Origin of the sequence: Corynebacterium lipophiloflavum DSM 44291 (genome assembly GCF_000159635.1) — a bacterium.
Lineage (GTDB): Bacteria > Actinomycetota > Actinomycetes > Mycobacteriales > Mycobacteriaceae > Corynebacterium > Corynebacterium lipophiloflavum.
Window position 1 is genome coordinate 129,291 of record NZ_GG667195.1, and the last position, 45,167, is coordinate 174,457.

Genomic DNA, 45,167 nt, shown 5'->3' on the forward strand with positions numbered 1-45,167 from the left:
AGAGCCCGTGGCCCAAGAAGACGGGCCTGTCGTAACCTCCAACCGGGCGGATGACCACTGCACCCGAGATACTGAACTGTGGCACAAGCTATTCGAAATATGACTGAAAACTTGTACACTATTAACGGTTATGTTCACGGCTCCGACCGGGTCGTGCACAGGCCGTCCCGTTCACCCAACTACACAAAGAGGTAAAAACTCCGAATGGAGCCCCCCGGATGGACAACCCGTCATAGACTCACCTGCGGTGCGTTGGCGAGCGCAGGGGAGGTGAACGCGTGCTAGCCGCAATAGGCGCTCTACTTTTGGGCCTCCTCGTTATCGGTGTAATCATCGTGGCCAACGGATACTTCGTCGCCCAGGAATTCGCCTACATGTCCGTCGACCGCACACAATTGCGGGCGCGGGCCGAGGGCGGGGACGCACAAGCGGCGAAGGCAATGAAAATCACTGACCGGACCTCGTTTATGCTTTCCGGCGCCCAGCTCGGCATCACGGTCACCGGCCTGCTTGTCGGTTTCGTTGCGGAGCCGCTGGTTGGCGAGGCGCTGGGCACGCTGCTCGGGGGAGTGGGTATTTCTCCTGCGGTGGCCATAGGCATCGGCACGGTGCTCGCCTTGGCGCTGTCGACAATCGTGCAGATGATCTTCGGTGAGCTCTTTCCCAAGAACTACACGATCGCCGCGCCGATGAAGTCGTCGCTCGCCCTCGCGCCCTCGACCACGCTTTATCTCAAGCTAACCGGATGGCTGATCACGTTCTTCGACGTCTCCGCCAACGCATTCTTGAAGCTGCTGCGCATCGAACCGGTCGAGGACATTGACTCCTCAGCCACTGCGGAGGACCTCGACCACATCCTCAGCCAGTCGCGGGAGAGTGGAGACCTCGACGACCGCACCTTCATGATCCTTGACAGATTGCTCGATTTCCCCGATCGCAATGTCGGACACGCCATGATCCCGCGCTCGCGTGTCGACGTCCTTTCGCCCAAGGACACCATTGGACACGCGCGCGAGTTGATGGCGAGCGCCCACACGCGATACCCAATTATCGACGCGGAGCACGTTCCCGTTGGCGTGCTGCATCTGCTTGACGTCCTCGGTACCGATCTCCCCGACGCCACCCCCGTTAACGCGCTGATGCGGCCTGCAGTCGTCGTCCCAGAGCTGATGACTTTGCCCAACGCCGTGACCGAGCTGCGTAGTGCGGGCGAACGCCTCGCCAGCGTGATTGACGAGTACGGTGGCTTCATCGGCATCATCACCCAGGAAGACCTGGCGGAAGAAATCCTCGGCGATGTTGCCGATGAGCACGACCTGCCTGTATCTGCGGAGATTGCGGTGGCGGGAGACAAGCAATGGATCGTCGGGGGAGACACACCGCTCGACGAGGTCGAGCGCGCCATCGGCCACGACCTGCCCGCCGGCGACTTCGAAACCATCTCAGGTCTCGTTCTTGCTGAGGCCGGCGGTCTCGTACATTCTGGTGAAGCCCACGACATTGCGCTCGCGGCGGAGCCTGATGACTACCTCGACGGGGATGAAGCCCCTGTGCGCATTTTGCGGGCTGAGGTTGAAAGTGTGGAAAAGCACGTGCCAGGCGTCGTCAAGCTCACGCTCCTAGAGGGAGAAGGGGACGCATTATGACTCAGTGGTACGTAGCCCTCCCGGCCACGATCGCGCTGATCGCGCTATCGGCGTTCTTCGTCATCATCGAGTTCGCGCTGCTCGCCGCGAGGCGGCACCGCCTTGAGGAGACCGCGGAGACCTCTGCGGCCTCACGCGCGGCGCTGCGCAGCCTCAACGAGCTTACGGTTATGCTCGCCGGCGCACAGCTCGGCATCACGGCCTGCACCTTCGCGCTCGGCGCAATCACCAAACCCTGGGTGCACGACGCGATGATGCCGTTATTTACGGCAATCGGTTTGCCTTACGCAGCAGCTGACGTGGTGTCGTTTATCCTGGCGCTGTTTGTTGTCACGTTCATCCACCTCGTCATTGGGGAGATGGCACCGAAGTCCTGGGCGATCGCGCACCCGGACACAGCGCTGCGGGTCATCGCGATCCCGGCCCGCGGATTCATTGCGATGTTCCGGCCGCTGCTGACGTGGATTAACCGGGTAGCCAACCGCCTCGTGGTCAAAGCAGGTCAGCAGCCCGTGGATCGCGCAGCCGCGCGCGGTTACGACTCTGAAACCCTGAATTTGCTGGTCCAACACTCGCACGAGACGGGCGCGCTTGATAGCGCTTCCGCCGCGCAGATCACCGGTGTTATCCAGCTCGAGCGTGAGACAGTGGATTCCGCGCTAACGCACCCAAGCACTCTGCCGCACGACGCAACGGTGGCAGACGTGCAGCGAGCCGCACTGGAAAGCGGCGACTTGCGCGTGCTTCTCGAGGACGGCCCCAGCGTCGTCCACGTCCGCGACACGCTCCACGCTGTCCCCACTGCGCCGGCAGCGCAGTTCGCCCGTCCGGCGCTCTCCCTGTCGGCGCAAACTTCCATCGCCGACGCGCTGGAGCAGATGCGCATGAGTAACGAGCAGGTTGTCGTGGTCACCGATGACACCGACAGCACGGTGGTGCGAGGGGTGCTGACCTGGGACCACGTGCTCAACCAGCTGTGGCCGAGCATCGCGGCCGAGCTCGATCGCGTCCAAACGGAGAAGTAAGTAGTGGTCACCCCGGGGCTACCCCTGGAAACAGCGGGCAGCTAGACTGACGGCGGTGTGACAATGTGTGTCAACAATTGCGGCGACGGAACGGAGTTTCAAGGTGGCAAAAAGTCTAAACGGGCGGGTGGCCTCGCTGTGATGCGGCGCACAATTGCGGTTGCGCTCGCCGCGGCTATGGCGTGCGTGGCGACGCTCGCTCCGGCAAACGCACAGGCAGTGGGCTCGAGCACGTCCAGTCTGCTCACGGGCCTGAAGGCGTCGCCACTCGGTGTGGCTGCAGCCCACGCCGTCCTTTCCGACCCCCGTGTTCCCATCGTTGTGTTGGGCGCGCGGCTAAACCCCGACTGCTCGGCTCCGGCGGTCCTCAATGACCGCCTCGCCACCGCTCGTGGCGTCGCGCTGCTGCACCCGGCCAACCCGATCGTGGTCACCGGTGGCCACACTCAACCCGGGTGCCAGGCCGAGGCGGAGTACATGCGCGACTTCCTTGTCGGAACCTTCGTGGACCCTTCCCGGATTAGCATGGATACGAGCGCTTACTCGACGGTCGGCAACGCCCTGGCCACCGCCGACAGCGCGGGTAGCTCAGCCAACGTCATGCCGGTCGGTGTGCTAGTGACTTCGCCGAATCACATCCCGCGCGCGATCGATACGTACACAGACGTCTCGGACAATGCTCTGTGGCTCGCGGTGCCGTCGAGGGTTAACTAGACGCTGACTTTTTCCCACGCGGCGCGGTCGAGGATTTGCTCGCGCTTGGCCACGATGGTGGCAACGAGCGACTGTCCGGTGACGTTGACGGCGGTGCGCCCCATGTCCACGATCGGCTCGACGGCGAGTAGAAGGCCGACGCCGGCGAGCGGTAGGCCTAGCGTGGAGAGCGTCAGCGTGAGCATCACTGTCGCGCCTGTTGTGCCGGCTGTTGCCGCGGAGCCGAGTACCGCGACGAGCGCAATGAGGAAGTAGTCCGCGATGCCCAGCGGGAGGCCGTAGAACTGGCTGACGAAGATCGCCGCTACCGCCGGGTAGACCGAGGCGCAACCGTCCATCTTAGAAGTAGCGGCCAGCGGCATCACGAAGGATGCGTATTCGCTGGGCACGCCCATGGACTTCTCCACCGTGCGCTGGTTGACGGGCAACACGCCGAGGGACGAACGGGTGACAAAGCCGAGCGTCGTCACGGGCCACACGCGCTTGAGGAAGTCCGCGACGGGCAGGCCGTTGAGCGCAAGGAGAGCGGGGTAGAAACCAAAGATGACCAGGGCGAGACCGACGTAGATGGCGAGCACGAACATGCCGAGCGAGCCAAGGGCCTCCCATCCGTACGTGGCGACAGCGTTGCCGATCAGCGCCGCGCTGCCGATCGGTGCGAGGCGGATGACCCACCAGAGCGCGACCTGAACAATCTCGAGCAGGGATTCGGAGAACGCGATGAACGGCTGTGCCTTCGCACCGGCCTTAATGGCGGCGATGCCCACCACGAGCGAGATAACCAGGATTTGCAGAACGTTGAACCCGATTGCTACCTCGCCGTCGTTGGCAACCTCCGCGCTGATGCCGAGAAAGTTCTCCGGCACCACGGAGTTAATGAAGGCGAGCCAGGAGCCGGAGGTAGAGGGCTCGGCCGCGGCCGAAGGATCCACTGTGGAGTTCGCGCCCGGGCGGATGACTAGTGCGACCGCGATGCCGATGAGCACGGAGACGAACCCGGTGATCGCGAACCAGATAAGGGTTTGCCCGGCGAGCCGGGCGGCGTTGGTGACCTTGCGCAGGTTAGCAACGGACGTCACAACCGCGGTGAACACGAGTGGCGGGATCAAAAGCTTCAACAGCTGAACGTACGTGGAGCCCGTCCAGTTCAACACCCCGCCGAGCCACTCGACATCCCCGGCGCGGGCGACGAACCCGAGGATGAGGCCGACTACGAGGCCCGTGAGAACCTGCGCGCCGAAGTCGAACTTCTTCATTGACTATCCTTCCTTGATTCGCCCAATAAAAAATGAACTAATCTGTCTATCTGTGACCGTGATTATTGCTGTTCCGCCATGTAGTAACGGACAACGCGTTTACCCTATTCCCCGGCAATTGAATGTACCAAGGGGTCTATATCGCTACATGGTGGCACCTCATTGACGGAACCGGTTGGCGCAGTGATGTACTAGGCCGATGAGCAATCAATCAGCAGCGCAGTCACGTGAATGCGAGCGTCAGTTCCTGGGCCACCCGTGAGGCTTGGCCAATCTTGCCGGTGTGGAGATGTGGGAGCGATTCAGCTTCTACGGCCTGCAAGCGCTCCTCGCTTTCTATCTCTATTACTCCGTTTCGGACGGCGGGCCGGGCCTGAGCCAGGAATCGGCGCTGTCCATCGTTGGCGCTTACGGGGGCTTGGTGTACCTGACCAGCGTTGCCGGGGCCTGGGTCGCCGACCGGATTCTGTCTGCCGAGCGGACGCTGTTTTATTCGGCAATCCTCATCATGTTCGGCCATCTCTCGCTTGCGCTGATTCCCGGCGTGGGCGGGGTCGGCATTGGACTGATCAGCATCGCCGTGGGCTCGGGTGCGCTCAAGACCACCTCCCAGGTACTGCTCGGTGATCTCTACAGCCGCGAGGATAAGCGTCGCGATGGTGGCTTTTCCATCTACTACATGGGAGTAAACATCGGCGGCCTGCTCGGCCCGCTGATCACCAACGCGTTCTGGGGCTGGAAGGGTTTCCACTGGGGCTTCGGCACCGCAGCCGTGCTTATGGCCATCGGCCTTCTCCAGTACGTCCTCATGCGTCGCCACACTGTGGAAACCTCTGGCCAGAAGGTGGCGAACCCGCTGCCGCGTAAACTCTACGCGCCGGTCGCGCTTGGTGCGCTCGCCGTGATCGCCATCGTGGCCGTGCTCATCGCCACCGGGGCAGTCAAGCTATCCCAGCTCTCCACCATTGTCGTGGTGTTGACCCTGGTGACCGCGGTGACGCTGTGGGTACAAATGTACCGCTCGGATCTGGTGACCGGCGAAGAGCGTTCGCGACTGGTCGGCTTCATTCCGATGTTTGCCGCCTCTGTGGCCTTCTGGTCGGTGTTCCAGCAGCAGTTCACGGTGGTTGCCCTGTACTCGGATGAGCGGCTCGACCGGATGTTCTTCGGATACGAGCTGCCGCCAGGTGTGGTGCAGTCGCTCAACCCGCTCTTTGTCATCTTGTTCGCGGGAGTCTTCGGCGTCGTCTGGACGAAGCTGGGTTCGCGCCAGCCGTCGTACGCGACGAAGTTCTCGCTGGCTCTGATCGTGATCGGCCTGGCCACGCTCGTTTTCCTGCCGTTCGCTGGTGGCGGGGCGAACTCGACGCCGTTTTGGGTGATCGTGGCCATCCTCTTCCTGTTCACCATGGCCGAGCTTATGCTCAGCCCCGTCGGCAACTCGATGGCAACCCTGGTCGCACCTGCGGCGTTTCCCACCCGCGCGTTCGCGCTGTGGATGCTCTCGGTAGCCCTGGGCACCGCCATGTCGGGCTCGCTCGCGGGCTTCTACGATCCGACAAGTGCGGCGTCGGAACGGACGTACTTCCTCACCACCGCCGCGGTAATGTTCGCCATTGGCGCCGCGATCTTTGTCTCCCGCAGGTGGATCACCGCGAGGCTGGGGTAGGCGTGCCTGGCTAGACTGGGCTGCGTGACTCAACGCCTTTTGCTTATCGACGGCCACTCCATGGCATTCAGGGCCTTCTTCGCGCTTCCGGCGGAGAATTTCTCCACATCGGGCGGCCAACACACCAACGCCGTCTACGGCTTCCTCTCGATGTTCGCCAACATCATTGCGGAGGAGAAGCCGACGCACGCCGCGGTCGCCTTCGATGTGGGGCGCACAACGTTTCGCACGCAGCGCTTTCCCGACTACAAGGCGCAGCGCGAGGCCTCGCCACCGGAGTTCAAGGGCCAGGTGCCGATCATCGAGGATGTCCTGGGCGAGCTCGGCATCGTGACCTTGTCGAAGGAGAACTTTGAGGCAGACGACATCGTCGCCACGCTGGTTACCGAGGCGCGCGCTGCGGGCGACTTCGAGATCGTGCTCGTCTCCGGCGACCGCGACTACATTCAGCTTGTCGACGCCTCCACCACGCTTCTCTACCCCATGCGCGGCGTGTCCAACATGACGCGGTTTACCCCGGAGTCCGTGGAGGAGAAGTACGGCCTGACCCCGGCGCAGTACCCGGATTTTGCTGCGCTGCGCGGCGATCCGTCGGACAACCTACCGTCGGTGCCCAAGGTGGGGGAGAAGACCGCTACCAAGTGGATCGCCCAGTACGGCGACCTCGACTCCCTGATCGAGCACGCGGATGAGATCAAGGGCGTGGCGGGCGACAACTTCCGCGAACGCATCGACCAGGTGCGGCTCAACCGGGAGCTGACGCAGATGGTGACAGACGTCGAACTTCCAGTGGGCCCCGAAGATCTGGAGGTGAAGCCGGCGGACGTCAACGCGGTTGCCAGCTCGTTCGACAACCTGGAGTTCGGTGTCAACCTGCGCGAGCGCGTGCTCGCGGCCGTTCCCACGACGGGTGAGGCGCCCGCACCTGAGGTGGAAGAGCTCCAAGAGATCGACATCGAGGACACCCCGCTGGATCAGTGGCTCACAGAGCGCAAAGGCCAGGGCCTCGCGGTGGTTGTTACCGGCAACGGCGCCCCCGGGCGGGGAGATGCGTCGGCGCTCGCGATTGTCGATAAGCAACGCCGCGGCATACACAAGGAAATCCCCGAGCTCTCGCCGCAAGAAGACTCCGCGTTGAAAGTGTGGGTTGAGTCGGAGGATCCCAAATATCTGCACGACGCGAAAACCGTTTTCCACATGCTCAAAGGCCGCGACATCACGCTGCGCGGCATCGCACACGACACCGCGATCGCGGCCTACCTGCTGCGGCCCGGCCAGCGCACCTACGAGCTTCACGATGTGTATCAGCGCCACCTGCAGCGCCAGCTCAACCTCGGCGGCGACCAGCTCAGCCTGCTCGGAGACACCTCGCTGGTGGATTCGGCCGCCGCGGTGCTCGAGCTCGCCGAGGAGCTCAGCGCCCAGCTGCGCGGCATCGACTCCTACGACTTGTACGCGGATCTCGAACTGCCGCTCGTGTCAATCCTCGCTGAAATGGAAAATGCCGGCATCGCGGTTGACGTCGATGTGCTGGAGGCTCAGCTCAAGGACTTCACGGCGAAGGTCGCGCAGGTCGAGGAGGAAGCCCGGCAGCTTGTCGACGAACCGTCTCTCAATCTGTCGAGCCCCAAACAGCTTTCCGTGGTCCTGTTCGACAAATTGGAGCTGCCCAAGACGAAGAAGACCAAGACCGGCTACTCCACTGCGGCCGGCGAGATCGAGGCGTTGGCGGAGACGAACCCCCACCCGTTCTTGGACAAGCTCCTCGCGCACCGCGAGTACCAGAAAATGAAGTCCACCATCGAGGGGCTGATCAAGGCCGTCGCCGACAACGGGCGCATCCACACAACCTTCAAGCAGACCGTTGCATCCACGGGCCGGCTGTCCTCGACGGATCCGAACCTGCAGAACATCCCGGTGCGCACCGAGGCCGGGCGCAAGATCCGCTCCGCCTTTACGGTGGGCGCAGGCTACGAGTGCCTGCTCACCGCCGACTACTCGCAGATCGAGATGCGCGTGATGGCGCACCTGTCGCAGGATTCTGGCCTGATCGAGGCCTACCGCGAGGGCGAGGACCTGCACAACTTTGTCGGCTCGCGCGTCTTCGACGTACCGATTGATCAGGTCACCCCCGAGCTGCGCCGCCGCGTCAAGGCCATGTCCTACGGTCTGGTCTACGGGCTGAGCGCCTACGGCCTGTCCAACCAGCTCTCCATCTCCGCCGGCGAGGCGAAAAGCATCATGGAAAGCTACTTCGAGCGCTTTGGCGGGGTTAAAAGCTACCTCGACAATGTCGTAGAGCAGGCGCGCAGGGACGGCTACACCTCCACGGTTTTCGGCCGCCGCCGCTACCTGCCCGAGCTGACCAGCGACAACCGCGTCGCCCGCGAAAACGCCGAACGCGCCGCGCTGAACGCGCCGATCCAGGGCTCGGCGGCAGACATCATCAAGGTGGCGATGATTCGCGTCGACCGGGCGCTTGAGTCCTTCAACTCTCGCGTGCTGCTGCAGGTCCACGACGAGTTGGTCGTGGAAATCGCCCCGGGCGAGCTCGCGGAGGTGCGCGAGATCGTCGAGCGCGAAATGGACTCCGCGATCACATTGCTCGTGCCGCTGGAGGTCTCGGCGGGCACGGGGGTGAACTGGGATGAAGCAGCGCACTAGGGCCCGGGCCCGGCTTCTCTCGCAACGTCTCGTGGGGACGCGCTGGGCGAGCGCCGCGGAGGCGGTGCGCGCCTTCGGGCTGATGCAGGGCCAGGAGACAACGGTGTTTTCGTCGATCGCGCTGCGCAACACGGGCGGGATCGACTCTGTCGCGGCTGCGCTGGACAGCCACAAGATCGTTCGCGCCTACCCGATGCGCGGCACCGTGTTCGCGGGGCTGGCCGAGGACATGCGCTGGATGACGGAGCTTGTCGCGAAACCAGGCGTCGCGGCGGCGCTGCGCAACGCCGAGGCCGCGGGAGTGAGCCCCGCGCATGTCGACGCCATCCGCAGCGCCGTCCTCGAATCCGGGCCCGTCGACGGCGCCGAGTACAAGGCAATAGTCGCCCGCGTTCTCGGCAACCCGGCCCCGGACAATGCGATGGTGTATCGCTCCCGCTACGTCTTGCTTGTCGATAGCTCCTGCGCCTACCTTGGCCGCGACCAGCTCATAGGCCCGGCGCCCGCCGCGCCCGGGATCGAGCAACGCTTCAACGGGCAGCGCCAAGATGCCGTCGATGAGCTGGTGCGCCGCTATGTCACCGCACATGGGCCCGTGACCCGTGAAGATGTTGCCTGGTGGTCGAAGCTCGGCGTGCGCGAGGTGCGCGTCGCATTAGAGCATCTTGGCGACGACTTCGCGCGCGACGGCGAGGACTACTTCCACGCTTCGCTGCCCGAGGCACTGGCGGCGACACCTGCCTCGACGTTTCGTGAGCCGCACCTGCTCCCGGCGTTTGACGAGTACATCCTCGGCTACAAGGACAGACTTTTCGCGATGACCGACGACGTGCACACCCACCTCGCCCCGCGCAACATGGGAATCTTCCGCAAGTCCATCGTGGTCGACGGGGTCGTCCGCGGAACGTGGAAAGGCGCCGGCGGAAAGCTCGTCGTGGAGGACGTGGGCGGCCTGCCCAAATATGCTCTGCCCGGGGTGCGCCGCAAGTTTGCGGAGTTTCCCGCCATCCGCGCGACAGTGGCGTAGCGGGGTTATAGGATACTTGTCCATGAAGGCATGCTTCCGCGCGGTCGCCACGATTGTTCCTGTAGTCGTCGTGGCGGGCTGCTCAGCGCCGGAGGAGGCATCCTCCGAGCCGGAGACCGTGACGCTGACAACCACAGTTGGGGCGAAGCCGGCCCCCGAGAACACCGCCGTGCCGCAAACTAAGGAAGCCAGCCAGGTGGGCGGGTTCTGCGGCACAGCAGGGGATGACATCGAGATCAACGCCTCCAGTGCGACCTCGTGCGAGTTTGCGCTCGCCATGTACGACGCCGCGATCAGCGCCGAGTACCAGATGCGGTCGGTAGACCCGAACGATTCGACAGCGCCGAAGGCCGCAATGGCCCGCGGTCTCCAGGTGGCCAGCCCGGTGACGGGGCAGACGTACACCATCAACTGCATGAAGAGCTCCGCCGGTGGATCCCTCATTTACACTCAACCCGGCGACGACACCGTCGGCGCGACTCTTAATGGTCCGACACCCGGATATTGGCACTCTGACCGCGCGCCCGCGTGACGAATATCGCCGTGCCGGGGAAGATGCGTCCACGCTCGGGGGACCATTGGCCCCAGGTCGCGCTCACGCCCTCCGGCCACTCGGGCTCAAGGACGTCGAGAAGCTCAAAGGCGCTGCCGCGAAGAGCGCGAACCCAATCGCCGAACGTGCGGTGGTACTCGGCGTAGGTGAGAACACCGTTGGTGTCGTACTCTTCGTACTCGCGCGCGAAGTAGCTGATCTCCGCGGTCACCGATTCCGGGTCGTCCGGGAACACCCAGCGCATTGGGTGGGCCACGGAAAACACGAAGCGACCGCCCGGGACGATAACGCGCCTGATCTCGGCCAGCGCGGCGCCCACGTCGCGGACGAAGGGCAGCGCGCCGAAGGCGGAGAAAGCGACGTCGAAGGCGGCGTCGCGAAAGGGAAGGGCGAGCACGTCCGCCTGGGCGAGGCAGACGTCGCGGCGTGCCCGCGCCAGCATCCCGGCCGAGATGTCGAAGGCGGTGACGAACCCGGCCCCGTTGTCGGCGAGCCAGGAGGAGCAGGGTGCGGATCCGCAGCCGATCTCGAGGACGGCGCTGTGGGAAACGTCGCCAAGCAAACGCGCGTCACGCTCAGAAAGCATCTCGGGGCACCAGTGGAAGTCGGCGAGGTACGCCGCGTGCTCGGCGTGGTAGCGAGCCGCATCTGCGTCCCAAAAGGCGCGGTTAGCTTTCGACGGCGAATGCGCTGCGTACGGCATTTTTCATGGCCCTTCCATTATTTGCTTAACCTGGCAGATGTGACTACCCTGTCAGGGGCGTGTCTGCGTCGAGGGGTGGTTTAAGGCTACATAGGAGGGCTTGAACTGCGTCTGAGATGAGATCACCGAGGTGAGAGACGCGCTCATGTCCACTTTCGATCTCCTATTCTTTCGGAGCACTTTACAAATATGCCCACTTCCAACGCACCCCAGGTTGCCATCAACGACATCGGCAGCGCTGAGGACTTTCTCGCCGCAGTAGACGCGACCATCAAGTACTTCAATGATGGCGACATCGTCACCGGCACCGTCGTCAAGGTCGACCACGACGAGGTACTCCTCGACATCGGGTACAAGACCGAAGGCGTCATCCCGACCCGTGAGCTTTCCATCAAGCACGACATCGACCCCGATGAGGTAGTCGAGGTCGGCGACGAGGTGGACGCGCTTGTCCTGACCAAGGAGGACAAGGAAGGTCGCCTGATTCTGTCCAAGAAGCGCGCGCAGTACGAGCGCGCCTGGGGCACCATCGAGGAGCTGCAGAACAACGATCAGCCGGTTACCGGTACGGTCATCGAGGTTGTCAAGGGCGGCCTCATCCTCGACATCGGCCTGCGCGGCTTCCTCCCGGCATCGCTCGTGGAGATGCGCCGCGTCCGCGACCTGGACCCCTACATCGGCCAGGAGCTCGAGGCGAAGATCATCGAGCTGGACAAGCACCGCAACAACGTTGTCCTGTCCCGTCGCGCCTACCTGGAGGAGACGCAGTCCGCCGTGCGCTCCGACTTCCTGCACCAGCTGCAGAAGGGCCAGGTTCGCAAAGGTGTCGTGTCCTCCATCGTCAACTTCGGCGCCTTCGTCGATCTCGGCGGTGTCGACGGCCTCGTCCACGTCTCCGAGCTGTCGTGGAAGCACATCGACCACCCGTCTGAGGTTGTCACCGTCGGCGACGAGGTCACCGTTGAGGTTCTCGACGTCGACCTCGACCGCGAGCGCGTCTCCCTGTCGCTGAAGGCGACCCAGGAGGATCCGTGGCGCGTCTTCGCCCGCACCCACGCCGTGGGCCAGATCGTGCCGGGCAAGGTCACCAAGCTCGTCCCGTTCGGTGCGTTCGTTCGCGTCCAGGAGGGCATCGAGGGCCTCGTCCACATCTCCGAGCTGGCACAGCGCCACGTTGAGGTCCCGGACCAGGTTGTCGGTGTCGGCGAGGAGGTCATGGTCAAGGTCATCGACATCGACCTCGAGCGCCGCCGCATCTCCCTGTCGCTGAAGCAGGCCGACGAGGATTACGCCGAGGAGTTCGATCCGTCCCGCTACGGCATGGCCGACTCCTACGATGAGCAGGGCAACTACATCTTCCCGGAGGGCTTCGACCCGGAGACCAACGAGTGGATGGAGGGCTTCGACGAGGCCCGCCAGGAGTGGGAAGCACGCTACGCAGAGGCAGAGCGTCGCCACCAGGCCCACACCGCCCAGATCGAGCGCCACCGCGCGGCCGCCGCAGAGGCTGCCGCCCAGGGTGAAGACCAGTCGAACTACTCGTCCGAGTCCGCGGACGCTGCAGCTCCGGCAGCTTCCGACTCGGAGGAGTCGATCGGTGGCTCTCTCGCCTCCGACGAGCAGCTCGCCGCACTGCGCGACAAGCTGGCTGGCAACTAAGCCGGGTACATCCCCGCTGGTGCACGCCGGCGGATAGTGCGCACACCGTCAAAAGGCCCCTCCGGGGGCCTTTTCACATTGTTTGGCGGCGCTTGACACCCACTAGGATGTGACCATGCTGAAGATCGGGCTCACTGGAGGAATTGGAAGCGGTAAGTCGACCGTCGCAAAGCTGCTGCGCGAAGCGGGTTACCCGGTCGTCGACGCGGATCAGGTCGCGCGCGACAACATGGAGCCGGGATCGCCGGTTCTAGCCGAGGTTGCCGAGGCATTCGGCGCGGACATTGTGCGTGACGACGGCAGCCTGGACCGCGCAGAACTCGCGCGCAGGGCGTTTTCGGACGAGGAGCGCACGCGCACGCTCAACGCGATTACCCACCCCGCGATCCGCGCGGAATCGAACCGGCGCTTCGCTGAACTCGAAACGCAGGGCGCGGCCGCGGCAGTCTACGACATGCCCCTGCTCGTGGAGCTGGGTCTCGATGAAGAAATGGACTTAACCATCGTGGTAGACGTCCATCCGGACGAGCGCGTTCGCCGCCTCGTCAGCAGCAGGGGCCTCGACGAGCAGGACGCGCGCAACCGCATCAGCAGGCAGATCTCCGACGCTGAGCGCCGGGCGAAGGCGGACGTGGTGATCGACAACAACGGCTCGCTCGAGGAGCTTAAACAGCAGGTGAACGAAGTCGTTTCCCGCATTGGCAAGATGTTGTGATCCGTTAAACTATTGGCAAAGTCCCATTAAGAAGCGTGTTCTAATGTAATCCCCCATGGGTACGTGGAATTGGGGCCCCTTCGACAACGATGTCGCAACGGAGACCGTCCAGCAGCTGGCGGACGGTACTTTTCGCATGGACCAATTCCGTTTCGAGTGCGAGACCGAGCCGCTCGACAGCGAGCAGGGCCAGGCCCTGGTCGTTCTCGCCGCGGTGATGAACGGCTTCGTGCCGGACACGCGCTTCGAGTCGGCCCGCGACTACCAGTTCACCTTCAAGGACCGCCGCTGGGTTGAATCCAAGGTCAAGGATCTCCTTACCCCCCGCGGTTCGGAGCTTTACGAGATGTGGGCCGACGCCGGCGAGCTACAGCAATGGCTTGACGCTACAGCGCGTGTAGTGCGCTAGCGCCGCCTCGCTAGACTAGGGGGCATGGCATTTGCGGCAGAGCACCCGGTTATCGCGCATTCCGAGTTTCGCCCGGTGGGCGAGATTGAGCGGCGCGAAAAACCTTTCGAGGTCATCTCCGAATACCAGCCGTCCGGCGACCAGCCAGGGGCGATCAAGGAGCTCAATGAGCGGCTCAACCGTGGCGAGAAGGATGTCGTGCTGCTCGGTGCGACGGGTACCGGTAAGTCCGCGACCGCGGCGTGGCTGATTGAGAAGCAGCAGCGTCCCACCCTGGTGATGGCCCCGAACAAGACGCTGGCGGCGCAGCTCGCCAACGAGTTGCGCCAGTTGTTGCCCAATAACGCGGTGGAGTACTTCGTTTCCTATTACGACTACTACCAGCCGGAGGCATACATCGCGCAGACGGACACCTACATTGAGAAGGACTCGTCGATCAACGACGACGTTGAGCGGCTGCGGCACTCGGCGACCTCGGTGCTGCTGTCGCGTCGCGACGTGGTCGTGGTCGCCTCGGTTTCCTGCATCTACGGCCTCGGCACCCCGCAGTCGTACCTGGACCGCTCGATCGTGCTGCGCGTCGGCGAGGAGGTGGAGCGCGACCGCTTTCTGCGCCTGCTTGTCGACGTCCAGTACGAACGCAACGACATCGACTTCAAACGCGGCACGTTCCGCGTCAAGGGCGACACCGTCGACATCATCCCGGCCTACGAGGAGGTGGCGGTGCGTGTGGAGTTCTTCGGCGACGAGGTCGACGAGCTGTACTACATCCACCCGTTGACCGGCGAGGTGTTGAGCAGGGAAGAGGAGGTGCGCATCTTCCCGGCCACGCACTACGTCGCCACCGACGATCGGATGGAGAAGGCCATCGAGGCGATCAAGCTCGAGCTGGCGGACCGGCTCGAGGATCTGGAAAACCGCGGCAAGCTGCTCGAGGCGCAGCGCCTGCGCATGCGCACCGAGTACGACCTGGAGATGATTCAGCAGGTCGGGTTCTGCTCCGGCATCGAGAACTACTCGCGCCACATGGACGGCCGGCCCGCGGGTTCAGCCCCGGCCACCTTGATCGACTACTTCCCCGAGGACTTCCTCACCATCATTGACGAATCCCACGTCACCGTCCCGCAGATCGGCGGAATGTTCGAGGGTGACATGTCGCGCAAGCGCAACCTGGTGGAGTTCGGTTTCCGCCTGCCCAGCGCGGTGGATAACCGCCCGTTGAAATTCGACGAGTTCGAGGCGCGGATGGGCCAGGTTGTCTACATGTCGGCGACGCCGGGGGACTACGAGCTCGAGGCCACCGGCGGCGAGTTCGTTGAACAGGTGATCCGCCCTACCGGCTTGGTGGATCCGCAGGTGCACGTGCGCCCGACGAAGGGACAGATCGACGACCTGATCGAGGAGATCCGCCAGCGCGTTAGCCGCGACGAGCGCGTCCTCGTGACCACCTTGACCAAGCGCATGGCGGAAGACTTGACGGATTACTTGCTGGATAACGGCATCAAGGTGCGCTACCTGCACTCGGATATCGACACCCTGCAGCGAGTGGAGCTGCTGCGGCAGCTGCGCCTCGGCGAGTACGACGTGCTCGTGGGCATCAACCTTTTGCGCGAGGGCCTCGACTTGCCGGAGGTGTCGCTGGTGGCCATCCTGGATGCCGACAAGGAGGGCTTCCTGCGCTCGACGAAGTCGCTGATCCAGACCATCGGACGCGCGGCCCGCAACGTCTCCGGCGCGGTCATCATGTACGCGGACAAGGTCACCGACTCCATGCGTGACGCGATCGAGGAGACGGAGCGGCGCCGCGAGAAGCAGCTGGCCTACAACGTCGAGCACGGGATCGACCCGCAGCCGCTGCGCAAAAAGATCGCGGACATCCTCGACCAGGTCTACGACAACGCCGATGGCGAAGAGACGGCCGGCGGCGAAGCTGCGGTCGTCGAGAAGCCCGATGTCGCCTCGATGTCATCGAAGGACGTGCAGAAGCTTATCGACGACCTGACCGCGCAGATGGGAGCCGCCGCGCGCGAGCTGAAGTTCGAGCTCGCCGGTCGGCTGCGCGACGAGATCGCGGAATTGCGCAAAGAGCTGCGTGGTATGAAAGAGGTTGGAGTTTAGGAAAGGATCTATTGCCCTCATGCACACGTATTCATCTATTGCTGTCGGCACGGATGGTTCGGCGACGTCGCTCATGGCGGTGCGCGCGGCGGCGAGCATGGCGCGGGTGTACGGTGCCGACCTGACCGTCATCTGCGCGCACTACAACACCAACACCTCGCTGCTGAACTCCAGTAATGCGGAACAGTCGAAGGTGGATATCGTCACCGACGACGAAGCCGGAAGAATCCTCGCCGTGGCGGAGAGCATTGCCCGCGCGGAGCAGGCTCCGCGCGTCCACCTGGTGGCCAAGCCAGGAATGCCCGCGAACGCTCTGCTTGAGGCGGTGCAGGAGACGGGCGCGGACCTGCTCGTCGTAGGCAACAAGGGAATGCGCAGCCTGGCCGGCCGGATCTTCGGCAACATCCCCGGCGACGTGGCGAAGAAGGCCCCCGTCGACGTCGTGCTGGTCGACACCCGCGCGGAAGGCCACGACTAGACATGGAACAGGTCAGCGCACGCGACTACAAAACCGTTGTCGTCGGAAGCGACGGTTCGAGATCATCGCTTCTCGCGGTCGAGCGGGCGGCGCGCATCGCCGCGGCATTCGACGCGGAACTGATCATCGCAACGGCCTACTACGCCTCCGACGAGGAGGCCGCCCGCACGCCACGGTTGGATTCGGTGACCATCCTCGGCGATGAGCAAGCCCGCGCGAACCTCGAAGGGGCCGAATCCCACGCGCGCTCCGCGGGCGCGCAACGCGTCCAGATTGCCACGCGGGCCGGCACCCCCGTCGAGGCCCTCATGGGGGTCGTCAACGACTTTGACGCCGATCTTCTCATCGTGGGCAACAGGGGAATCAACACGCTTACCGGCAGGCTACTGGGCTCCGTTCCCGCCGACGTGGCCAGGCAGTCCGACTGCGATGTCATGATCGTCCACACCGTGAAGTAGCCCGCCTTCGACATCGCCGATCACGCTCAGCGTCTGGGTGGCGCGGGTCACGGCGACGTAGAGATCCTGCCAACCCTGCGGTGAGGCGTCGATAATCTCCTGCGGCTCGACGACGGTGACGTGGTCGAACTCGAGCCCCTTGACCTCGGCGACGTTGTCGGCGGTAATCACCGCGCTGGTGCGCCCGTCGCTGCTTGACGCGCCGGCCGAAGGCTCCGTTCCCGTCGGCAGCAAACGCACCGGCAGACCGGTGGAGCGAATTGCGGTGGCCGGCTGTGCGGCCGGGTCGATCCGGGCGAGGATGCGGTTGGCGAGCGCCATGATCTCCGACGGGGTGCGGTAGTTCACACTCAGCTCGTGGACTGTGAAACGCGAGCCCACGAACGGCTCCAGGGCCAGCGCCCAGTCGTCGGTGCCGGAGGGCGCCGAGGTTTGGGCGGTGTCTCCGACGAGGGTCATCCAGCGCGAGGGCGAACGCCGAAACACCATGCGCCACTCCATCGGGGAGAGCTCCTGGGCCTCATCGACGATCACGTGGCCGTACGCCCAGGTGTGGTCCTCGCGGGCGCGCTCTGCCGTGGAGCGCACATCAGTGACGCGCTGGCGCCGCGCGAGCGTCTCGGCATCGATGATGTCGTGGGCGGAGAGGATTTCGGCCTCGAACTGGTCGTCGTCGTTGTCCGTCGATGCCGACGAGGACAAGATGTCGAGCGCGTCCTCTGCCTCGGCGACCTGCCGGCGCCACTCCTCGTCCTCCGCGCGCCGCGCCTCCTCCGGGTCTGGCACGCCAATGAGCTCGGCCAACTCGTCAACCAAGGCTGTGTCGGCGGGAGTGGTCGGGGACCCCGGGGGGCGGTACAGCGCCTCGCGGGTGTAGTCGTCGTAGTCGCCGGCCACGTCTGCGATTGCTTCCCGGCTGTTCAGCAACTCCGTGAGGACGGCCGCGGGTTCCAGCGCGGGGAAGTGGGCGTCGATAAGCGCCTGCACCTGCTGCTCCTCGGCGAGGTCGTCGTGGAGCTGGTCGACGTCGGCGGCGCTGAGCAGGTTCTCACCGCCAAGCGGATCCTCGCCGATGCGATGCGCGAGCGCCTCCGCCAAAAGCTGGGTGAAGTGTTCCGCGAAGACCGGGCGCGCCGCGTTGTGGGGTTTGCGGGAGCGGCGCGCGCGGGTGCGGGCAGCCTTGATCATCGCGGGGGTTGCCTCGATGGTCACCGAGCCGATGCGGACGGCCACCGGCTCGTCCGGCACCGTTTCCAGTCGCTGCACAGCGCGTTTGAGCACCGTCACCATCTCCGCCGAGCCCTTGACCTCGCGCGCGGCGGTCGACTCCCGGTTCGACTCAGGCACGAAGCCAGGCACGAGCGTGTCGACGGTCGACAGCACAACGCCGGTCTCGCCGAGCTCGGGCAGCACCCGGGAAATGTAGTCCAAAAACGTCGGGTTCGGGCCGACGATGAGCACGCCGGCGCGTGAGAGCTGCTCGCGCCACGTGTACAGCAGGTACGCCACCCGATGCAGCGCCACGGCGGTCTTGCCGGTGCCGGGGCCTCCCTGGACCACCAGCACGCCGCGCGTCGCATCGCGGATGATCTCGTCCTGCTCGCGTTGGATTGTCTCGACGATCGAGCGCATCCTGCCTGTTCGTGCGGCGTTCATCGCGGCCCGCAGCGCGGCCTCGGAGCCGACGTCGGACAGCCTGCCCGCAGCCCCCTCGCCGGAGAGAACCTCATCATCCACGGCGGTTACTCTGCGCCCCCGCATGCGGATTGTGCGCCGTGTCTCCACCCCCTCCGGGTGCGCCGTAGTGGCCAGATAGTACGGCCTGGCCATCGGGGCGCGCCAGTCCAGCAGGAGGGTGCGGTAGTTGTCGGCACGGTCCTCCATGCCCAGGCGCCCGATGTAGCGGCGATCCACCCCGGGCCGGCCCTCGACGGGGTTGTCGGCGTCCTCGTCGGCGATGTCGAGTCGGCCGAAGACGAGACCCACCTCGGCCACGTTGAGCGTATCCAGCTTGGCGTTGAGCGCGTGGTACTGCGTTTCGCGCCGCACCAGCGCGTCCGAGTCGGGGTTGTCCGGGTCGACGTCGGCCTGCACCGCCTCCAGCTGGGCGCGGGCTGCGCTCACCTCGGCGTCGAGACGGGAAAAGAGCATGTCCGCGTACGCCTGCTCCCGGTCAATCTCCGGCGATCCACTCAACCGCGCGCCTCCTTGGTGGGTAGATAACGACACTTTAGAAAGCGCCATTCTACCAACGGCAAAACCCCGCCACCGGTGTGGTGACGGGGGGAGAGCCGGCGAGCTCGCGAGAAGCTAGCCGAGCTTCTTCTGGGCCTGCTTAACGGCCTTCTCAGCGCGCTTCTGCAGCTGCTTGACGTTCTTCTCGGCCTTGCGCTTCTGGCGGCGCGAAGGGGCCAAATCCAGATCGGAGAACGCACCCTGCAGGTTGGACACCGCGTCCTGGGCGCGGCTTTGCACCTTGGAAGCCTTGCGCTTTGCCTTGACCTTGTCCAGCGTGGACGGGGAGAGGTCGTCCAGGGTGGACTGCAGGGTGTCCGCGATGTTGTTCACGGTGGAGTTGACCTTGCGCTTCGCCACGAACTGCTCCAGCTTGTTCGGCTTGGCGTCCTTGTAGGCCTCCTGCGCCTGAGAGGTGGCGTCATCGATGAAGCTCGACGCAGTGGACAGGAAGCTCGAGGTCTGCTTCTTGGCGTCGTCCGCGAGGGAGGACGCGGTCTTCGCCCAATCGTCCTTGTTGTCGTCGACGTAGGAGGTGACCTGGTCGGTGGTCTCCGAGATCCAGTTGCCTGCCTTGCTCAGCGCCTTCTCCGACTCGGACTGCGTCGGCAGCGCCTGCTGAACGTTCTTCTTGGCCACGCGGGCGGCGTTCTTGGCGCGCCACTGCAGGCCGGGGTTGCCGGCGGTGTCGACGGTGGCGAGCAGGATGCCGCCGAGCAGGGCGACATCGGTGATGGCACCGCTGCGGCGGCGTGCCTTCTCATCCTCGTTGGTAGCCTCCCAGAATGCGTGGCGGCCCAGGATGGAGGGGACGGCGGTGACAGCGAGCAGAGTCGCGGCGGTACGCGGTGCCTTGCCCAGCGCAAACAGGGAGCCGGCGCCGGCCTTGACGCCACCGACGATCTGCGCGGCGGTCTCCGGGGAGGAGGGCAGGTAAGCGCGGTATGGGGCGGGGATCACAGAGCGGAGCTTCTGCAGCACGGAGTCCGCGCTCTCGCGGTGGGCGGAGGGGTTAACGACGGTTTCGACGCCGTCAACCACGTACACGGACGCGAGCATGGGGCGTGCAAGCTTGCGAATCATAGAGACAAACCTTCTTCGTTATCGAATCTGTTCTTTGCTTGTCCCACAATCCTAACGAAAAACAGCTACCACCGTCTCCGCCACCACTCGTCTAGCGAGCCGCGCTCGTCCCCGAGCGTCGTGGGCGCACCGTGACCGGGCCGGACGATGGTGGCGTCGGGGTAGACGTCGAAAAGCTTCGTGGTGACCTCCTTGAACAGGCGCACAAACTCGCCCTCACCCACGGTCTTGCCCAGACCGCCAGGAAACAGCGAGTCACCGACAAAGGCGTTCGGGGTGCCGTCGACATCGACGACCACCGCGGCACCTCCCGGGGTGTGGCCACGCAGAATCATCGTGTTCAGGCGCTGGCCGAGAAACTCAACGGCATCGTCGTCGCGCAGCTCCACGTCCACCGGCGCGGGTAGTGCAGGAGCGTCGAGGAATGACGCCCAGTGGCGCGCCCCGGTTCGCTCGAGAACCTCCGTTAGCGCGCGGGTGTGGTCCTTGTGGCGGTGAGTGGTTAAGACGTCCGTGATCTCCACGCCCGCGTCCGCGGCCATGCGCAGGATGGCGGGGGCGTCGGCGGCGGCGTCGATAAGCAGGCCCTTGCCTTCGCTCGCGAGAAGGTAGACGTTGTTGTCCATGTCGGAAACGGAAATCTGGTGCAAAGTAAACGTAATGCTCATGCGGGCCAGCCTAGCTACTGTCTTAGCGGCCGAGGTGCGCTCGCTGGTATGTTCGGAGGCTGTTGCTTACCTACTTGAACAGCGGAGGAATAAACAAGGTGGCTGACCGTCTCACCGTGCGCGGAGCGCGCGAGCACAACCTCAAAGGCGTCGACCTTGACCTGCCGCGCGACAAGATGGTCGTGTTCACCGGGTTGTCGGGCTCAGGAAAGTCCTCGCTCGCCTTCGACACCATTTTCGCGGAGGGGCAGCGCCGCTACGTCGAGTCGCTGTCCTCGTACGCGCGCATGTTCCTCGGCCAAATGGACAAGCCTGACGTCGACTACATCGATGGGCTCTCGCCGGCGGTGTCCATCGACCAGAAGTCCACCAACCGCAACCCGCGCTCCACCGTGGGCACCATCACCGAGATCTACGATTACCTGCGTCTGCTTTACGCCCGCGCCGGCACGCCGCACTGCCCCGTGTGCGACGCCGAGATCAGCCGCCAGACCCCGCAGCAGATCGTCGACCAGATCCTCGAGCGCGAGGAACGCACCAAGTTTCAGGTGCTGGCACCCATCGTGCGCAAGCGCAAGGGCGAGTTTGTGGACCTGTTCGCTGACCTCGCCGCGCAGGGTTACGCGCGTGTCACCGTCGACGGGGAAACACACCAGCTTTCGGACCCGCCAAAGCTGGAAAAGCAGATCAAGCACACCATCGACGTCGTCGTCGACCGCCTGCAGGTCAAGGAGAGCCAGAAGCAGCGCCTCACGGATTCCGTGGAAACGGCGCTCAAGCTTGCCGACGGACTCGTCGCCGTAGAGTTCGTCGACGCCGATGAATCCGACCCCGGGCGCTACCGCATCTTCTCGGAGAAGATGGCCTGCCCCAACGGCCACGCTCTCGACGTGGAGGAGTACGAACCGCGCGCGTTCTCGTTTAACTCTCCGTTTGGCGCCTGCCCGGCCTGCGACGGCCTGGGTACCCGCAAGGAAATCGATATCGACCTTGTCGTTCCCGATCCGGACGCCCCGGCTGTCGACGCGTTCCAGCCGTGGAACTCATCGCCGAATAAGGGCTACTTTGTCAAGCTCATCGAGGCACTCGCGGCCGAGGAGGGCTTCGACGCGCACGCCCCGCTGTCCTCGCTGACGGCCACGCAGCGCAAGCACCTGATCCACGGCTCGTCCACCAAGGTGAGTGTGAAGTACAAAAACCGCTACGGCCGCCAGCGCGGTTTCACCGCGGCCTATGAAGGCGTGATCGGCTACCTCGAACGCAAACTTGAGCAGGCCGAATCCGAGCACCAGAAGGACCGCCTGCTCGCCTACACCCGCGAGATTCCCTGCCCAACCTGTAAGGGCGCGCGCCTGAAACCGGAGATCCTCGCGGTCCGCCTCGCCTCAACGACCCACGGGGAGCTTTCCATCGCGGGACTTGCAGAATTGTCCATCGAGGCGGCCTCCGAGTACCTGGATAATCTGGTGCTGGGCTACCGCGAGGAGATGATCGCCGGTGCCGTGTTGCGTGAGATTCAAGCCCGTCTGCGCTTCCTGCTCGACGTGGGTTTGAGCTATCTCACCCTGTCGCGCTCGGCGGGAACCTTGTCCGGCGGTGAAGCGCAGCGCATCCGCCTGGCTACCCAGATTGGCTCGGGGCTCGCGGGCGTGCTCTACGTCCTGGACGAGCCGTCGATCGGCCTGCACCAGCGCGACAACCTTCGCCTGATCCGCACGCTGAAGAAGCTGCGCGACCTGGGAAACACCCTCATCGTCGTCGAGCACGACGAGGACACCATCAACGAGGCCGATTGGCTTGTCGACGTCGGCCCGCGGGCCGGCGAGTACGGCGGCGAGATCGTCTACCAAGGCGAGCCCGCCGGCATTGTGAAGGCAAAGAACTCCATCACCGGCGACTACCTGTCAAAGCGCAAGGAGATCGCGGTGCCGGCCGAGCGCCGCGCCATTGACAAGTCACGCACGCTCAAGGTGGTCGGCGCGCGCGAGAACAACCTCGACAACGTCAGCGTGGACATTCCGCTGGGCGTCCTCGTTGCGGTGACCGGGGTGTCCGGATCGGGCAAATCCACCCTGGTCAACCACATTTTGGCGAAGACGCTGCAGAACCAGCTCAATGGTGCGCGCCAGGTCCCGGGGCGGGTGAAGAAGATCGAGGGCATCGACCACCTGGACAAGCTGGTGCAGGTCGACCAGAGCCCGATTGGCCGCACCCCGCGCTCGAACCCGGCGACGTACACCGGTGTCTTCGACAAGATCCGCAATCTTTTCGCCGAGACCCAGGAGGCCAAGGTCCGTGGCTACAAGGCGGGGCGCTTCTCCTTCAACGTCAAGGGTGGGCGCTGCGAGGCATGCCATGGCGACGGAACGATCAAGATCGAGATGAACTTCCTACCGGACGTCTACGTCCCTTGTGAGGTGTGCGAGGGCGCGCGCTACAACCGCGAAACGCTCGAGGTGCGCTACAAGGGCAAGAACATCGCAGAGGTGCTCGACATGCCCATCTCTGAGGGCGCCGAGTTCTTCGAGCCGATCACGTCCATCCACCGCTACTTGAGCACGCTTGTCGACGTCGGCCTGGGCTACGTCCGCCTCGGCCAAGCCGCCACCACGCTCTCCGGGGGCGAGGCCCAGCGCGTCAAGCTGGCCGCGGAGCTTCAGAAGCGCTCCAATGGCCGCACGATCTATATCCTCGACGAGCCCACCACTGGCCTGCATTTTGAGGACATCCGCAAACTCATGATGGTGCTGGGTGGCCTGGTGGACAAGGGCAACACGGTGCTTGTTATTGAGCACAACTTGGATGTGATCAAGTCCGCCGACTGGATTATCGATATGGGCCCGGAGGGCGGCTCGGGCGGCGGCAACGTCGTAGCCGAGGGCACCCCTGAGGATGTCGCGGGTGTGGAAGAATCCTTCACCGGACAGTTCCTGGCCGGCATTCTGGACTCGTAGGCGACACCCTCGAAGGGTGGAGACGAAAGTGGAGACCGCCGGATAAGAAATAGCAAAACAACACCTCACGCCAATTCTCGGCGTGTGAAGCACGATCTACTTTCGTCCCGAGGTCCCGCCCGGCACTTTCACAGCCAGTTGAATATTCGTACTCTTTGACAAGTCTTATCCCGGCAACCAAAGGGCACTATGAATATCAAGGCAGCCATCATCGCGGTGCTGACCGCGGCCTCGGCCACAGCCACGCTCTGGCCCGCCCCAGCATCCGCCGCGGACATCCCCCCGATGCCGCAGGGTTACCCAATCCACGACCTTTACCAGACCTGCACCGAAGCCGAAGCGCACGCGCAAGGCTATCCTCAGTGGCACTACGGCGAGACGGCCCGACGCTACCTCGGCAACGGTGTGCTCGAGTTCAAAAACACGACGAGTCAGTCAGTCGATTACACCGCCGAGGTGGAAAGTTGCACCAACCACGTCATCTCTGCCAACTCCCGGGCGGAGCTGCCTTCGGGGTGGAGCACAACCGCGCGCTCGGATATCAGCTTGACCACCGACAACGGCTGGGTACAGGGCGAGACATTCGGCCCGATTAAACTGGCACCGGGGGAGACCTTCCGCGTTGAGTTCGGTGCGCTGGAAAAGGACTTCATCTCCATGATGGTCACCTGCCAGGGCGGGTTCTACCAGAACATGGCCGGAGCCGATGTCGTGCGCGGCACCGGCCCCGCGGAGCGCTACGCGTTCGCGCACATCATTCACGCTGACGGAACCGTCGACCAGCAGGCGCTGCAGATTCCCGCACGCGCTCAAGGTGCCAACAGCAAGCCCATCGACAAGCCCTACAACACCATTACCGGGCCGAGCCTGGAAAAGATCGCCGATCCGGCCATCGATCGGGTGGTCAATCCCGTGACCACGCCGCAACGCGACGCGAGCTAGCCAGCCTTCGGCTCCCGCTGCGACGCGGTGATTCCGCTGTGGTACCCGCACGACATCTCTGGCATCGCGCCCACGTTCCGCAAGCCGGGTTACTCCCAGGACTTCCTGAACTGGTCCGACGGGGAGCAGACCTACACGCCGACCGTGGATCACGTCGTCGGTGCCCAGTTCAACGGCGAGATGAACTACCGCGGCAACGGCGGCCGCCTACCCGCCGGATGGCTTGAATCCGTCGGGGCTGTCCAACGGGCGTACATGCCGGTCGGAACCGCGTTGAACCCAGTGGTCCTCCAACCCGGCGAGCGGGTGCGCGTCGAGTACGGCACAACGATGATGCGCGTGCAGTATTCCGAGTATTCCTGCACCACGTCGGGCGCGAGCCGCACCTACGACCGTGTTGCCCAGAAGCCAGTAGCAACCGCGCCCGCTGGATTCTGGGCAGAGGCGCGACTATCACCTCGCCCGACGGCAGCGTCCGCACGCTCGATGTCACCCCGAGCGAATGGGCGAGCCTGCCTGTTCCTACCCAAACCCTCTACTGAACAACTACCCCTTCAAGGAGCCCCCACCATGTCTCTCTTCGTACGCGCCGCAGCGTCGGCAGTAGTCCTCGCAACTGCAGCTGGCATCGCCGCAGCACCCGCCCACGCCCTTCCCGTCCGCGACATGGGCACCGCCAACCCGACGACGATCGGAGCCGTCTGCTCGAACCCGGGAGACCGCGGTCAAACCATCCGTATCGATCGCACCTACTTTGACGCCTCAGCCGGCACCTGGACCGTATCCAACTACAACTCCACGCCGATCCCGCTAACCCGCACCATCACCGAGAAGAAGTCCAACGAATGGAAAGTCTCCGCAGGAGTCGACTTCCCGATCTTCGACCTGATCAAGATCTCCTTCTCCACCAGCTACTCCAAGTCCTCTTCGAATGAGGTCGGTGAGGTCGTCGGACCGTACGACGTCGCCCCGGGCACGACCGCCGTCATGCGTGCTGGGTGGGTTGTTTCCGACTTCTCGGGCGAGAAGACCGTCTGCGGTCAAGACCGCACCTGGCACGGCACGGGTGAGACCTTCACGGCGACGCTGCCCGCTGAGCGCCACGTCGAGATCAGCACCCGCGACAACATCCGGTTCAGCTAATGCGTCGCCGACTCGCCACCGCCATCGCCGCGCTGACGGTTGCACTAGCCGCCGCGCCTGTCGCCCAGGCGGACACATCGGCGCCCGCGGATTACATCCTGCCGCAGCGATGGAACGACGACTACAAGCCGGGAACCAGGTGCGCCACCCCGGGCCAAGGCGGAATCTACGTCACCGCGCAGCGGCGCTGGTTTGACCAGACCGACGCCGCGAGTGTGGCAAACCGCAACACCTTCCCCGTGCCGGTCACGCACAAGGTCACTGAGGCGCGCACGTCCACGCTGCAAATTTCAGCGACGATCACCCCGAAAGGTGAGATCGAGCGCTATTTGGCCACGGTCTACGGGCTGATCTACGTGCGCGTACAGCACTGGTCGGTCGGTCAGACCGTGGGCCCCTACGAGCTTGGCCCGGGCCGCCAAGGCAACCTCGTGTGGGGCTTCATGATGCTCGACACGGACGCGCAAAACGTGCGCTGCTCCGAAGACCAGCAGTGGGAAGCTGAGGGCAAACCCTACTCAGCGACCATTCCTGAATCGCGATACTCCGAGTTGCGCGAGGATGAAGCACCACTTTTCGGCTAAACCAAAAGGGGCGCCCAGGCTACACACCGGAGCGCCCCTTTATTGCAGCGGCGAAATTAATACTCTGCGTTGAGCACCTTGACGACGAGGTTGAGCCTCGAGGTGGCGCCGAACTGATCCATGATGTTTGAGACGTACTTCTTAATCGTGGACTCCGAATAAGCGAGGTCCTTGGCGATTTCTGAGTTCGACATTCCCCGGCAGAGCCGAACGAGTACCTTGCGCTCCGACTTGCTCAATGACTGCAGCTTCATCGCCTCGTTGATCGGGTCAACGTAGGTGTCGGTGCTGCGTTCGTCCTTCAGGTGCGTCGCCAGCCTGGTCATTGCCTGCGGCGAGACCACCATGCCCCCGTCGGTGGCGGCGCGGACGGCGTCGATAAGCGCCTGCGGCTTTTCGCTTTTGAGCACGTAGCCAGCGCCGCCGAGACGGATAATGCGCATCATCGTGCGGTCGGAGTCGAAAGCCGTCACGGCGATGAAAATGGGTCGGCTCTCGTGCTTATTGATGTTTTCAAGCAGGGTTGGGCCGTCCATCGTTGGCATGTGAATATCTGCCAGAATCACGTCGACGTCGTGCTCGCGAAGGCGGGCGAGGGCTTCCTCGCCGTTGGATGCCTCCGCGACCACGACGATGTCGTCGGTGCTTTTGAAGTAGTGGCGAAACGAGCTCAGAACGAGCGGGTTGTCGTCTACCAGCAGGACGTTGATCTGGTCAGTCATGCTGTGGGAGAGCACCTAGCACCAAATACGGGTCGGGTAGTACTTGCAGGAGAAAATGTCCGTGATAGCGGTGTAATTGGTGATCGACGGGGTGTAGCTGTCGTCCGACACGGTGTCTGCGTGCGCAGCTGGAGTTGCTGCGACTGCGCTGAGTACCGCGAAAGAGAGGGTGGTAGCAGCGAGAGTTTATGCGAAGCGGTGATTCATCGCGGGCTCCTTTCTATGGTCATTGAGATAATTGTATCTTTCCGTATCGACCCATGGGATGCAGCATTGAACCATAAAATCGGTACCAAAGTATCCATCAGTTCGGGTCTAGCAGCGTAACGCTTGTTCCGGAACGGTAAACTCTACGACCCACTCCTGACCGATGCGATGGGCATTGAAAGTACCATTATAACGCGACACAACACTTCGCGACTCTTGCAGGCCTAGCTGGGATGACAAATGCGAAGCACCTCGTGCCGCGCGGACGGTATTGCGCATGGTGCAGCGCAGACCAGCCTCCTCCTTGTTGATCCGCATCTCGATTACAGACCCAGGGACGGCGTATTTGATCGCGTTCGTGGAGAGCTCCGTAAATACTTGCTCAAAGCCAGGAGGGAAGGACCAATCGCATGAGCGAGCTGAATCGGCACCCTCGATAATGAATCCGTGGCTTACCAGCGGGCGAGTGGTGACTGCTATCTGCTCCCCAATAGTCCGATTTAGAATGGGTGCGGATACGTTCTCATTCTCCTGCATGAAGTGTAGGAGGTGTCTAACCTCTTGCATAGCCTGGCGCGTTTCATCCGCGATGTGCTCCGCGGTTTCGCGCGCTTGCTCGTTATCGATTGAGGTCAAAGCGAGGGTTTCAGCACGCATTACCACCGATGTCAGAGTTGTTGCAACGGAATCGTGTAGGACTTGGGCGAGACGCTCTCGGCGCTCTTCCAATTCATTGCGGAGTTGTTGTTGGTGAGCAGCGTGCTGCAAGCGTTGCCGTCGGAGGTAAATGCCGCCCCACCAACCGGCCGTCAAAGCGACGACGTAAACGGCGACGCTGGTGAAATCGTTGGGTATCCACCGTCCAGTAAAGGGGCTGGTAGAACTGATGTAACCGATTGCCACGGCGATTCCAGCTGCGAACCGCGGGCGTCCCACCATTGCGATTAGCGACACTAGGAATGGTGCTGAAAGGATGATTGCGAGTCCGCGAGCATCCTCTACGCCGGATATGAAAACGAATAGAGCGACCATTGCCAGGCCCGAAAGAATTGGCCAGCGTTGCGCAGATGCTAGAAGCGCGACCGCAGTAAGATTTGCCAGAAGCTGGAGCCAGCTCATTGGAGTGATCGCGAGCGTGATCATGATAGCCAGGACACCGAGTGCAGCAATTCTCCAATCGATGTTCTTGTAGCTCGTCAATGGCGTTGGTTGCACGCGCACAGAGTAGCCGGTGCGCGTCGCGATGTCAGATTTTGTCCTTTTAGAAAAGGCATGATATCTTCAAATCACTACCGCTTGGGGTCACTTTTATGTGGTTCCCGAGCCGCAAGTGGAGTCTCTCCCACCCGAGGCCGCCGAATTGCCGGTTGGTGAAGGGTAAAGCGTAGCGCAGTGCTTTGCATGCTGTGCTGTGCGGAGGAACTCCCGCGTCTATCTTCGATGGCGCGGGTTTTTCGTGTGGGGAGACGATGTGACACTGGTGGTTCGGTAGCGATCAACTTTGTTTCTAGGTTTAGGAGTTCTCATCAGCGCTGATACTCGTATCAACGAACGCATCCGCGTTCCCGAAGTTCGTCTTGTCGGTCCGTCCGGCGAGCAGGTTGGCATTGTTCGTACGGACGACGCCCGGAAGTTGGCTTACGAAGCCGACCTCGATCTTGTGGAAGTGGCTCCCAATGCGAAGCCGCCGGTGTGCAAGATCATGGACTACGGCAAGTTTAAGTACGAGCAGGATCAAAAGGCCCGCGAGGCCCGTAAGAACCAGCAGCAGACTGTGGTTAAGGAGCAGAAGTTCCGGCCGAAGATTGATGAGCACGACTACCTGACCAAGAAGGCTAACGTTGAGCGCTTCCTGGAGAAGGGCAACAAGGTCAAGGTCACGATCATGTTCCGCGGTCGTGAGCAGTCGCGTCCTGAGCTCGGTTATCGCCTCCTCGAGCGTCTTGCCGATGATATCGGCGAGCTCGGTGTCGTGGAGTCCCGTCCGAAGCAGGATGGCCGCAACATGACGATGGTCTTCGGTCCCTCCCGCAAGGCTAAGAAGTAGTTTTTTCGTTTTCGACTCGAAGGGCTTTCACAATGAAGCAGAAGACCCACAAGGGCACCGCCAAGCGCATCAAGATTTCCGGTTCCGGCAAGCTGCGCCGTGAGCAGGCCGGTAAGCGCCACCTCAACGAGGGCCTGTCCTCGAAGCGTCGCCGCAAGCTGTCCGGCACCACCGATGTTGCTCCGGCTGATGTCAAGCGCATGAAGCGCCTCCTCGGCAAGGCGTAAGTCACCTGCCGCGCACGTAGAACCCGAAATTTTTTAGAATAAGACAAGGAAGAAGTGACTCATGGCACGTGTCAAGCGTTCAGTAAACGCTAAGAAGAAGCGCCGCGCGATTCTTAAGTCCGCCAAGGGCTACCGTGGTCAGCGTTCCCGCCTGTACCGCAAGGCGAAAGAGCAGTGGCTGCACTCCCAGACCTACGCCTACCGCGACCGCCGCAAGCGCAAGAGCGAGTTTCGCAAGCTGTGGATCCAGCGCATCAACGCCGCTGCCCGCATGAACGGCATCACCTACAACCGTCTCATCCACGGCCTGAAGCTCGCCGAGGTTGAGGTCGACCGCAAGATCCTCGCTGATCTCGCCGTCAATGATTTCGCCACCTTCTCCGCTATCTGCGAGGTTGCGAAGAAAGCACTTCCGGAGGATGTCAACGCCCCAGTCAATGCCGCGTAAGAGCTTTTCGCTTCACGACGCCCGCCCGGCGCACGGTTTCCACACGACGGAATGTGCGCCGCGGCGGGTTTCGTGCGGTTATGGGTTGAGTACTGTTGGGCTTTATGGGACTCAATTTTTCGCAGGCGTTTACCGAACGCACCCCGCGCATCGTCAACGCGGCCAAGCTGCACAGGGCGGCGGCCCGGAAAAAGGCGGGGCGCTTTATTGTTGAGGGAGCCAATTCGGTGGAGGCTGCGGTGGCTACCGGCTCGGCGACCGATGTCTTTGCGACCGAGAGCGCGGCAGGTGAGTTTGCCGAGATCCTCACCACGGCTGGGTACATGGATGTTTTCACGCACGCGATCACCGACACCGCTGCCCGGCATCTATCGGATACGGTAAGTACCACGGGCATCTTTGCGCTGTGCACTCCGGTTTTGTGGTCAGTCGGTAAGGTCCTGCGTGGCGGCCCGCGGCTGGTTGCCGTGTGCGTGGAAACCAATGACCCGGGAAATGCTGGAACGTTGATCCGGATTGCGGATGTGTGCGGCGCGGATGCAGTTGTGTTCGCCGGAGATACCGTGGACCCGGAATCTAGCAAAGCGGTTCGCGCCTCGGCCGGGTCGCTATTTCACGTGCCTGTTGCACGGGAGCGCAACATCTCGGATGTAATGGGGCAACTAAAAGCAGCCGGCTTGAGTATCGCGGCGACCACCATGGGTGGGGATGTCAGTCTTGACGATGCGGCAGAGGTCGTGGCGCAACCAACAGCCTGGCTTTTCGGCAATGAAGCCCATGGATTACCGCAGGAGCTTATCGACGCCGCCGACCACCGCGTCTCCATTCCCATCCGTGGGCACGCAGAGTCGTTGAACCTCGCCACCGCGGCGGCTATGTGCATGTGGGAGTCCTCGAAGGTGTTGTCGCGACCGCAGGTAAGCTAATCAACGGTTTTAGCCGTCGACCTAAGAAGGGACGAGTGTGTCCGCCAATCCTGAGTCTGTAGACCTGTCCGAGAACTCGTTGAACGCCGCCGCCGATGCCGCTATTGCCGCCTTTGAACAGGCGAGCGATCTTGCGGCGCTGGAGGAGGCTCATCGTGCGCACTTGGGCGAGCAGGCGTTTATTCCGCAGGCGCGCCGCGCGCTCGGTCAGCTCCCGAAAGACCAGCGCAAAGACGCGGGCCGCTTGGTCAATATGGCTCGTGGGCGCGTCGAGAAGGCTTTTGCGCAACTGCGCGAGGAACGCGAGGCCGAGTACCGTGAGCAGCGCTTGAGAGACGAAAAGGTCGATGTGACGGTGCCCACGACCCGCCACCAGACCGGGGCAATGCACCCGATCACGGCCCTGTCCGAGCACATCGCGGACATTTTCCTCGGGATGGGCTGGGAGGTCGCCGAGGGCCCAGAGGTCGAAGCTGAGTACTTCAACTTCGATGCGCTCAACTTCATCCCGGATCACCCGGCGCGCACGTTGCAGGACACGTTCTACGTCGGCGCTGAGGGCTCTCGCCAGGTGCTTCGCACCCACACGTCTCCGGTGCAGGTTCGCACCCTGTTAGAACGCGAGGTTCCCGTCTACATCGCGTGTCCGGGCCGGGTGTTTCGCACCGACGAGCTCGACGCGACGCACACCCCGGTCTTCCACCAGGTTGAAGGTCTCGCGGTGGACAAGGGCCTGACCATGGCTCACTTGCGCGGCACGCTCGACCACCTGGCCAAGGTGCTCTTCGGCCCCGAGGCGAAGACGCGCATGCGCACAAACTACTTCCCGTTCACCGAACCCTCGGCCGAGGTGGACGTCTGGTTCGCCAACAAGAAAGGCGGCGCCGGCTGGATTGAGTGGGGAGGGTGCGGCATGGTCAACCCGAACGTCTTGCGTGCGGTGGGTATCGACCCGCAGGAGTACTCCGGTTTCGCGTTCGGCATGGGGCTGGAGCGCACGCTACAGTTCCGCAACGGGCTCTCCGACATGCGCGACATGGTTGAAGGCGATGTCCGTTTCACCCTGCCGTTCGGCGTGCAGGCGTAGCAGGTTAGCGAAAACTAGGACGAACGAGGAGCAGACAATGCTGATTTCCCAACAGTGGATTACCACCCTTCTGCGCGCCGCCGGAAACGACAACTGGTCGGTGTCACCCGAGGAGCTCGATTCCGGTTTCGTGCGGGTCGGTTTTGAAACGGAAGGCTTCGCGCCTCTGCCGGAGACCACCGGGCCACTCGTCGTCGGGCGTGTGCTGGAGATTGAGGAGCTCGAGGGCTTCAAGAAGCCGATTCGCTACTGTCAGGTCGACGTCGGGCAGGCCAACGGCACAGGCGAGCCGCAGGGCATCATTTGCGGCGCGCGCAACTTCAGCGAGGGCGACCTCGTCGTGGTGTCGCTGCCAGGCGCCGTCCTCCCGGGCGGTTTCGAAATCTCCGCGCGAGAGACGTACGGCAAGATCTCCAACGGCATGATGGCCTCCGAGGCGGAACTCGGGTTCACCGCCAAGAGCGACGGCATCATCGTGCTCGAAGGCGGCGCCGCAAGCCCGGGCGAGGACGCTCGCGAGGTTCTCGGCGGGCCGGACACCGTCTTTGAGGTCAACATCACCCCAGATCGCGGTTACGCCCTCTCTGCACGCGGCCTTACCCGTGAGGTCGCGGCGGCGTTCGACTTGTCATACCGGGATGTCGCCGCCGACCCCGCGGTCGCGGGCATCGACCTTACGCGCGTGCCCGCGCCGACGGGGGAGCTGATCGAGGTCACCGTTGAGGAATCGGCCAAGGCCCAGCGCTTCGGCCTGCGCAAGGTCGTCGGCATTGACCCGAAGGCCCAGGCACCGTTCTGGCTCAAGCGCATCCTCATGCTCTCGGGTGTGCGTTCCGTCAACGCCGCGACGGATGTGACCAACTACGTCATGCTGCTTCTCGGCCAGCCGATGCACGCGTTCGATGCCGACAAGGTCTCGGGGAATCTGCGCGTGCACAACGCCCGCGACGGCGAGACGTTCGAGACACTCGACCACGCGAAGCGCACCCTGACCGCTGACGATGTCGTTATTTCCGATGACAACGGAATTCAGTCCCTGGCCGCGATCATGGGTGGGACGACCTCGGAGATCTCGGACGAGACCACCAGCGTCTACTTCGAGGCCGCGTCGTGGGATGCGCTGACGGTGGCGCGCTCGGCACGCCACCACAAACTGAGCTCGGAAGCTTCTCGACGCTTCGAGCGTGGCGTGGATCCCGCGCTCGTCGAGGTCGCCCTCGATGTGGCGTGTGCCCTGTTGGTGGACTTCGCCGGTGGTGAGATCGTCGACAAGCGAACGCTCGTGGGTGAGGTTGCCGAGCGCCCGGCGATCGAGATGGACTCCGCGCGACCGGGAGATCTCATCGGAGTCGACTACCCGCGCGAAACTGTCGTGCGCCGCCTCGAGGAGGTCGGCTGCCGTGTCGAGGGTGATGGCGAGGCGCTGACCGTCTACCCACCGACGTGGCGCACGGATTTGAGCGTGCCGGTTGATCTGGTTGAGGAGATCGTCAGGCTCGAGGGGCTCGACGAGATCCCGCTCATCCTTCCCGCTCCGCGCGGCGGGCGCGGGTTGTCGCCGCAGCAACGCCGCCGGCGCGCCGTCACGCACGCCTTGGCGTACTCGGGCTACGTGGAGGTCATCCCGACGCCGTTTATCGCCAACGACACGTTTGACGTGTGGGGGCTCGCGGCGGACGATGAGCGCCGCCACGCGGTGCGCGTGCAGAACCCGTTGGACAAGGATTACGGCATCATCGGTACGACAGTGTTGCCGTCGATGCTTGAGGCGGTCGGGCGCAACGTGGCCAGGGGCAAGCGCGACCTGGCGCTGTACTCGGTGGCGCAGGTCGCGGTCGCGCGGGCTGAGTTGTCACCGATGCCGAGCGTGGCAGCGCGCCCGAGCGATGAGACCATCCGCGAGCTCGTCGACTCCCTACCGAAGCAGAACCTGCACGCCGCGACAGTGGCGACGGGGCAGTGGGAGCACGCAGGCCCCTTGGGCGGCGGCCGCGACTACACGTGGGCCGACGCTGTGGAGTCGGCGCGAGTGGTGGCCCGGGCCGCCGGTGTGGAGCTGCGTGTGGAGGCCGCGGCCGAGCTGCCGTGGCACCCGGGGCGCTGCGCCGCGCTGAAGGTTGGGGACGTGGTGGTCGGTTTCGCGGGAGAACTGCACCCGGAGATTCTCGAGGCGCTTGAGCTGCCGGCCCGGACGTGCGCGATGGAGATCGACCTCACGGCGCTGCCGCTTGACGCCGTGCTCCCCGCGCCGGTGCTCTCGTCATTCCCGGCGCTGAACCAGGACATTGCGCTCGTCGTCGATGAGGGCATTGCCGCGGAGGACGTGCGCCGCGCCGTCGAAGAGGGGGCGGGCGAGCTTGTCGAGAGCGTGAAGCTTTTCGACGTCTACCGCTCGGCGCAGCTGGGTGAGGGCAAGAAGTCCCTGGCGTTCGGATTGGTGTTCCGCGCACCGGACCGCACACTGACCGAGGACGAGGCGTCGCAGGCGCGGCTTGCGGCGGCGGAGGTCGCGCGGGAGAGGTTCGGCGCGCAGATGCGTGTATAATTTGCCGTTGATTGCATAGTTTGCTACTCTGCGTCTATGACACTCAAAGTAGCAGTGGCGGGTGCCACGGGGTACGCCGGAGGCGAAATCCTGCGGCTTCTTCAGAACCATCCTGCGTACCACAGCGGCGAGCTTGAGATCGGCGCCCTGACTGCCAATAGTAACTCGGGCCAGAAGGTTTCTGCGCTCATGCCCAACCTGCCTTCTCTGGCGGGTCGCACGATCATGAAAACCACCCCGGAGAACCTTGCCGGCCACGACGTCGTGTTCCTCGCGCTGCCGCACGGCTACTCCGCCGAGATCGCGACGCAGCTGCCGGAAGAGACGCTCGTGCTCGACTGCGCCGCGGACTTCAGGCTGACCAACGAAGCCGACTGGGTGAAATACTACGGCAACGACCACGCCGGCAGCTGGCCCTACGGCATCCCCGAAATCCCGGGGCGCCGCGACGTCCTCGCAGGCAGCCGCCGCGTCGCCGTGCCCGGGTGTTTTCCCACGGGTGCCACGCTGGCCGCCCTTCCCGCAGTCGCCCGGGGTTTGATCGAGCCGGATTTGAGCATCGTCTCCATCACCGGAGTGTCCGGCGCGGGCAAGAAGGCCGCCGTGTCCCTCCTGGGTTCTGAAACGATGGGTTCGCTCAAGGCGTACAACACTGCGGGTCGCCACCGTCACACCCCCGAGATCGCCCAGAACATCCGGGAAGTCACGGGCGAGGATGTCCGTGTGAGCTTCACCCCAGTGCTCGCGCCGCTGCCGCGCGGTATCCTCACCACCATTACGGCACCGCTGCGCGAGGGCGTGACCACCGCCTCCGCTCACGAGGCCTTCGAGGAGTTCTACGCCGACGAGCAGTTCGTCTGGATTCTTCCTGCCGGGATTCAGCCGCAGACCCAAAACGTCGTGGGCACCAATATGTGCCACATCCAAGTCGAGGTGGACGAGGCCGCGGGCAAGCTGTTGATCACCTCAGCCATCGACAACCTCACCAAAGGTACCGCTGGCGCCGCCGTGCAGTGCATGAACATTGCGCTCGGGTGGGACGAGGCAGCAGGGCTTCCGACCGCCGCTGTCGCGCCCTAGAAATAAGCCCTAGAGATAAGCTCTGGAACAACTATTAAAGAAACGACCCACATCATGACACATACGGGAATAACCACCCCGCGCGGGTTTCGCGCCACGGCCACAACGGCCGGCATCAAGGCCTCGGGCAAACCCGACATGGCGCTGGTGATCAATGAGGGCCCGGAGTTCGCAGCCGCGGCCGTGTTCACCCGCAACCGCGTCGTGGCTTCCCCGGTGAAGGTCTCGCGCAGGGCCGTGGCCGACGGCACCCTCAAGGCGATCGTGTTCAACTCCGGCAACGCCAATGCGTGCAACGGCCCGCAGGGCGACCGCGACGCGACGGAAGAGACCGAGCTCGTTGGTCGCGCGCTGGGCATCGACGCGACCGATGTCGCGGTGTGCTCCACCGGCCTGATCGGCGACCTGCTCCCGATGGACAAAATTCGCGCCGGCATCGACCAGCTGGCCGAGAGCGCCGCAACTGGAGGCACGGACGGGGGCGCTGCTGCAGCCGAGGCGATCATGACCACGGATACGGTGTCGAAGCAGGCCGTCGCCGAGCGCGACGGGTGGTCCGTCGGCGCAATGGGCAAGGGTGTGGGCATGATGGCCCCCTCGCTGGCGACGATGCTGGTCTGCCTGACCACGGACGCGTCGGCAAGCCCGCAAGCTCTGGCCGAGGCCCTGAAGAAAGCCTCCAAGGTCACCTTCGACACCCTCGACATCGATGGGTCGACCTCCACCAACGACACCGTGATCGCGTTGGCGTCCGGCGCTAGCGGGATCACCCCGAGTCAGGAGGAGCTCGACTCTGCGGTGCGTGACGTGTGCGAGTCAATTGCGGCCCAGATGCAGGCCGACGCCGAGGGCGTGACCAAGCGTGTCACCATCACGGTGGAGGGCACCACCAACGACGGGCAGGCGCTCAACGCCGCGCGCACCTTGGGGCGAGACAACCTGTTCAAGTGCGCCATGTTCGGCTCCGACCCGAACTGGGGGCGTGTGCTCGCCGCGGTGGGCATGGCGGACGCCGACATGGATCCGGAGCGCATCTCCGTGTTCTTCAACTCGCAGGCGGTGTGCGTCGACTCTACGGGCGCACAAGGCGCGCGTGAGGTGGATCTCTCTGGCCCCGACGTTGACGTGCGCGTTGACTTGGGCACCGGCGGTCCCGGAACCGCGACCGTACGCACGACGGACCTGTCGCACGCCTACGTAGAAATCAACTCCGCATACAGCACCTAAAGGGGCAGCAACGTGTCACCCACCCGCAGCTTAAGCAACGCTGACCGCGCCTACGTCCTCGCCGAGGCGCTGCCGTGGCTTCAGCACTACCGCGACAAGATCGTCGTGGTCAAGTACGGCGGAAACGCCATGATCGACGAGTCGCTGAAAGCCGCATTCGCCGCGGACATGGTCTTTCTGCGTACCGTCGGTGCGAAACCGGTGGTGGTCCACGGCGGGGGCCCGCAAATCTCCGCCATGCTGACCCGCCTCGGGCTCGAGGGCGGCGAGTTCGTCGGCGGCTTCCGCGTTACCACTCCGGAGATCCTCGAGGTGGTCCGCATGGTTTTGTTCGGCCAAGTGGGGCGCGACCTGCTGGGCAAGATCAATTCCTACGGCCCCTACGCCGTCGGAACCTCCGGCGAGGACGCCGGCCTGTTCCGCGCGAAGAAGCGCTTCATCGAGCGCGACGGTCAACAACTCGACATTGGGCTGGTGGGCACGATTGTCGACGTCGACCCCTCCGCAGTGATGGACATCATCGAAGCGGGCCGCATCCCGGTGGTCAGCGGACTCGCCCCAGGTGACGACGGAAACGTCTACAACATCAACGCCGACGAGGCCGCCGGCGAGCTCGCCGCCGCGATCGGTGCGGAGCGTTTGATCGTGCTCACGAACGTCGAGGGCCTGTACACCGACTGGCCGAACAAGGACTCGTTGGTGTCTAAACTCGAGCTCGCGGACTTGGAGGCGCTCATGCCCGGGCTCGATTCCGGGATGATCCCGAAGATGCAGGCGTGCATCACGGCGGTCAGTGGGGGAGTCAAAGCCGCCCACGTCATCGACGGGCGCATCGCGCACTCGGTGCTGCTCGAGCTTTTGACCATGGGAGGTATCGGCACGATGGTCCTGCCGGATGACTATGACGAAGCCACCTACCCGGCGGGCACGGTTTTCAGGAAGGACGAGCAATGAGCGCGCTAGACAACTGGGGTGAAGCCCTGATGAACAACTACGGCACTCCGCCGATCGAGCTCGTCTCTGGACACGGCGCGGTTGTCACGGACACCGCTGGTCGCGAGCACATTGACATGCTCGCCGGAATCGCCGTCAACGCGCTCGGTCACGCCCACCCCGCAGTGATCGACGCCGTCACCCGGCAAATCTCGCACCTCGGCCACGTTTCCAATCTCTTCGCCTCCCAGCCAGTGGTTGAGCTTGGGCAGCGGCTCAAGGCCAAGCTTGGCGACGACAGCGCCCGGGTGTTCTTCTGCAACTCGGGTGGCGAAGCGAACGAGGCGGCGTTCAAGCTTGCGCGGTTGACTTCCCGTCGCCGGGTGTTGGCCGCGCACGACGGTTTTCACGGCCGGACCATGGGGTCACTGGCGCTGACGGGACAGCCCGCGAAACGCGCACCGTTTGAACCGCTGCCCGCCGGCGTGGAGTTTTACCCTTACGGCGACATCGACTACCTGCGCGCGCTCGTCGAGATGGACCCGGCGAACACCGCCGCGATCTTCCTTGAGCCGGTGCAGGGCGAAACGGGGGTGATTCCCGCGCCCGGAGGGTTCCTGCAGGGCGTGCGCGACATCTGCGACGCCCACGGCATCCTCATGGTTACCGACGAGGTGCAGACCGGGGTCGGCCGCACCGGGTCGTTCTTCGCGTTCGAGCACTCGGGCGTGGTCCCCGACGTGATCACCATGGCCAAGGGCCTCGGCGGGGGGCTGCCGATCGGCGCCACCATCGCGAGAGGACGGGCCGCCGCGCTGTTTCAGCCCGGCTCGCACGGCACGACGTTTGGAGGCAACCCCGTGGCCTGCGCCGCCGCGCTGGCGGTGCTGGACGTCGTGGACGACGCCTTCATCGCCGAGGTGGCGCGCAAGGGTGAACTCCTGCGCGAGCTCGTGGCCCAGATCGACGGTGTCAAAGCCGTGCGCGGGCTGGGGCTGATGCTCGGTGTCGTACTGGAGCACGAGATCGCGAAGGAAACCGTCGCCGCGGGCTTTAAGCACGGGGTGATCCTCAACGCCCCGTCGTCACGCGTGTTGCGCCTGACCCCGCCACTGGTGATTACCGACGACGAGATCCGCGGCGCCGCGGGCCGCATCGCCGCCTCGATCGCCGCAGCTACCGAAGGAGAAGAGAACCGATGACCCGACATTTCCTCGCCGACGACGACCTCACGCCCGCCGAGCAGGCGGAGGTACTTGCGCTCGCGGCAGAACTCAAAAGGCAGCCCCTTTCGCGGCGCCCGCTCGAGGGCCCGTTATCGGTGGCTGTTTTGTTCGACAAGACGTCGACACGCACGCGATTTTCCTTCGACGCCGGGATCGCGCAGCTCGGCGGGCACGCAATTGTCAGCGAGACTGGCAGCTCCCAGATGGGCAAGGGGGAAACCTACCAGGACACCGGTGCGGTGCTCTCGCGCTATGTCGAGGCGATCGTGTGGCGCACCTACGCCCACTCCAACCTGCTCGCGATGGCCGAGACGGCGACGGTTCCCATCGTCAATGCGCTGTCCGACGATCTGCACCCGTGCCAAATCCTCGCTGATCTGCAAACCTGCATTGAGAACTTGTGCCCGAACGAGGGCGCGGCCGGCCTGCGCGGCAAAAAGGCCGTCTACCTCGGCGACGGCGACAACAACATGGCCAATTCCTACATGATCGGCTTCGCTACCGCGGGAATGGACATCGCAATCATCGCCCCTGAGGGGTTCTTGCCGCGCCAGGAGTTCGTCGATCGTGCCGCGGCGCGCGCCGCGCAGACCGGTGCGCAGGTTAGCGTCACCTCGGATCTGGCCGCCGTCGCCGGGGCGGATGTCGTAATTACGGACACGTGGGTGTCCATGGGGATGGAAAACGACGGCAAGGACCGCCGCACGCCGTTCCTGCCGTACCAGGTAACCCAGGACGTGATGAACCGGGCGGGCGAAGGCGCGATGTTCCTGCACTGCTTGCCCGCCTACCGCGGCAACGAGGTCACGGCAGAAGTCATCGACGGCCCCGCCTCCCGCGTGTTCGACGAGGCGGAAAACCGGCTGCACGCACAGAAAGCCCTGCTGGTCTGGTTGTTGGAGAACCAGTGATGGCGATACCGTTGTCACGCACCGCGCGCCAGGCGAGGATAATGGAAATCCTCGGCACGGCCCGCGTGTTCTCGCAGATGCAGCTCTCCGAGCTGCTCAACGACGAAGGAATCGATATCACCCAGGCCACCCTGTCCCGCGATCTCGACGAGCTCGGCGCCCGAAAAATCCGGCCCTCCGGTGGCGGCAGAGCGTTTTACGCGGTTAGCTCGCTGCACGACGCGATGGGTGACGCAGTCACCGGCCCGCGCGAGAAACTGCGCCGGATGATCGAGGAACTCGTCGTCTCCGTCGACCACTCCGGCCCGATGGCGGTACTGCGCACCCCGCCGGGCGCGGCCCAGTATTTGGCCAGCTACATCGACCGCGTCGGCCTTGATCAGGTTGCCGGCTGCATCGCCGGCGACGACACGATCTTCGTCCTCGCCCGGGATCCTTCCACGGGCAAGGACCTCGCGGAGAAACTATTTATCCCGGGCGGAGCCATCTAGGCTCCCGCCGCGCCGCCCGCGTCGGGGCGGCGGGTAACCTAAAACACACGTCTTAAACAATCACAAGGAGATTTCAGCTCATGACTAACCGCGTTGTGCTCGCGTACTCGGGCGGCCTCGATACCTCGGTCGCCATCCCGTACCTCGGGGAGATGATCGGCGGCGAGGTCATTGCCGTGGCCCTCGATCTCGGACAGGGCGGGGAAGACATGGAATCCGTGCGCCAGCGCGCGCTGGACTGCGGCGCGGCTGAATCCATCGTCATCGACGCGAAGGACGAGTTCGCCGAGGAGTACTGCCTGCCGACGATCAAGGCCAACGGCCTGTACATGAACGAGTACCCGCTGGTCTCGGCAATTTCACGCCCCCTGATTGTGAAGCACCTCGTCGAAGCCGCCCAGCAGCACGGTGGCACCCACGTCGCCCACGGCTGCACCGGTAAGGGCAACGACCAGGTTCGCTTTGAGGTCGGCTTCCTCAACCAGGACCCGAACCTGGAGATCATCGCCCCCGCGCGCGACTACGCCTGGACGCGCGACAAGGCGATCGAGTACGCCGAGGGCAAGGATCTGCCGATTGAGCAGTCCGCAGCCTCCCCGTTCTCCATCGACCAGAACGTGTGGGGCCGCGCGGTGGAGACGGGCTTCCTCGAGGACCTGTGGAACCCGCCGACCAAGGACCTGTACGCCTACACAGAGGACCCGGCGATCGGCAACGCACCGGACGAGGTCATCATCTCATTCGAGTCCGGCAAGCCCGTGGCCATCGACGGCCGCCAGGTCACCGTGCTCGAAGCCATCGAGGAGCTCAACCGCCGCGCCGGCGCGCAGGGCATCGGCCGCCTCGACATGGTCGAGGACCGGTTGGTGGGCATCAAGTCCCGCGAGGTCTACGAGGCACCTGGCGCGCTGACCTTGATCACCGCGCACAAGGCGCTCGAGGACGTCACCGTCGAGCGTGAGCTCGCCCGCTACAAGCGGCTTATCGACGCCCGCTGGTCCGAAGAGGTCTACGACGGCCTCTGGTTCGGCCCGCTCAAGCGCTCCCTCGACGCCTTCATCGAGTCCACCCAGGAGCACGTCACCGGCGTTATCCGCATGGTGCTGCACGCCGGAACCGCAACCGTCAACGGGCGCCGCTCCAACCATTCGCTCTACGACTTCAACCTGGCCACCTACGACACGGGCGACACGTTCGACCAGACCCTGGCCAAGGGGTTCGTGCGCCTGCACGGGTTGTCGTCCCAGATCGCCAACAAGCGTGACCGCGAAGCCGGAAAGTAGGGGAATCGCGCGTTGATTGAGCAGCACAAGACAAACGAGGGCGCCCTGTGGGGCGGCCGGTTCTCCGGCGGGCCCGCAGACGCGATGTTTGCCCTGAGCGTGTCCACCCACTTCGACTGGGTGCTCGCGCCCTACGATGTTCTCGCATCCAAAGCCCACGCCAAGGTGCTGCACCGCGCGGGCCTGCTATCCGACGAAGATCTCTACACCATGCTGGCGGGGCTCGATGAGCTAGGCCGCGACGTGGAATCGGGAACGTTCGGGCCGCTGCCGACTGATGAAGACGTCCACGGTGCGATGGAGCGCGGCTTGATTGACCGGGTCGGCCCCGAGGTCGGCGGCCGTTTGCGCGCGGGCCGCTCGCGCAACGACCAGGTCGCGGCGATGTTTCGGATGTGGTGCCGCGACGCAGTCCGCGACATCGCGAGCGAGGTGGTTGACCTCATTGACGCGCTGAGCAATCAGGCGGCAGCCCACCCGGAGGCAATCATGCCGGGAAAGACTCACTTCCAGGCGGCGCAGCCGATCCTGTTGGCCCATTCGCTGCTCGCTCACGCGCAGCCTCTCCTGCGCGACCTCGAGCGAATCCGGGACCTCGACAAGCGCCTGGCTATCTCGCCTTACGGCTCGGGTGCGCTCGCGGGTTCCTCGCTCGCACTCGACCCAGAGGCGGTTGCCGCTGAGCTTGGTTTCGCCGACGCGTGTGACAACTCGTTGGACGGGACGTCGTCACGCGATTTCGCTGCAGAGACCGCGTTCGTCCTGGCACAAATCGCCGTCGACCTCTCACGCTTGTCGGAAGAAATCATCGCATGGTCGACTCCGGAGTTTGGCTACGTCACGCTTGACGACGCCTGGTCCACGGGATCCTCCATCATGCCGCAGAAGAAGAACCCCGATGTCGCGGAGCTCGCGCGTGGCAAGTCCGGGCGACTCATCGGCAATCTCGCGGGCCTGATGGCAACGCTGAAAGCCATGCCGCTGGCGTACAACCGCGACCTGCAGGAAGACAAGGAGCCGGTGATCGACTCCGTAGCCCAGCTGAAGTTGCTGTTGCCGGCACTCACCGGGCTGGTGTCGACCTTGTCGTTCCACGAGGAGCGGATGCGGGAGCTGGCTCCGGCCGGCTACACGCTGGCCACGGATCTGGCGGAGTGGATGGTGCGTCAAGGCGTGCCCTTCCGTGAGGCGCATGAGGCATCCGGGGCGTGCGTGCGCATCGCCGAGGCCAGGGGAGTGGGCCTCGCTGAACTCACGGACGAGGAGCTCAAGGGCGTCGATAAGCGGCTTGAACCTGAGGTTCGGGAAGTCCTGACCATCGACGGGGCCGTCGCCTCCCGCAGCACGCGCGGAGGTACGGCGCGACCGCGGGTGGAGGAGCAGCGGCAGCGGGTCGTCGAGGCCGCGCGCGGCCACCGACTGTGGGCTGAGACCCCTGTGCGCGGCATTAAGTAGGATGACACTCATGAGTCTCGACCCCAAGCTTCTCGACGTCCTCGCGTGCCCGCAGGACAAAGGGCCACTCGTCTTCAACGAGGCCGAACAGCTGCTCATCAACGAGCGGCTGGGAATTGCTTATCGAATCGACGACGGCATCCCCGTCCTGCTTATCGACGAAGCCCAAACGTACCCGGCCCGCTAAGCACGGCGACCGCACACCGAGCGCAGAAAGATCCCCTCACACTCCATGTCAACCCACACGGATATCATCGCCGAACTTCAATGGCGCGGGCTGATTAACCAGTCCACCGACTTGGAAAAGCTCCGCGAGGAAACGCGGCAGCCGATCACGCTGTACTGCGGGTTCGACCCGACCGGGCCGTCGCTGCACGCCGGGCACCTGGTACCGCTGTTGATGCTGCGCCGCTTCCAGATGGCCGGCCACCGGCCCATCGTTCTCGCCGGGGGAGCGACGGGCAAGATCGGCGACCCGCGCGACGTAGGTGAGCGATCCATGAACTCCGATGACACCGTCGCGGATTGGGCGCAGCGTATCTCTGGGCAGCTCGCACGGTTCATGGACTTCGACGGGGACAACGCCGCGTTGCTGGTCAACAACAATGACTGGACCGCAGATATGAGCGTGATTACGTTCCTGCGCGACGTGGGCAAGCACTTCTCCCTGTCGACGATGCTCAGCAGAGACACGGTGAAACGGCGCCTGGAAAACGACGGCATTTCCTACACCGAGTTCTCCTACATGCTTTTGCAGGCCAACGACTTCGTGCAACTGCGGCGCAACCACGACTGTGTCCTGCAGATCGGAGGCGGCGACCAGTGGGGAAACCTAGTCGGCGGCGTCGACCTCAACCGCCGAATGGACGGCGCGCAGGTGCATGCCCTCACGGTTCCGCTCGTGACGGACTCTGAGGGAAAGAAGTTCGGCAAATCCACGGGAGGCGGTTCACTCTGGCTCGATCCCGAGATGACTTCGCCCTACACCTGGTACCAGTACTTCGTGAACACGGCGGACGCCGACGTGATCCGCTACTTGCGTTGGTTCACCTTCCTTGACAGCGAGGAGCTCTCACGCCTCGAAACCGAAGTGGCGGAGAGCCCGTTCAAGCGCGAAGCGCAAATTCGCCTCGCCCAGGAAATGACTGACCTTGTTCACGGGCCGGAAGCGACCCGCGGGGCAGAACTCGCCGCACAGGCCCTGTTCGGCCGCGCTGACCTGCGTGAACTCGACGAGCGAACCCTCGCGTCGGCTGTCTCGGAGACGCGGGTGCACGAGACGGCCGCTGATGCGGGTGAAACAATCGTTGACTTGCTCGTTGGCGCGGGACTGGCCGACTCCAAGGGAGCGGCACGCCGTTCGATCAAGGAAGGCGGCGTCTACGCGAACAACGAACGTGTCGAGTCCGAGGATTTCGTTCCCGCGGCCGACGACTTCCTCCATGGGCGCTGGCTTGTCCTCAGGCGAGGAAAGAAGAACTTCGCGGGCGTCAAGCGCGTCTAAGTAGATCACCATTCCCCGGCTTTGAGCTGGGGATTTGTGTTGTGTGTGGTGGGTTGGTTAGTGTGTTGTTCCGCTGCTTGTTGAGGTTGCTTCTGGGTTAACTTCTGGTGGTGGGTGAATTTCATGGCTGTTTGACTTTGTGTTC

General features: G+C 64.0%; 39 protein-coding genes and 1 pseudogene. 33 read left to right on the forward strand and 7 right to left on the reverse strand.

Annotated elements, in window-relative coordinates; genetic code table 11:
* Positions 1-278: 278 nt before the first annotated feature.
* From HMPREF0298_RS09235 to HMPREF0298_RS09245, 3 genes are all read left to right on the forward strand, one after another.
* Entirely contained in the window at positions 279-1,646 is a 1,368-nt protein-coding gene (locus tag HMPREF0298_RS09235) for a hemolysin family protein (protein ID WP_040423026.1), read from the forward strand.
* On the forward strand, positions 1,643-2,671 hold the full coding sequence (locus HMPREF0298_RS09240) for a CNNM domain-containing protein (protein WP_006840907.1): 1,029 nt from the start codon (positions 1,643-1,645) through the stop codon (positions 2,669-2,671). The genes HMPREF0298_RS09235 and HMPREF0298_RS09240 overlap by 4 nt, the downstream gene beginning before the upstream one ends.
* A 141-nt stretch (positions 2,672-2,812) precedes the next feature.
* Positions 2,813-3,385, forward strand: a complete 573-nt coding sequence (locus HMPREF0298_RS09245) for a YdcF family protein (protein WP_006840908.1) — start codon at positions 2,813-2,815, stop codon at positions 3,383-3,385.
* Here the strand turns inward: HMPREF0298_RS09245 and HMPREF0298_RS09250 are convergent.
* Complete coding sequence (locus HMPREF0298_RS09250) at positions 3,382-4,641, reverse strand: dicarboxylate/amino acid:cation symporter (RefSeq protein ID WP_006840909.1); 1,260 nt, start codon at positions 4,639-4,641, stop codon at positions 3,382-3,384. The genes HMPREF0298_RS09245 and HMPREF0298_RS09250 overlap by 4 nt on opposite strands.
* Before the next feature lie 199 nt (positions 4,642-4,840).
* Between HMPREF0298_RS09250 and HMPREF0298_RS09255 the strand changes: the two are divergent.
* From HMPREF0298_RS09255 to HMPREF0298_RS09270, 4 genes and pseudogenes are all read left to right on the forward strand, one after another.
* Positions 4,841-6,310, forward strand: a pseudogene (locus HMPREF0298_RS09255) (peptide MFS transporter).
* A gap of 24 nt (positions 6,311-6,334) precedes the next feature.
* Positions 6,335-8,974: a DNA polymerase I gene (gene polA, locus HMPREF0298_RS09260; RefSeq protein WP_280985049.1), complete on the forward strand. Its 2,640-nt coding sequence runs from the start codon at positions 6,335-6,337 to the stop codon at positions 8,972-8,974.
* Positions 8,958-10,001, forward strand: coding sequence for a DNA glycosylase AlkZ-like family protein (locus HMPREF0298_RS09265; RefSeq protein ID WP_006840912.1), 1,044 nt, complete (start codon positions 8,958-8,960; stop codon positions 9,999-10,001). The genes polA and HMPREF0298_RS09265 overlap by 17 nt, the downstream gene beginning before the upstream one ends.
* A 22-nt stretch (positions 10,002-10,023) precedes the next feature.
* A complete protein-coding gene (locus HMPREF0298_RS09270; protein ID WP_006840913.1) occupies positions 10,024-10,533 on the forward strand; it encodes a hypothetical protein in 510 nt (169 codons plus the stop codon).
* On the opposite strand, the gene HMPREF0298_RS09275 is transcribed toward HMPREF0298_RS09270, so the two are convergent.
* Positions 10,484-11,257, reverse strand: coding sequence for a class I SAM-dependent methyltransferase (locus HMPREF0298_RS09275; protein ID WP_006840914.1), 774 nt, complete (start codon positions 11,255-11,257; stop codon positions 10,484-10,486). The two genes, HMPREF0298_RS09270 and HMPREF0298_RS09275, sit on opposite strands and share 50 nt — an antisense overlap.
* Positions 11,258-11,446: 189 nt before the next feature.
* Between HMPREF0298_RS09275 and rpsA the strand changes: the two genes are divergently transcribed.
* From rpsA to HMPREF0298_RS09305, 6 genes are all read left to right on the forward strand, one after another.
* Complete coding sequence (gene rpsA / locus HMPREF0298_RS09280) at positions 11,447-12,916, forward strand: 30S ribosomal protein S1 (RefSeq protein WP_006840915.1); 1,470 nt, start codon at positions 11,447-11,449, stop codon at positions 12,914-12,916.
* A 115-nt stretch (positions 12,917-13,031) separates the two neighbouring features.
* Entirely contained in the window at positions 13,032-13,631 is a 600-nt protein-coding gene (coaE, locus tag HMPREF0298_RS09285; RefSeq protein ID WP_006840916.1) for a dephospho-CoA kinase, read from the forward strand.
* A gap of 55 nt (positions 13,632-13,686) precedes the next feature.
* Entirely contained in the window at positions 13,687-14,040 is a 354-nt protein-coding gene (locus tag HMPREF0298_RS09290; protein ID WP_006840917.1) for a DUF4259 domain-containing protein, read from the forward strand.
* 24 nt (positions 14,041-14,064) lie between these two features.
* On the forward strand, positions 14,065-16,158 hold the full coding sequence (gene uvrB / locus HMPREF0298_RS09295) for an excinuclease ABC subunit UvrB (RefSeq protein ID WP_006840918.1): 2,094 nt from the start codon (positions 14,065-14,067) through the stop codon (positions 16,156-16,158).
* A gap of 19 nt (positions 16,159-16,177) precedes the next feature.
* A complete protein-coding gene (locus HMPREF0298_RS09300; RefSeq protein ID WP_006840919.1) occupies positions 16,178-16,636 on the forward strand; it encodes a universal stress protein in 459 nt (152 codons plus the stop codon).
* Positions 16,637-16,638: 2 nt separating this feature from the next.
* Positions 16,639-17,094: a universal stress protein gene (locus HMPREF0298_RS09305; protein ID WP_006840920.1), complete on the forward strand. Its 456-nt coding sequence runs from the start codon at positions 16,639-16,641 to the stop codon at positions 17,092-17,094.
* On the opposite strand, the gene HMPREF0298_RS09310 is transcribed toward HMPREF0298_RS09305, so the two are convergent.
* The 3 genes from HMPREF0298_RS09310 to HMPREF0298_RS09320 form a co-directional block, all read right to left on the reverse strand.
* Positions 17,020-19,338: a HelD family protein gene (locus HMPREF0298_RS09310; RefSeq protein ID WP_006840921.1), complete on the reverse strand. Its 2,319-nt coding sequence runs from the start codon at positions 19,336-19,338 to the stop codon at positions 17,020-17,022. The genes HMPREF0298_RS09305 and HMPREF0298_RS09310 overlap by 75 nt on opposite strands.
* A gap of 66 nt (positions 19,339-19,404) precedes the next feature.
* The gene (locus HMPREF0298_RS09315; protein WP_006840922.1) at positions 19,405-20,412 is read right to left on the reverse strand and encodes a DoxX family protein; all 1,008 of its coding nucleotides are present in this window, start codon (positions 20,410-20,412) and stop codon (positions 19,405-19,407) included.
* A 65-nt stretch (positions 20,413-20,477) separates the two neighbouring features.
* A complete protein-coding gene (locus tag HMPREF0298_RS09320) occupies positions 20,478-21,080 on the reverse strand; it encodes an MBL fold metallo-hydrolase (RefSeq protein ID WP_006840923.1) in 603 nt (200 codons plus the stop codon).
* Between the two features lie 98 nt (positions 21,081-21,178).
* Here HMPREF0298_RS09320 and uvrA point away from each other — a divergent pair, with 98 nt between their 5' ends.
* The 4 genes from uvrA (at position 21,179) to HMPREF0298_RS09340 (ending at position 26,703) form a co-directional block, all read left to right on the forward strand.
* Positions 21,179-24,034: an excinuclease ABC subunit UvrA gene (gene uvrA / locus HMPREF0298_RS09325; RefSeq protein ID WP_040423030.1), complete on the forward strand. Its 2,856-nt coding sequence runs from the start codon at positions 21,179-21,181 to the stop codon at positions 24,032-24,034.
* Between the two features lie 189 nt (positions 24,035-24,223).
* Positions 24,224-24,976 (forward strand): hypothetical protein, encoded by a 753-nt coding sequence (locus tag HMPREF0298_RS12920; RefSeq protein ID WP_006840925.1) that lies wholly within the window; start codon positions 24,224-24,226, stop codon positions 24,974-24,976.
* Positions 24,977-25,546: 570 nt separating this feature from the next.
* The gene (locus tag HMPREF0298_RS09335; RefSeq protein WP_040423033.1) at positions 25,547-26,119 is read left to right on the forward strand and encodes a hypothetical protein; all 573 of its coding nucleotides are present in this window, start codon (positions 25,547-25,549) and stop codon (positions 26,117-26,119) included.
* Positions 26,119-26,703, forward strand: a complete 585-nt coding sequence (locus HMPREF0298_RS09340; RefSeq protein WP_006840927.1) for a hypothetical protein — start codon at positions 26,119-26,121, stop codon at positions 26,701-26,703. The genes HMPREF0298_RS09335 and HMPREF0298_RS09340 overlap by 1 nt, the downstream gene beginning before the upstream one ends.
* A 56-nt stretch (positions 26,704-26,759) precedes the next feature.
* Here the strand turns inward: HMPREF0298_RS09340 and HMPREF0298_RS09345 are convergent, their stop codons facing one another.
* Together HMPREF0298_RS09345 and HMPREF0298_RS09350 are read right to left on the reverse strand one after the other, a co-directional pair.
* Positions 26,760-27,425 carry a response regulator gene (locus HMPREF0298_RS09345; RefSeq protein WP_006840928.1) on the reverse strand — a complete coding sequence of 222 codons (666 nt, stop codon included), beginning with the start codon at positions 27,423-27,425 and terminating at the stop codon, positions 26,760-26,762.
* 315 nt (positions 27,426-27,740) lie between these two features.
* Positions 27,741-28,847 carry a sensor histidine kinase gene (locus tag HMPREF0298_RS09350; RefSeq protein WP_157464452.1) on the reverse strand — a complete coding sequence of 369 codons (1,107 nt, stop codon included), beginning with the start codon at positions 28,845-28,847 and terminating at the stop codon, positions 27,741-27,743.
* Between the two features lie 286 nt (positions 28,848-29,133).
* On the opposite strand from HMPREF0298_RS09350, the gene infC reads away from it, so the two are divergent.
* The 16 genes from infC (at position 29,134) to tyrS (ending at position 45,022) form a co-directional block, all read left to right on the forward strand.
* On the forward strand, positions 29,134-29,679 hold the full coding sequence (infC, locus tag HMPREF0298_RS09355) for a translation initiation factor IF-3 (protein WP_006840930.1): 546 nt from the start codon (positions 29,134-29,136) through the stop codon (positions 29,677-29,679).
* Between the two features lie 32 nt (positions 29,680-29,711).
* Positions 29,712-29,906 carry a 50S ribosomal protein L35 gene (rpmI, locus tag HMPREF0298_RS09360; protein WP_006840931.1) on the forward strand — a complete coding sequence of 65 codons (195 nt, stop codon included), beginning with the start codon at positions 29,712-29,714 and terminating at the stop codon, positions 29,904-29,906.
* Positions 29,907-29,967: 61 nt separating this feature from the next.
* On the forward strand, positions 29,968-30,354 hold the full coding sequence (gene rplT / locus HMPREF0298_RS09365) for a 50S ribosomal protein L20 (protein ID WP_006840932.1): 387 nt from the start codon (positions 29,968-29,970) through the stop codon (positions 30,352-30,354).
* A 104-nt stretch (positions 30,355-30,458) separates the two neighbouring features.
* The gene (locus HMPREF0298_RS09370; protein ID WP_006840933.1) at positions 30,459-31,280 is read left to right on the forward strand and encodes a TrmH family RNA methyltransferase; all 822 of its coding nucleotides are present in this window, start codon (positions 30,459-30,461) and stop codon (positions 31,278-31,280) included.
* 37 nt (positions 31,281-31,317) lie between these two features.
* Positions 31,318-32,367 (forward strand): phenylalanine--tRNA ligase subunit alpha, encoded by a 1,050-nt coding sequence (pheS, locus tag HMPREF0298_RS09375; protein WP_006840934.1) that lies wholly within the window; start codon positions 31,318-31,320, stop codon positions 32,365-32,367.
* Between the two features lie 37 nt (positions 32,368-32,404).
* Complete coding sequence (gene pheT / locus HMPREF0298_RS09380) at positions 32,405-34,912, forward strand: phenylalanine--tRNA ligase subunit beta (protein ID WP_006840935.1); 2,508 nt, start codon at positions 32,405-32,407, stop codon at positions 34,910-34,912.
* 36 nt (positions 34,913-34,948) lie between these two features.
* Positions 34,949-35,992, forward strand: coding sequence for an N-acetyl-gamma-glutamyl-phosphate reductase (argC, locus tag HMPREF0298_RS09385; protein ID WP_006840936.1), 1,044 nt, complete (start codon positions 34,949-34,951; stop codon positions 35,990-35,992).
* 54 nt (positions 35,993-36,046) lie between these two features.
* Positions 36,047-37,219: a bifunctional glutamate N-acetyltransferase/amino-acid acetyltransferase ArgJ gene (gene argJ, locus HMPREF0298_RS09390; RefSeq protein WP_006840937.1), complete on the forward strand. Its 1,173-nt coding sequence runs from the start codon at positions 36,047-36,049 to the stop codon at positions 37,217-37,219.
* Positions 37,220-37,231: 12 nt separating this feature from the next.
* Positions 37,232-38,173, forward strand: a complete 942-nt coding sequence (argB, locus tag HMPREF0298_RS09395) for an acetylglutamate kinase (RefSeq protein WP_006840938.1) — start codon at positions 37,232-37,234, stop codon at positions 38,171-38,173.
* Positions 38,170-39,354 (forward strand): acetylornithine transaminase, encoded by a 1,185-nt coding sequence (locus HMPREF0298_RS09400; RefSeq protein WP_006840939.1) that lies wholly within the window; start codon positions 38,170-38,172, stop codon positions 39,352-39,354. Before argB ends, HMPREF0298_RS09400 begins: the two co-directional genes overlap by 4 nt.
* Positions 39,351-40,289, forward strand: a complete 939-nt coding sequence (argF, locus tag HMPREF0298_RS09405) for an ornithine carbamoyltransferase (protein ID WP_006840940.1) — start codon at positions 39,351-39,353, stop codon at positions 40,287-40,289. Before HMPREF0298_RS09400 ends, argF begins: the two co-directional genes overlap by 4 nt.
* Positions 40,289-40,780 (forward strand): arginine repressor, encoded by a 492-nt coding sequence (locus HMPREF0298_RS09410; RefSeq protein WP_006840941.1) that lies wholly within the window; start codon positions 40,289-40,291, stop codon positions 40,778-40,780. Before argF ends, HMPREF0298_RS09410 begins: the two co-directional genes overlap by 1 nt.
* Positions 40,781-40,860: 80 nt before the next feature.
* A complete protein-coding gene (locus tag HMPREF0298_RS09415; RefSeq protein ID WP_006840942.1) occupies positions 40,861-42,063 on the forward strand; it encodes an argininosuccinate synthase in 1,203 nt (400 codons plus the stop codon).
* A 15-nt stretch (positions 42,064-42,078) separates the two neighbouring features.
* A complete protein-coding gene (argH, locus tag HMPREF0298_RS09420) occupies positions 42,079-43,518 on the forward strand; it encodes an argininosuccinate lyase (protein ID WP_040423076.1) in 1,440 nt (479 codons plus the stop codon).
* 1 nt (position 43,519) lies between these two features.
* The gene (locus HMPREF0298_RS09425) at positions 43,520-43,705 is read left to right on the forward strand and encodes a Trm112 family protein (protein WP_006840944.1); all 186 of its coding nucleotides are present in this window, start codon (positions 43,520-43,522) and stop codon (positions 43,703-43,705) included.
* A gap of 45 nt (positions 43,706-43,750) precedes the next feature.
* Complete coding sequence (tyrS, locus tag HMPREF0298_RS09430; protein ID WP_006840945.1) at positions 43,751-45,022, forward strand: tyrosine--tRNA ligase; 1,272 nt, start codon at positions 43,751-43,753, stop codon at positions 45,020-45,022.
* The last annotated feature ends 145 nt before the right edge of the window (positions 45,023-45,167 follow it).

Excerpts from the sequence above, each read along its gene's own strand:
- HMPREF0298_RS09240 (WP_006840907.1), top strand. The coding sequence starts at position 1,643 with ATGACTCAGTGGTACGTAGCCCTCCCGGCCACGATCGCGCTGATCGCG.
- HMPREF0298_RS09245 (WP_006840908.1), top strand. The coding sequence starts at position 2,813 with ATGCGGCGCACAATTGCGGTTGCGCTCGCCGCGGCTATGGCGTGCGTG.
- HMPREF0298_RS09250 (WP_006840909.1), bottom strand. The coding sequence starts at position 4,641 with ATGAAGAAGTTCGACTTCGGCGCGCAGGTTCTCACGGGCCTCGTAGTC.
- HMPREF0298_RS09265 (WP_006840912.1), top strand. The coding sequence starts at position 8,958 with ATGAAGCAGCGCACTAGGGCCCGGGCCCGGCTTCTCTCGCAACGTCTC.
- HMPREF0298_RS09270 (WP_006840913.1), top strand. The coding sequence starts at position 10,024 with ATGAAGGCATGCTTCCGCGCGGTCGCCACGATTGTTCCTGTAGTCGTC.
- HMPREF0298_RS09275 (WP_006840914.1), bottom strand. The coding sequence starts at position 11,257 with ATGCCGTACGCAGCGCATTCGCCGTCGAAAGCTAACCGCGCCTTTTGG.
- rpsA (WP_006840915.1), top strand. The coding sequence starts at position 11,447 with ATGCCCACTTCCAACGCACCCCAGGTTGCCATCAACGACATCGGCAGC.
- coaE (WP_006840916.1), top strand. The coding sequence starts at position 13,032 with ATGCTGAAGATCGGGCTCACTGGAGGAATTGGAAGCGGTAAGTCGACC.
- HMPREF0298_RS09290 (WP_006840917.1), top strand. The coding sequence starts at position 13,687 with ATGGGTACGTGGAATTGGGGCCCCTTCGACAACGATGTCGCAACGGAG.
- uvrB (WP_006840918.1), top strand. The coding sequence starts at position 14,065 with ATGGCATTTGCGGCAGAGCACCCGGTTATCGCGCATTCCGAGTTTCGC.
- HMPREF0298_RS09300 (WP_006840919.1), top strand. The coding sequence starts at position 16,178 with ATGCACACGTATTCATCTATTGCTGTCGGCACGGATGGTTCGGCGACG.
- HMPREF0298_RS09305 (WP_006840920.1), top strand. The coding sequence starts at position 16,639 with ATGGAACAGGTCAGCGCACGCGACTACAAAACCGTTGTCGTCGGAAGC.
- HMPREF0298_RS09310 (WP_006840921.1), bottom strand. The coding sequence starts at position 19,338 with ATGGCGCTTTCTAAAGTGTCGTTATCTACCCACCAAGGAGGCGCGCGG.
- HMPREF0298_RS09315 (WP_006840922.1), bottom strand. The coding sequence starts at position 20,412 with ATGATTCGCAAGCTTGCACGCCCCATGCTCGCGTCCGTGTACGTGGTT.
- HMPREF0298_RS09320 (WP_006840923.1), bottom strand. The coding sequence starts at position 21,080 with ATGAGCATTACGTTTACTTTGCACCAGATTTCCGTTTCCGACATGGAC.
- HMPREF0298_RS12920 (WP_006840925.1), top strand. The coding sequence starts at position 24,224 with ATGAATATCAAGGCAGCCATCATCGCGGTGCTGACCGCGGCCTCGGCC.
- HMPREF0298_RS09335 (WP_040423033.1), top strand. The coding sequence starts at position 25,547 with ATGTCTCTCTTCGTACGCGCCGCAGCGTCGGCAGTAGTCCTCGCAACT.
- HMPREF0298_RS09340 (WP_006840927.1), top strand. The coding sequence starts at position 26,119 with ATGCGTCGCCGACTCGCCACCGCCATCGCCGCGCTGACGGTTGCACTA.
- HMPREF0298_RS09345 (WP_006840928.1), bottom strand. The coding sequence starts at position 27,425 with ATGACTGACCAGATCAACGTCCTGCTGGTAGACGACAACCCGCTCGTT.
- rpmI (WP_006840931.1), top strand. The coding sequence starts at position 29,712 with ATGAAGCAGAAGACCCACAAGGGCACCGCCAAGCGCATCAAGATTTCC.
- rplT (WP_006840932.1), top strand. The coding sequence starts at position 29,968 with ATGGCACGTGTCAAGCGTTCAGTAAACGCTAAGAAGAAGCGCCGCGCG.
- HMPREF0298_RS09370 (WP_006840933.1), top strand. The coding sequence starts at position 30,459 with ATGGGACTCAATTTTTCGCAGGCGTTTACCGAACGCACCCCGCGCATC.
- pheT (WP_006840935.1), top strand. The coding sequence starts at position 32,405 with ATGCTGATTTCCCAACAGTGGATTACCACCCTTCTGCGCGCCGCCGGA.
- argC (WP_006840936.1), top strand. The coding sequence starts at position 34,949 with ATGACACTCAAAGTAGCAGTGGCGGGTGCCACGGGGTACGCCGGAGGC.
- argJ (WP_006840937.1), top strand. The coding sequence starts at position 36,047 with ATGACACATACGGGAATAACCACCCCGCGCGGGTTTCGCGCCACGGCC.
- HMPREF0298_RS09400 (WP_006840939.1), top strand. The coding sequence starts at position 38,170 with ATGAGCGCGCTAGACAACTGGGGTGAAGCCCTGATGAACAACTACGGC.
- argF (WP_006840940.1), top strand. The coding sequence starts at position 39,351 with ATGACCCGACATTTCCTCGCCGACGACGACCTCACGCCCGCCGAGCAG.
- HMPREF0298_RS09410 (WP_006840941.1), top strand. The coding sequence starts at position 40,289 with ATGGCGATACCGTTGTCACGCACCGCGCGCCAGGCGAGGATAATGGAA.
- HMPREF0298_RS09415 (WP_006840942.1), top strand. The coding sequence starts at position 40,861 with ATGACTAACCGCGTTGTGCTCGCGTACTCGGGCGGCCTCGATACCTCG.
- HMPREF0298_RS09425 (WP_006840944.1), top strand. The coding sequence starts at position 43,520 with ATGACACTCATGAGTCTCGACCCCAAGCTTCTCGACGTCCTCGCGTGC.
- tyrS (WP_006840945.1), top strand. The coding sequence starts at position 43,751 with ATGTCAACCCACACGGATATCATCGCCGAACTTCAATGGCGCGGGCTG.